The sequence below is a fragment of the Amycolatopsis sp. cmx-4-83 genome (assembly GCF_046548815.1).
Classification (GTDB): domain Bacteria; phylum Actinomycetota; class Actinomycetes; order Mycobacteriales; family Pseudonocardiaceae; genus Amycolatopsis; species Amycolatopsis pretoriensis_A.
The window spans coordinates 557,090-613,508 of record NZ_JAEBEF010000005.1 but is presented as its reverse complement, the minus strand read 5'-3'; the positions used below and the strand labels follow the sequence as shown (position 1 = coordinate 613,508).

Genomic DNA, 56,419 nt, shown 5'->3' with positions numbered 1-56,419 from the left:
GCGGCGGCTCGACGGGATGGCGGCCGAGCTGGCCGCGGCGTTGCCGGAGGGTGCGCCGTGCCCGGTGTGCGGGTCGGCCGAGCACCCGTCGCCGGCGAACCGGGACGCCGAGCTGGTCGACCCGGCCGAGGAGCGGGCCGCCGAAGAAGCCGAGCAGGCGGCGGACGCGATACGGCAGCGGGTCGTGGTCGCGCTCGAAGAGGCGAAGGCGCGGCTGGCCGGCTTGCTCGAACGGCTGGCCGGGCGCACGGCGGAGTCGATCGCCGCCGAGCTGGCGGAAGCCCGGTCGACGGTCGCGGTGCTGACGCAGCAAGCGGCCGGCAAGGCGAAACTGGGGCAGCAGGTCGTCCTCTTGGAGCGAGACCTCGAGGCGCGCACCGAGCGCCGCCGTCAGGCCGAGCAGGCGGCGACCGAGGCGACGACCGACGTCCGCGCCCTCGAAGAACGGCTGGCCGAGCGCGAACGGCGGCTGGTCGCCGGACGCGGCGAGTTCGCGGACGTCGCGGCCCGGCGCGGGCACCTGATCGGCCTGGCGGAGGCTCTCGAGGCGGTCGCCGAGGCCCGGACGGCGGTCACCGGCGCCCGGGAACGGGTGGCCGAGCAACGCACGCTGGTCGAAGCGGCAGTCACGGCGAAGGGGTTCACGTCGCTGAAGAAGGCGCGGGCCGCGATGCTGCCGGACGAGCAGATCGAGAAGCTCGAACAGGGCATCGCCGAAGCCGAGGCGACCGCGGCCGGGGCACGGGCGCTGCTGTCCGAGCCGGACCTGTTCGGGATCTCGCCGGACGACGTCGCGGACGTCGACCGCGCGGCCGACGCGGCCGAACTGGCGCGGGCGCGGGCCGACTCGGCGTACGCGGCGCTGCGAGTGGCCGCCGCGCAGCACGAGGAGCTGACGAGGCTGGCCGGCCTGCTGCGGAAGGCGCTCGCCGGGCTGGCGCCGGCCGAAGCGGCGTACGCCGAACTGCGGGCGCTGGCGGAGGTCGTCAACGGGCGCGCGCAGAACAGCCGGAAGATGTCGCTGCGGTCGTACGTGCTGGCGGCGCGGCTGGAAGAGGTGGCGGTCGCGGCCACGCACCGGCTGCGCACCATGAGCCAGGGGCGCTACTCGTTCGTGCACTCGGACGCGGCCGGCGCGCGCGGCACCCGCGGCGGGCTCGGCATCGACGTGCTGGACGACTACTCGGGCACCATCCGCCCGGCGAAGACGCTGTCCGGCGGCGAATCCTTCCTCGCGTCGCTGGCCCTCGCGCTGGGGCTCGCCGACGTCGTCGCGGGGGAGACCGGCGGCGCGCTGCTGGACACGCTGTTCGTCGACGAGGGCTTCGGCACCCTGGACGCCGAAACGCTCGACGTCGTGATGAACATCCTCGACGAGCTCCGCGCCGGCGGCCGGGTGGTGGGCCTCGTGTCCCACGTCGAGGAGCTGCGGCAGCGCATCCCGACTCGGCTGCGGGTCCGCAAGTCCCGCACGGGCTCGACATTGGAGGTGCGCGCCGGCTGATCGCTCGGACAAGATGAAGCCATGACGGACCAGCCGCCGAACGGCCTGCCCCGCTACCGCCTGCTCACCGGCCCCGACGACGCGAAGTTCTGCCACCGCGTCAGCGAGGCACTGGAGCTCGGCTACCGCCTGCACGGCTCGCCGGCCGCGACGTTCGACGGCGACCAGGTGATCGTGGCCCAGGCCCTGCTGTGGCAGGGCGAGCAGGGCTGACGCGGCTCAGCCGGCGGCTCGCTGGAGGTACCTGCCGGCGTAGGAGCACCACGGGGTCCACCGGCGCGCATGCTCCGGCAACGACTGCGGAGCGATGCCCAGTGCCTCGGCGCCGTGCCGGACCGCGGCGTCCTCGACGAGCAGGACGTCCGGGGCGCCGAGGACGCGCATCAGCACGTAGTCCGCGGTCGACGCGTCGATGCCCGGGCACGCCAGCAGCTCCGCTCGCAGGTCGGCGGCATCCCGGCCGACGTGCACGTCGAGCCGCCCCTCGGCCAGCGCGACCGCGACGGGGTGGCCGGTGGCCGCCAGCTGGGCCGTGGCCGGGAAGAGCCGCGTGACGCCCCACTCGCCGGGGATCTCCTCGCCGAGGCCGCCGAGGGTGCTGGGCGAACGGACCGAGTCGAACGCCCTGAGCGGGCCGGGCGCTCCGGGCGAGCTGAGCTGGCCGAGCGACCCGGGCGAGCTGAGCTGGCCGAGCGACCCGGGCGAGTTGAGCGCCCCCGGCGAGCTGAGCGGATCGGGCACACCGGGCGAGTTGAGCACCCCCGGCGAGCTGAGCGGATCGGGCGCTCCGGGAGAGCCGAGCACCCCAGGCGAGCTGAGCGGACCGGGCGCTCCGAGCGAGTTGAGTACCCCGGGTGACCCGAGCGACCCGAGCGACCCGGGCGGGCCGAGCGAGCCGGGCACCTCGTCGCCGAGCAGGGTGCGGAGCAGCAGTTCCTCGCCGTCCACCGCTCCTGGCACCCGGATTCCCGGCGCCGCAGCCACCAGCGGGGCCAGCGCCGGGTCGGCGCCGAGCACACGCGTGACCGCCGCCGGGTCGGCGTCGAGGTCGAGGAGGCGGCGGACCCGGCTGACCGCGCTGCCGAGGTCACGCAGGTCGGTGAGCACCAGCTCGCAGCGCACGTGGTCCGGTCGCGGCGTCAGCCGGACGACGCCGGTGCCGTGGGCGAGCCGCAGCGACCGGGCGTAGGACTCCGAAGTGACGACCTCTACCCCCGGCAACGCGTGGTCGGCGAAGAACCGAAGCAGGCCCAGAGCGTCGAACGGTGGCCGGAACGGCAGGCGCAGGCTGAGGCGCGTCCCGCTCACGTCGCCGTGGCGCCCCCGTCGTGAAGCCGCGAAGGCGCGAAGCTGCGAAGGCGTTGTCGCAAACACCTCGCGGATCGTCTCGTTGAACTGCCGCACACTCGAGAACCCCGCCGCGAACGCGACGTCGGTCAGCGGCAGCTCGGACAGCTCGATGAGCAGCCGCGCCGAGTGGGCGCGGTGCGCCCGGGCCAAGGCGAGCGGGCCCGCGCCGAGTTCGGCGGTCAGGACCCGGCCGAGCTGACGTTCCGAATAACCGAGCCGGCGCGCGAGGCCGGGGACACCTTCGCGCTCCACAGTCCCGTCCGAGATCAGGCGCATCGCCCGCGCCGCGAGGTCGGCGCGGACGTTCCAGTCGGGCGAGCCGGGCACGGCGTCGGGCAGGCAGCGGCGGCAGGCGCGGAAGCCGTTGGCCTGCGCGGCCGCCGACGTCGGGAAGAAGCGGACGTTCTGCGCCTTCGGCGTCGACGCCGGGCACGACGGGCGGCAGTAGATGCCGGTGGTGCGGACGGCCATGATGAACTGGCCGTCGAAGCGCGGGTCGCGGGCGGTGACCACGCGGTAGCAGCGTTCGACGTCGCGCCAGAGCGCCGGCGCTTCGGTTGTCGTGACCATGGATTCGAGCATGTCAGCAGGTCAGCGCCGTGGCTGGCGGAAATCCGACGCGGCGTTGGGTGCGTGGGGCTCGACCGGGGCAGCCACGTAGACTGCGGGGTCGTGAGCCTCACCCTCGGTATCGTCGGCCTGCCCAACGTCGGCAAGTCCACCCTGTTCAACGCGCTGACCCGCAACGACGTGCTCGCCGCGAACTACCCGTTCGCGACGATCGAGCCGAACGTCGGCGTGGTCCCGCTGCCGGACCCCCGGCTGGACAAGCTGGCCGAGCTGCACAAGTCGGAGAAGATCGTCCCGGCGGTCGTGTCCTTCGTGGACATCGCGGGCATCGTGAAGGGCGCCTCCGAGGGTGCCGGGCTGGGCAACAAGTTCCTCGCGAACATCCGCGAGGCCAACGCGATCTGCCAGGTCATCCGCGTGTTCGACGACCCGGACGTGATCCACGTCGACGGCCGGATCGATCCGCTGAGCGACATCGAGACGATCAACACCGAGCTGATCCTGGCCGACCTGCAGACCCTCGAGAAGGCCGTCTGGCGGCTGGAGAAGGAAGCGCGGACCAAGAAGGAAGCGAAGCCCGCGCTCGAGGCCGCGCAGAAGGCGAAGGAGATCCTCGACAGCGGGCGCACGCTCTTCTCGGCTCAGAAGGACGTCGACCTCGAACTGCTTCGCGAGCACAGCCTCCTGACGACGAAGCCGTTCCTGTACGTCTTCAACGCCGACGAAGGCGTCCTCACCGACGAAGCCCGCCGCGAGGAGCTGACCAAGCTGGTCGCCCCGGCGGACGCGGTGTTCCTCGACGCGAAGGTCGAAGCGGAGCTGCTGGAACTGGACGACGAGGAGTCGGTCCGCGAGCTCCTGGAGTCGGTCGGCCAGCCGGAGCCGGGCCTCTACTCGCTGGCCCGTGCGGGCTTCCACACGCTCGGCCTGCAGACGTACCTGACGGCAGGCCCGAAGGAGTCCCGCGCCTGGACGATCCCCCAGGGCGCGACGGCCCCCCAGGCCGCGGGCGTCATCCACACGGACTTCGAGCGCGGCTTCATCAAGGCGGAAATCGTCTCCTACGACGACCTGATGGCCGCCGGCTCGATGGCGGCCGCCCGCGCGGCGGGCAAGGTCCGCATGGAGGGCAAGGACTACGTCATGACCGACGGCGACGTGGTCGAGTTCCGCTTCAACGTGTGAGAATTCAGACGGCTCCTCGCCAAAGATCTGGCTCGGCCTCTGCAAAACGGCGCTCCAACGACTCCAGGTCTCCGAGCACCGCCTACGCCGCCCGACCTCATCGGCGAGGCGTGACAGCCGGGTACGGCGTTGCGCGCCCAGGTCGCCGTGTGGCGCGAGGTAGAGCGAGTTCGGCAGCATTGCGACCAGCTCGTTGCGGCTGGCATGAGTGAAAGGGACGAGTGGGTGGTGGGCGCGCGCTGCCGAGATCGATCCCTTGACGAAGCCACCAGGTATGCCAGCCGAGCAGGAAGGCGGCGCCACCCGCAGCCGGCTCCGGCCAATGCGTATAGCTGGATTCTGCCTGAGCCGAAACCTTGGCACCCGAATCAGAAGTGGTGGTCGCGTCAGCTCGGGCCCCACTGACTCCAACCGTGCAGGTACGGCGCAAGGTCATGTCGTCCTGGCTCGGGTGTGATCGGCATCCCGGTGCGGTCGAGAAGTGGATGTATCTCGTCCGCATAGGTCTGCGCCCAAGTTGCCCAGACGATGACGTCGTCTCGACGCGACGGATCCACAGTCTCGGCGGAGCGACGAAGCGCGACGGCGTAGGCACGTTCTCGGCCTCGCTTGCTTCGTCGATTCGTTCGCGCAGCGCGTCCATGCGATGTTTGATCCTGAGCTCAAGACGGCCGGACATCGCTCCAAGCTGCTGCTCAAGTGATACGGACGCCACCGATTCGCATCCGCCGTGCCATCCCGTCCTGCATCTCGACTATCAACGCGTGAGGAACCTTGGGGCAGCTTCGACGAGACCCGGATCCCACGCCCTACGAAGTCACCGTGGTCCTGGCTCTTGGGCGTGGGCTTCGGCGAGCTGGCCTGGCGAGGTGGCTTCGGGGTGCGGTCGGGTCGCTCACGGAGATCCGCAAAGAGTTGCCGGATGTCCATTTGCTGAGCTGAGCGGTTCCGGCGCGCAACGGGCGAAGCTGGGCGGTTCGCGCCGCATGGCGCCAGGCCTTCAGCTCGTCGGGCTCCAGGTCATCGAGGAGGAAATTCTCGCTCGCCGCAGCCACCCGATTCAGCACTTCTGCCGGCGTGATCTGGGGTGGGGCGGGCCCTGCTATGCGATCACTTCAAGTGACGACATCGGGTGTCGCCAGCCGGCGCGATTAGTGAGGGGGAGTGGATCCAGCACACTTCGCGGTTTCTGGCGCTGCTCGGACTCACCAGGTGCTGACGAGCGACCTGGCCACGGCGTCGGCATCCTGGCCCGAAAGCTGCGCGGCCATGGCGGCCTTCAGCACGGCTGCCGCCTGCCCGAAGATCATTTCGGACGAATTGACGAGGTCGAAGCCGGCGCGGTCGATGGTGAGTGTCCCAGCTGGGAGACCAGGTCCCCCGCCAAGCGCAGTGGCCACTGCTCGGGCGAACTCGCTGGGCAGCCCGACAGTGAACGGTTCCTTCCACAACTCGCTCGGGCAGGTCGGCTCCTCGTCGGCGTCGAACAATCCGAAGGTCGCCACAGCAACGGCGAACTGCGTCTGGTCGCCCTGGCCGGGTATGAACTGCCCGCCGACAAGAGCGCGTGGAGCGAGACCGCCAAACCGTCGCAGGACTTCGACGTGCATTCGGACGGCGTTCGCCGGGGCACCGATCGCCGATCGGGACGACCGCAGCCACTCCGCGGGCTGGTATGCCGCTGGGTGATCGCCTTCGCCGATCGCGACCAGGCCGTGCCGTTCCACTTCAACGATCGTCATCGCGGTCCCAACCCGTTCATCTTCCGCCACCACGGACCGAACAGGGGTTCCTGATCGATCACGTCGGGATCATAATTCTTGCCGGGAGGATGGGTCTGCAAAGCCTCGGCGTGCGCTTCTTCGTAGCCCATCCCGCCATCCATCAGCTTCGCCTCGAGTGTTTCGTGACGCATGAAAGTTGGTCTGTGCCTCTGACAGCGGCTTTCCCTCAGCCAGAGCTTTCCCGATTCGGTCCAGCATCACGTCGTTCGGTCCGAAATGGTCAAGGCCGGGCCGGGAAAGATGCTCCTTGACCTTGGACAGGTCGGTAGGCGCGAAGCTGGTGGGTACGTCCGGGGCGCCGCTCTCTCCCGGGATACCGCGCTCCGAATCGGGCTCGTGCTCGCCGTGCCCGGGTGGGCACTCCTTGAGCAGCTTTCCCGCGCCGAACGCGGTGAACCCCAGCAGCATGGTGCCGGTGATCTTGCCCAGGGCGCGGTCGCCGTGGCCGTTGGCCCAGTCATCCCAGGCGACCATCTCCTTGAACGTGTCGACCGGATGCGCGATGTTGTGCGCCATCGACGCGACGACTTCAGCCGGATCCGCGAGGATCTGGTAGAGGCCTTCACCTGCCCCCTTGATGCTGTCCCAGATGCCGCCGAAGAAGTTCGCATCGGCCTGCTTGCGGGAGTCCTGCGGCGAACCTGCTCCCTCATAGCGGAGTGCGTCAGCCGTCAGGTTGCCTACGCTCGCCAACTGCTGCCGAGCGCGGTTCAGAATGTCTCGCGCGGCTTGGCGCTGGGCCTCGCCGGGGTCGGTGAACGGCGGGGCCTGCACCACGGTCGGGTCACCGTGTTGTGCGTTCGCCCTGGTTTTCGCGTCGGCATCGGCAACAGCGCGATCATGGTCGGTCTTCGCTTGCTGGGTGGCCTTGTCGCCCTGCTGCCACTGGGCAATGGCTTCGGCTGCCTGCCCCTGCGCCCAGGAGAGGCAGTTCGCGAAGTCCGTCAGCGCGAGAGCGGCGTTGGCCAACGAGTCGCCGGCCTGCCCCCAACGAGGCACCTCGGTCTGGTGGTCCTCGTGAAACTTGTCCGCCGCCGGTCCCTGCCAGGCGCCGGTGTCGATCCGCCGGAGCGCGTCCCCAACTGCGTGGGCCGTCTTGGCTCGTTCGCTCAGTACTCGGGCGTTCTCGAACACGGCCGGTGGATCGCCGGGGATCAAGGCCTTCGGATCGGCCGTCTGGCCGAGCTCCGCCATCAAACAGCGCCAATCGTCGGCTCGTCGGGCGAGACTGCGTCCCACCCGGGATCGGACTTCAGAGCCGCTGTGTTGGTGTGCTCGATCGCCCGGTAGGCGGATGCTGCCTTGCCGAGCAGGTCCCCGAGGTCACTGGCGCGATCAGACAGCGCGTCGAGTCCGACACTCCATCGGCCACACAACTCCGCGAGTGCGTCATGAACGCCGCTGTGGCCATACAGGCCTGGTTCACCGCACAGCCCGCGAAGTTCGAAGCTGTCCTGGTCGTGTACGACGGCGCTCATGTTTTTCGATGCGTTCTCCAGCACCTCGATGTCGACGTGAAAGCCTGGACCATCCACCCCTCTTCGTCCCCTCTGCCACTTGCGTCAGGCAACTACTCCGCCTTGCGTCCCCGCTCTCCCGCGGATGCCCATGCCCGCGCGATCAATTCCGGCGGCGCCATCCGAGACAGGACCGGGAACCGATGCGCATCGTCGGGGTCGACCATCAGACCCACGCCAGGCGGGACCAGTTCCGACAGATCCGCACCCGTTGTAGTGAAGTAGCTGCACTCGCCCACGTGCGCGGCCAGCCGTTCGAGGGTCGTGAAGACGGCCATCCATTTGCCGCGTTCGCCAAGGTCGGTCACCAGCAGCGCCGGCTCCTCCGGTCGCTGCGCGTAGACCAACGCGCTCACGAATGCGTCGACGAAGTCACCTGGACCCCGGTTGCCGCTCCAAACCTGCTGCGCAACGAGCGCCAGCCGAGCTTCAGCTGCCCCTTCGTCACGTTTCACGCTCGGTACCATACTTGCTGTAACCGGCCTGCTCAACGAGCGCATACAGCGGCGGCTTTCCAGCTCATGCCGCCTTCCCTCGCGATTGCGGGCGACGCGACGGCGGACGGTGTGCGGTCAACAGGGCAGCCAGCCGGTCCCGCTGCCTGGGTGTCAGCGGCGGTGCTGCGTCGAGTAGCTCGCGAGCCTGGGCGTCCAAGTCCGGTGGGGTTCCATGGACGGCCGTGACGAGTGGAGACGTCGGCTTCGGTGAGCCACGCGGCAAGCGCGCGGAGAGAATCCCCGGCGGCGAACCGATCGAAGAGTTCGCGCACGATGACGGCTTCGCTCTCGATGACCTCGCGTGCCGAGGTGTAGCCCGTCGACCGAACGCCGAGGAGGCTTACCGTGCTCCGCACGCTGGAGGGCAGCGGCGCGCTGTCGTGCGGACTTCCGCTCGATCTCGCCGCGGGCGACAGTCACCTGGATCCGGGCGAACATCCGGCCGCTGTCGGTCGGCAGATCGGCCTCGCCGTTCGCGGTGACCAGCAACAGGTCGCGTTCTTGCGCTGCGTCGACCCAGTGTTCGAGCTGACGGGCGGCCGATCCAAGTCCCAACAGACCAGTGCGTCGAACTCGCCGGCTTCGTACGCGGCGACCAACTGGTCGTACTCGGGGCGGGACTTGTGTCGACGGCATGCCATCCGCGCTGGTCAGCGACGCGTAGACAGTCCGCCCGCTGTCGTTGAACAGCCAGCTGCTCGCCAGCCGCGTCTAAGCTGACTCGTAGGTAGATGGCGCAACGACGGGTTGTTGCCACACTTCAAGTGTTCGCGGCGACGTGGTCGAGTTCCGCTTCAACGTCTGACGCACGCCTGGTGAGCAAGAACTACTGAGTGTTGCTTTCATTCGGCGCAGGGTATGCTGCGTCCAATGAAAGCTTCGCCGAGTTTGCTGCCTTTGCTGCGTTCGCGCATGCAGGGCGAGCTGCTGGCGCTGGTCCTGCTGCACCCGGAGCGCGAATACAGCATCACCGAGCTCGCCGAGGCCTGTGGTGTCACGCCGACGGCCGTGCTGCGCGAGGTCGAACGGCTCGTGAGTGGCGGCATCCTGGAAGATCGGCGAGTCGGCCGGAGCCGGCTTGTCAAAGCCCGCACGGACACCCCGCTCTACCGGCCGTTGAGCGAGGTCATCGCGGTCACCTTCGGGCCGCTGCCGCTGCTCGCCGAGGCTTTGTCGGGTCTGACGGGTGTGCACGAGGCCTACATCTACGGGTCCTGGGCCGCGCGCTACCGCGGCGAACCGGGCCCGCCGCCCGGGGACGTCGACGTGCTCGTCGTCGGTTCGCCTGACCCGGACGTGCTCTTCGACCTGGCTGAAGGCGTGTCGCGCCGGCTGGGCCGCGAGGTCAACGTCCACCGGATCTCGCCGGCCTCGTGGGCGGCAGGCAGCACGGATCCGTTTATCGTCAGCGTGCGTGAGCGTCCGCTGGTCCCGTTGTCCCTCGACCAGGAGCCATCCCGATGACCCCGTGGAACCAAGGGCGCGCCACGATCGACGCGCTCATCGCGCGCGGTTCGGATCCGGAAGGCGCCTACACGCTGGCGTACGACGGCGCCCGCCGGGCTTTGGCGGCCATCCTGCAGAACCAGGGCCTGCGTGCGACGAGCCGCGGTGGCCACATCGCCGTCTACGAAGCGGTTCTCGCGCAGCTCGATCCGCCGCTGGGGCCGCTTCTGCGTCCCTTCAACCGGATGCGGGTTCGGCGCAACGAAGTCGCCTACCGTTCTTCCGAGGCACCTTCGGTGACTGCTGAAGATGTGACAGCCGACGTGGCGAAGGTCGAGGACCTCATCGGGGTCGCGGAGAAGGCGATCCCGAACATGTCCCGCTACTGATGGTGAGCCGCCCGCTCACGCGGAACGAGCGCGAGACCCTGGAAGTCCTTCTCGCGGGGGACTTCCCGGGCGCAGCCGAACTGCGGGCGCAAGCCGTCACGGCCCGGGTGACCGGAAGCTGTGGTTGCGGGTGCCCGACCGTCGATCTCGAAGTCGATGCGGACGCGCCCACGTTCGAGGTCGCCGAGCGGGTGGCGGTCGAAGCCGACGTGCCGGGCGGCGGGCTCATCGTGTTCGTCGACGAAGGCCGGTTGTCGGCGCTCGAATACTGGACTGTCGAGGACGAGCCGCCGGCCGCGTTCCCGGCACCGGAAGAGATCCGTTGAAAACGCCGCCGCTCGAGAAGTCAGAGCGGCGGCGCGGGCGAACTCAGCCGAGCAGGCCCATCAGGGCGATGGTGATCAGCACCACCGCGGGGGCGAGGGCGTTGATCCAGGCACGCTGTGCGGAGGTGAGGGTGGCGGTGCTGTTCATGGCGTTTCCTAGGGCCGAAAACCGATGCTTCCGCCCTGCTCAGCGCGCTGATCTTGGCCTTCGTTAGCGGCTGTGATCGAACTCACCGGCATCCGGGTGACGGCGGCCCTTGGCGGTGAACCAGAGCACACCGCCGGCTGCCGCCACCATCGTCGCGAATGCTGCTGTGCCGACCACGATGGCCTGGGTCATGTCCGTCTCTCCTAGCAAAAGTCGTTTACCGAGAGACGTCGAACCGGTGAAAAAGTGCACTCAGAGTAACCAGGATCACAACGCCGAAAGCACCGAGTCGATCTCGGCCGCCAGGGAGAAGTCCTTCGCCGTCAGGCCGCCCGCCGAGTGCGTGCTGAGGCGGAACGTCAGGGTGCGCCAGCGGATGTCGATGTCCGGGTGGTGGTCGGCCGCCTCGGCGAGGACCGCCACCCGGTCCACCACCTCGATCGCCTGGGAGAACGAAGCCAGCTCCACCTCCCGGGAGATCACCGCTCCGGTACGCGTCCAGTTCGCGCCCAGTCGTCCGTCGGCCTCGGAGTCGCTCAAGATTTCCGTCATGTCTCCATGGTCGTCCGTCCTGGACTACGCTGCACGGTTGCCACGGGAGTCCGGTCAGCCGGGCTGAGAGGCGGGTCACCCCGCGACCGTTCGCACCTGACCGGATCATGCCGGCGAAGGGAGGGCTTCCTCTCCTCGTCCGGCGAAGTGCAGGAGGGGTAGATGAAACGCAGGGCTGTTCGCGCCGCGACGGCCATCGCCGTCGTCAGCGTCGTCGCCGCGGGGTGCTCGCTGTCGGACGGCGACGGTGGCACGCAGCAGACGCCCACCGTCACCCTCGTGACGCACGACTCCTTCCTGGCGCCGCAGGAGGTGCTCGACGCCTTCCAGAAGCAGTCGGGCATCAAGATTTCCGTGCTCAAGCAGGGCGACGCCGGATCGCTGACCAACAAGCTCGTGCTGACCAAGGCGAACCCGGTCGGCGACGTCGCGTACGGCGTCGACTCGACCTTCGCCTCGCGCGCGCTCTCCGAAGGCGTCTTCGAGCCCTACACCAGCCCGGAAGCCGACCGCGGGCCGCAGCGCTACGCCGTCGATCCCGAGCACCGGCTCTCCGCCGTCGACGTCGGGGACGTCTGCGTCAACGTCGACACGAACTACTTCGCCACCAAGGGGATCCCGGCGCCGTCGAGCTACGACGACCTGGCCGACCCGAAGTACAAGGACCTCCTCGTCGCCGAGGACCCGGCCACGGCGTCGCCCGGGCTCGCGTTCCTCCTCGGCACCATCGCGAAGTACGGCGAGTCCGGCTGGCAGGGCTACTGGACGAAGCTGAAGGCCAACGGCCTCAAGGTGGTCAGCGGCTGGGAAGAGGCCTACACCAAGGACTTCTCCGGCTCCGCGGGCAAGGGGCCGCGGCCGATCGTCGTCTCGTACGCGTCTTCGCCGGCCGCCGAGGTCGGCGACGACGGCAAGCCGCGCACCAAGGCGCTGCTCGACACCTGCTACCGCCAGGTCGAGTACGCCGGCGTGCTGGCCGGCGGCAAGCAGACCGAGAGCGCGCGCAAGGTCGTCGACTTCCTTTTGTCGCAGCAGTTCCAGGCGACCGTCGCGGCCAACATGTACGTCTACCCGGCGCGCCAGGGCGTCGACCTGCCCGCCGGCTGGGCGCAGGTCGCGCCGCTGCCGCAGAAGCCGCAAGCGCTGACGGCGGACCAGGTGCAGGCCGGCCGGGAGAAGTGGATCGGCGAATGGCGCACGCTCGTGCAGTCGTAGCTCCACCCCGGACCGCCCGCGGACTCGGCTTGGCGCTGCTCGGGCTGGCCCCGATCGGGTTCCTGGTGGTGTTCTTCGCCTGGCCCGTGCTGGCGATCATCGGGCGCGGGTTCGCCGAGGGCGGGCTCGACGTCGTCCTCGGCGACGCGCGGACCTGGCAGCTGGCCGGCTTCACCGTCGCGAGCGCGGCGGCGTCGACGGTGGTCGCCGTGGCCGCCGGGCTGCCGGTGGCGTTCCTGCTGGCCCGGGTGGAACTGCCCGGCGTCGGCCTGGCGCGGACCCTGGTGCTGGTGCCGTTCGTGCTGCCCACGGTCGTCGTCGGGCTGGCGTTCCGGGCGCTCTGGCCGGACGGCGGCGTGCTGCCGATCGTGCTGGCCAACGCCTTCTTCAACGTCGCGGTCGTCGCGCGCACGGTCGCCGGGCTGTGGGCGCGGCTCGATCCGCGGACGACCGACGCCGCCCGCGCGCTCGGTGCGTCCCCGTGGCGGGCCTTCCGCTCGGTGACGCTGCCCGCGCTGGCCCCGGCGGTCGCGTCCGCCGCGGCCGTGGTGTTCCTGTTCTGCGCCACCAGTTTCGGGGTCGTCCTGATCCTCGGCGGCGCGAAGTACCGGACGTTGGAAACCGAGATCTACCTGCGCACGGTCGACCTGCTGGACCTCTCGGGCGCGGCGGCGCTGTCGGTCATCCAGTTCGCGGCCGTGGTCGCCGCGCTGGTGCTCGGCGGGCTGGCCCGGCGGCGCAAGGACGGCGCCCGGATCGGCTCCGGCGGGCCGCGGCGGCCGAGAGGCGGCGAATGGTGGGGCGTCGGCGCGGCCGGCGTCGTGCTCGCCCTGCTGCTGACGCCGATCGTCGCGCTGCTCGCCGAGTCCGTGTCCACTGAGGACGGCTGGAGCCTCGCCGGGTACCGGGCACTCACGAGCACCGGCGAGAAGGGCGCGCTGCAGGTGTCCGGTTGGGACGCCGCGGTGAACTCGCTGAAGGTCGCGATCGACGCGACGCTGCTCGCGATGGCCGTCGGCGTGCTCGCGTCCGTGGTGCTGGTGGCGCTGCGGCGGTCGCCGTCGAAACCCGCGCGCGGGCTCGGGGAAACCATGGACGCCGTGCTGATGCTGCCGCTCGGCGTGTCCGCGGTGACCGTCGGCTTCGGCTACCTCGTCACGCTCGACGCGCTGCCCGGCGACCTGCGGACGTCGCCCTACCTCGTCCCGCTGGCCCAGGCGCTGGTGATCACGCCGCTGATCGTGCGGATGGTGCTGCCGGTGCTGCGCTCGGTCGACGTCCGGCTGCGGCAGGCCGCGTCGACGCTCGGCGCGAGCCCGCTGCGCGTGTGGCGCGAGATCGACCTGCCGCTGGCGCTGCGCCCGCTGGTCGCCGCCGCCGGGTTCGGCTTCGTCGTGGCGCTCGGCGAGTTCGGCGCGACCAGCTTCCTGGCCCGGCCGACGGCACCGACGCTGCCGGTGGCGATCGCGTCGCTGATGGGACGGCCGGGGGAGCTCAACAACCAGATGGCGTACGCCGCGTGCGCGCTGCTGATGCTCGTGACGGTGCTGGCGGTCGCGCTGATCGACCGGCTCGGACGCGGCCGGGTGGGAGAGTTCTGATGGCGTTGTCGGTGCGGGACCTGACCGTCCACTACGGAACGTTCGCCGCGGTGCGCGACGCCCGCCTGGACATCGCGGACGGCGAAGTGCTGGCCCTGCTCGGCCCGTCGGGGTCGGGGAAGTCGACGCTGCTGCGCGCGATCACGGGGCTCGAACCGGGCGCGCGCGGTTCGGTGAGCTGGGACGGCGAGGACCTCGGCGCGGTGCCGGTGCACAAGCGCGGCTTCGGGCTGGTGTTCCAGGACGGCCAGCTCTTCGGCCACCGCGACGTCGCCGCGAACATCGCGTTCGGCCTGCGCATGCACGGCGTGCCGCGCGCGCAGTGGGCGCCGCGGGTCGCCGAGCTGCTGGCGCTGGTCGGCCTGACCGGCTTCGAAAAGCGGCGCGTCACCGAGCTTTCCGGCGGCCAGGCCCAGCGGGTCGCGCTGGCCAGGGCGCTGGCACCGGAGCCGCGGCTGCTGCTGCTCGACGAGCCGCTGTCCGGATTGGACGCCGGGTTGCGCGAGCAGCTGGCCATCGACCTGGCGGAGCTGTTGCGGCGCAGCAAGATCACCGCGCTGCTGGTCACGCACGACCAGGAGGAGGCGTTCACGCTCGCCGACCGGGTGGCGGTGCTCGACGCCGGGGAGGTCCGGCAGGAGGGCGCGGTCCGGCGCGTGTGGCGCAACCCGGCCGACGACGACGTGGCCCGCTTCCTCGGGGTGACGACGTTCGTGGACGGCGTCGCGGCGGCCGGTGTGGTGCGCACGGCGCTGGGTGACGTCGCACTGCCCGATGCGGACGACGGTCCGGTGCGGCTGGGGCTGCGGCCGCACGCGCTGCGGGTCGCGGACTCCGGCGTGGCAGGAGAAGTGTTCGCGGCGGTGCACCGCCGCGAACACTCACGCCTGGTGGTTCGCCTCGAGGAATCCACTGTGGACGCCGTCGCGCCCGCGACATCGGACCTGCGCGCCGGGGACCAGGTGCACCTCGCACTGGACCCCGACGGGCTGGCGGTGGTCGGGATTCAGCCGTCGCGGGTCGAGAGGCGTGCGTAGGCCAGCGACAGCCCGATGACGATGTAGCACACCGCGCGCAGCGCGCCTTCGCCGAGCATCTGCGTGCCCATCGGGTCCTGCAGCACCTCCGCCGGTGCCATCGACCAGTTCTGCGTCAGCAGGAACGGGTGCAGCCAGTCCAAAGAGGACAGGAACCCGAGGATGGTGAACACGATGTCGGTCGCCAGGACCGACGCCACCACCAGCATCGGGTGCTCGGTCCAGCTGGAGATCGCCAGCGCGACCGCGCCGACCGCCCACAGCTGGAGCACCACCCAGCCCGCCACCAGCAGGATCCGGGCCAGCGCGCCGCCGAGCGACAACGTCGTGCCCGACAACGTGAACAGCGAATCCGTACCGTTGATGATCAGCCCGGTCACGACGCCGGTCACGCACATCGCGAGCACCGAGACGACCGACACGGTCGCGACGCCGAACGCCTTCACCGCCAGGAGCCGGCCGCGGCCGACCGGGGCGATCAGCCAGCCGCGCAGCGTTCCGTGCGCCGTCTCGCCGGCGATCGCGTCCGCGCCCGCCATGGCCGAGGCCAGCGGGAGCAGCAGTGCCAGCGACATCACGATCGCCGCGATCGGCAGGACGAACGCGTTGTTGACCGCGGACGCCAGCAGCGCGCCGCCGCCGTCGTCCGGGCCGCCGCCGCTGCCCGGCTGGTCGTCGACCAGGGTCAGGCCGATGCCGATGATCACCGGGATCAGGGCCAGCAGCCCGAGCACGGCCAACGTGCGCGGCCGCCGGAAGATCCAGCGCAGCTCCGCGGCCAGCAGCCGGGGCAGCGGCACCGTGTCGTGGCCCGTGCGGGCCGCCGGTGCGTCGAGTACCGCGGTCATTCCGCCCCCTCCGTCAGCCGGGCGAACAAGTCTTCGAGCCCGGTGCGCGCCCGCGTCGCCTCGTGGACCGCGACCCCCGCGCCCACCAGGACCTGCAGCACCCGCGGTGCTTCCGCCGCCGTCAGGTCGACGCGGACGCCGTCCGGCGTCAGCCGGGCGCCGATCCGGTTCTCCCGCAGCACTTCCACCGCCTGCTCCGCGTCCGGCGTGCGGACCAGCAGGGCCGCGTTCCCGGACTCCAGAAGCTCCGCCAGCTCACCCTGCGCGACGACGTTCCCGCTCTGCAGCACGGCGACGTGCGTGCAGGTCGCTTCGACCTCGGCCAGCAGGTGCGACGACACCAGCACGGTGACGCCCTCGGCGTGCAGCTCGGCGACGATCCTGCGGATCTCCCTGGTACCAGCGGGGTCGAGGCCGTTGGTCGGCTCGTCGAGCACGACCATCTTGCGCGGCACGAGCAACGCCGAAGCGAGCCCGAGCCGTTGCTTCATGCCGAGCGAGTAACCCTTGTACCGGCGGCGCGCTGCGACCGTCAGCCCGACGCGCTCCAGCGCGGAGTCGACGGCGGCGGGGATCCCGGCCGAAGCCAGCCGGGGTTCCGCGGCGGCGAAGCGCAGCAGGTTGTCGCGCCCGGACAGGAACGGGTGGAAGCCCGGCCCCTCGACGAGCGCGCCGACGTCGGGCAGCGCGTGCGCGGCGGCGTCCGGCATCGGGCGGCCGAGCAGCTCGACCTCGCCCTCGGTCGGCCGGACCAGGCCGAGCAGCATCCGGATGGTGGTCGTCTTGCCCGAGCCGTTCGGCCCGAGCATCCCCACGACCGCGCCCTGCGGGATGTCGAGGTCGACGTGGTCGACCGCGACCGTGCTGCCGTACACCTTGCGCAACCCGCGCGTGCGCGCGGCGAGCGGGACCGCCGGGGCGGACGCCTCCGAAGAGACGTCCGCCCCGGACTCCACAGCCGTGCTGGTCACTTCTGACCCAGCGCTTCGTAGAGGACCTGCTCCGGCACCGCACCGGCGGCGAACCGGCCGTCGTCGGTCAGGACCGCGCTGCCGACCTTCGTGGTGACGAGGTAGCCGCTGCCCCAGGCGCCGTCGACCTTCTTGGCGAACCGCTCGAGCAGTGCCTTCGGGTCGGCCAGCGCACCCTTGCGCTCGCCCTGGGCCTTCGGCGCCGCGTTCAGCGCGTCTGCCGGGACCTTGCCGGTGACGACGGTGTCCCAGCCGTCGCCGACGACCTTGACGTCCTGCTTGGCCTGCTCGGCGAGGTCCTTGTGCTGCTGGTCGACCGTCGGCGTCTTCTCCTGCACCTTCGCGCCCTTCGGCGGGGTGAAGGTGAAGAGGTCGGCCGGCTGCTGCGTGAACCGGATCTCGCTGAACGCGACCTCGAGCGCCGGCGTCGACGTGCCGTTGCTCAGCACCGACACCCGCAGCGGCATGCGCGTCTGCGAGTCGACCGCGACGCGGATCTCGCGCAGCAGCGTCCGCTCGGTCGGCTTCGGCGTCAGGACCAGCTCGTACGCGGGGCGGTCGGCGACGGTCGCGGTGCCGTCGACCGATACCGTGCTGCTCTCGCGGACCTTCGCCAGCAGTTCGGTGGACGCCGTGACCGGGTCGGGCGTCTTCTCGCTGCCCGCGCCCTTCTGCTTGGCCACGTCGGCCGGGATGGTCACCTTGGTCGCGGTGTTGGTCTTGGAGCTGTAGTCCCAGACGGTCGTGCCGTCGTGGACCACGGTCTCCTGGCTGGCCCCCTGCGTGACCGCGAGGCGGCTCTTGCCGGCGCCGTCGCTGAAGATGTGCGCCGAGTCCATGTTCAGCGCCGACGCGCCCGGCACCGCGTTCCCCACCGCGGGCAGGCCCAGGTCGTTGCTCACCTTCACGGTGCCGTCGAACGCGCCCGGCTTCGCCTTGACCACCGACTGGACCAGCTCCTCGGCGCTCACCTGCGGCAGCGCCGGCTTGTCGTCCGCGCTGGCCGGCATCGCGACGAACGCGAGCCCGCCGGCACCGAGCGCGGTGCCGACGACCGCGGCGGTGATGCCCTTCGTCTTCGGTTTCATGCGTCTCTCCCTGTGGTGTTCCCGGGCCGAGTGTGCCCGGTTCCCTGGCCACGACGCTTCCCTCTCGAGGCTGAGATACCCCTGAAGGTTCTCCCTCCCTGGCTGAGATCGTGCTGAGAGCCGCCGCACGACCTGCGCGAACCGGTCATGATGAACCTCGTGAAACCTCGGGTGCTGGTGGTCGACGACGAACCGGGCGTGCGGAAGGCGCTGCAACGCGGGTTGCGCGCGGAGGACATGGACGTGGTCACCGCCGTGGACGGGCCCACCGGGCTGCAGCTGGCGAGCACGGGCTCCTTCGACGTCATCCTGCTCGACATCATGCTGCCGGGCCTGTCCGGCTACCGCGTGCTGGAGCGGCTGCGCAAGGACGGCGTCACGACGCCGGTGCTGCTGGTCTCGGCCAAGGACGGCGAGATCGACCAGGCCGACGGCCTCGACCTCGGCGCCGACGGCTACCTCGTCAAGCCGTTCTCCTTCGTGGTGCTGGTCGCGCAGGTCCGCGCGACGCTGCGCCGGGCGGGGCCGGACGCGAGCCGCGGCACGCTGCGGCTCGGCGCGCTGGCCGTCGACCGCGGGCTGCGGCAGGTGCGCTGGAACGACGAGGAGGTCGGGCTGAGCCCGCGGGAGTTCGCGCTGCTCGAAGTCCTCGTCGGGCGGGCCGGCACGGTCGTCACGAAGGACGAGCTGCTGCGCGCGGTCTGGGGGGAGGAGCAGGCCGTGACGCGCAACCTCGTCGAGGTCTACGTCGGATACGTACGACGTAAGTTGGACGCGGTCGGCGCGGGCGCGCTGCTGCGGACCGTGCGCGGGCACGGTTACCTGGCCTCGGACGCGCAGCTCGACGAGGTCATCACCCCGTGATCGGCTGGTGGCGGGGCCGGTCCCTGCAAGTGCGGATCACCCTGCTGGCCGCGACGATCACCCTGGTCTGCCTGCTCGGGCTGGCCGCGCTGGCCGCGTCGAACCTGTCGCCGCTGCTCATCGGCTCGGTCGACCGCGAGCTCTCGAGCGCGCTCGGCCCGGCCGGCGCCGAGGTGGGCGCCGGGCGGCCGCTGTCCGGCGCGGCCCCGGTGACGCTGCGGGTGCTGGACACCGCGGGCGCGCCGGTGGACGGCGGGACACCCACCGGCCTTACGGTGTACGACATCTCGACGCTCAAGGCGGGCCAGCCGGTCCAGCGCGACGGCGCGCGGTACCTCGGCGCCGTCGTGAGCGCGCCGGACGGGGCGCAACGGCTGGTCGTGGCCGGTGCGGGCCTGGTCGGGTTCTCGGCCGCGGTGCACTACGGCGGGGTGTGGCTGGTCGTCGTCGCGTCGGTCGGCGCGCTGGTGGCGGGCTTCGCGACGTGGCTGGTGGTGCGCCTGTCGCTGCGGCCGGTCGCGCGCATGCGGGGTTCGGTGCGGGCGCTGCCGCCGGGCGCGCGGCTGGCGCTGCCGGACTCCCACGACGAGCTGCGCGCGCTCGCGGAGGAGTTCAACGCGCTGCTGGAACGGCAGGAGCAGGCCGCCGAGCGGCTCCGGCGGTTCACCGGCGACGCGGCGCACGAGCTGCGCTCGCCGGTCGCGTCGATCCGCGTCCAGGCCGAGGTCGCCGTGACGAACCCGGATCCGGAGCTGTCGCAGGAGACGCTGTCGGACATCCTCACCGAAGCCGAGCGGCTGTCGTCGCTGCTGGACGGGCTGCTGTCGCTGGCGCGGTCGGACGCGGGGGAGGTACCGCCCGCTGCGCCCGTCGAGCTGGTGAGCGAGGTGCGTTCGGCGGTGGCCCGGCTGCCGGCGGAGGCACCGGAGACGCGGGTGAACACGGCGGTGGCGCAGGCGTGGGCGTCGTCCGCGCACGCCGAGGTGGAGCTGGTGCTGGACAACCTGCTGCGCAACGCCTGCCGCTACGCGCGCGGGGAGATCGTGGTGTCGGTGCTGGCGTCCCGCTCGACGGTCCGGGTGGTCGTCGACGACGACGGCCCGGGCATCGCGCCGGAGCACCGCGAGAAGGTGTTCGACCGGTTCTACCGGATCGCCGACGACCGGGCCCGCTCGTCCGGCGGCACCGGGCTGGGGCTGGCGATGGTGGCGGAGACGGTCCGGCGGCGGGGCGGCCGGGTGCAGGTGGGCGAGTCCCCGGACGGGGGAGCGCGGTTCGTGGTGGTCTGGCGCGCGGCTACCGGTCGTGAGTGAGAAACAGGGTTGGAACACTGTTTCCCACTCACGACCGGCCACGAGCGGGAGTGGGGCTTCCGGGTAGATTCCGGGGCTGTGAACGGTGTGATCGTGGGTGCCGCCCTCGTGCGTGACGGGAAGCTGCTCGCCCAGCAGCGCGCCTGGCCCGCCGACCACGCGGGACAGTGGGAGCTGCCGGGCGGCCGGGTCGAAGCCGACGAGTCCGACGCCTTCGCGCTCGCCCGGGAGTGCAGCGAGGAGCTCGACGTCGTGATCGAGGTCGGCGCGCGCGTCGGGGAGGACGTCCCGCTGCCGGGCGGGAAGGTGCTGCGCATCTACGCCGCTTCGCTCGTTTCACCCGGCGGGGAGCCGCGGGCCGTCGAGCACCGGGCCGTGCGCTGGCTCGGGCCCGACGACCTCGACGACGTCGACTGGCTGCCCGCCGACCGGATCCTGCTCCCGGAACTGCGCGCGCTGCTCAGTTAGCGCCGATCATCCGCAGCGCCGCGTCGAGCCGGTGGGAGCCCCGCTCCCGAGCCCGTTCCGCACCCGCCTTGCGGACCCGGTCCAGCTCCGCGACGTCGTCGAGCAGCGTTAACGCTCGTTCACGCAGGGGTCGCAGCTCCTCGATCACCGCGTCGGCGACGGCGTCCTTCACCGCGCCGTACGACGTGAACTCCTCGGCCAGGTCCGCCGGCGAGCCGCCCCGGCAGGCGGCCAGGACCTCCAGCAGGTTCGCCATCCCCGGCCGGGTGTCCGGGGCGTGCACCGGCACCGAACCGCCGTCGGTGACCGCCCGGCGGATCTTGCGGCGGACCTGGTCCGGCTCGTCCAGCGCGAACACGACGCCGGCCGCGTCGCGCGTCGACTTCGACATCTTGCGCGTCGGGTCGGTGAGGTCCTTCACCCGCGCGCCCGCCGGCGGGAGGACCGCCTCCGGGATGGTGAAGACCTCGCCGTACGTGCTGTTGAAGCGCTTGGCCAGTGCCCGCGTCAGCTCGACGTGCTGCCGCTGGTCCTCGCCGACCGGGACCTCGTGCGCGCCCTGGAGCAGGATGTCCGCGGCCATCAGCGCCGGGTAGGTCAGCAGCGACAGCCGCACCCCGGCCTGGCCCTTGGACTTTCCATCCATGCCCCCGCCGCCACCCTCAGCGGAGGCGCTGCGCGCCGCTGATTTTTCTTTGAACTGGATCATCCGCGCGGCCTCGCCGTAGTTGCAGGTGCACTCCAGGACCCACGTCAGCGCCCCCAGCTCGCGGGCCAGGTCGGACTGGACGAACACCCGCTCGGGATCGATGCCGGCGGCGATCAGCACGGCGAGCTGCTCCCTCGCCAGTGACCGGAGTTTCGCCGGGTTGTGCGGGGTCGTCATGCCGTGCAGGTCGGCGACGAAGTACAGGTCGTCCGCGCCGCCCTCACGCGCCCAGCGGCGGACCGCGCCGAGGTAGTTGCCGAGGTGGACGTGACCCGACGGCGTGATCCCGGACAGCTTGCTCATGTGTCTTCCTTTCGGGGAGGGACCACCCCGGAGAAGGCACGAAAAAAGGCCGCCCGTCCGGGGCGGCCGCTGGTGATCAGCGCAGGACTAGACGGCCGCCGAGGGCGGCCACCAGCTGGACGTCTGCGCGTGCATGCGGCGAGCATAGGCGCGAAGGGGCTTGCGGGTCTACCGTCCAACCATGTATGTCGTCCTGCTGAACTACACGGCCCCGATCGAGCAGATCGACCTCGCGCTCCCGGACCACCAGGAATGGCTGAACAAGCAGTACGAACACGGCCACTTCCTCGCGTCCGGGCGGCGGAACCCGCGCGTCGGCGGTGTGATCATCACGCGTCCGCTGAACCGCGGGAAGCTCGACGCCATCCTGGCGTCCGACCCGTTCTGCGTGCAGCACCTCGCGCAGTACGAGGTCATCGAGTTCTCGCCGACCAAGACCGCTCCGGAGCTGCGCTTGCTCAACGAAGCGGTACCGCACTAGGCGGCCAGGTCCTGCTTCGCCTTCTTCAGAGCCAATACCGGGCACTTCTTGCAGCGCGGCTTCGACCGGCAGCACTTCTTCTTGACCTTGCCGGCCTTCATCAGCTTGCGCACGACCTTCCTGGGGTCGTCCGGCTGCTTCTTGCCCACGCGCACGCACCTTCCGGATCGGCGAGGTCACCGGGTCTCCACATTAGGTGAGGCTAACCGATCTGGGGGCGTGGGGCTGCTCACAAACGCGTGGAAGGTATCCTTGGTGAGGTCCGCGTGTGACCAGAGCCGGTCACGGGATGCCTGACGGCTTGCGCGGCCACCCACACCTTTGAAGTTCAGGAGTCTTCGCGTGCCCGCAGCCAGCGCTACCGTCGAAACCGGCCGGCCGACCGGTAAGACCCGGCCCGACCTGCGCAACGTCGCGATCGTCGCCCACGTCGACCACGGCAAGACCACGCTCGTGGACGCGATGCTGCGCCAGTCCGGCGCCTTCGCCGAGCGGGCCGAGCTCGTCGACCGCGTGATGGACTCGGGGGAGCTCGAGCGCGAAAAGGGCATCACGATCCTCGCGAAGAACACCTCGATCCACCGCCAGACGCCCGAGGGCTCGGTGACCATCAACGTCATCGACACCCCCGGCCACGCCGACTTCGGCGGCGAGGTCGAGCGCGGCCTGGCCATGGTCGACGGCGTCGTCCTGCTGGTCGACGCCTCCGAGGGTCCGCTGCCGCAGACCCGCTTCGTGCTCCGCAAGACCCTCGAGGCCCGCCTCCCGGTGATCCTGCTGGTCAACAAGACCGACCGGCCGGACGCCCGGATCTCCGAGGTTGTCGAGGAGACCCACGACCTGCTGCTCGAGCTGGCCAGCGACATCGAGGACGCCGACCACGACGCGATCCTCGACCTGCCGGTCGTCTACGCCTCCGCGCGCGCCGGCAAGGCGAGCCTGGAGCAGCCCGCGGACGGCGAGATCCCCGAGAGCGAGAACCTCGACCCGCTGTTCGACACGCTGCTCCGGCACGTGCCGCCGCCCGCCGCCGACCTCGACGCGCCGCTGCAGGCGCTGGTCACCAACCTCGACGCGTCCAACTTCCTCGGCCGCATCGCGCTGATCCGCATCCACGCCGGCAAGCTGCGCAAGGGCCAGACGGTGGCCTGGATGCGCGAAGACGGCAACGTCCAGAACGTCCGGATCTCGGAGCTGCTGGTCACCGAGGCGCTCACCCGCGTCCCGGCGACCGAGGCCAGCGCCGGCGAGCTGGTCGCCATCGCCGGCATCCCGGACATCACCATCGGCGACACCCTCGCCGACTCCGAGAACCCGGTGGCGCTGCCCCGGATCACCGTCGACGAGCCCGCGATCTCGATGACCATCGGCGTCAACACCTCGCCGCTGGCCGGGCGCAACGGCGGCGACAAGGTCACCGCGCGGCTGGTCAAGGCCCGCCTCGACCAGGAGCTGATCGGTAACGTCAGCATCCGCGTGCTGCCGACCGAGCGCCCCGACACCTGGGAGGTCCAGGGCCGTGGCGAGCTGGCGCTGGCCATCCTCGTCGAGCAGATGCGGCGCGAGGGCTTCGAGCTGACCGTCGGCAAGCCGCAGGTGGTCCTGCGCACGATCGACGGCAAGCTGCACGAGCCGTTCGAGCGCCTCTACATCGACTCGCCGGAAGAGCACCTCGGCGCGATCACCCAGCTCCTGGCCGCCCGCAAGGGCCGCATGGAGGACATGAGCGGCAACGGCACCGGCCGGATCAAGCTGGAGTACGTGCTCCCGTCGCGCGGCCTGATCAGCTTCCGCACCGACTTCCTCACCGAGACCCGCGGCACCGGCATCGCGAACCACGTGTTCGAGGGCTACTTCCCGTGGGCGGGCGAGATCCGCACCCGCCACAGCGGGTCCTTGGTCGCCGACCGCACCGGCCCGGTCACCGCGTACGCGATGATCCAGCTGGCCGATCGCGGCACCTTCTTCGTCGAGCCGGGCGCCGAGGTGTACGAGGGCATGGTCGTGGGCGAGAACCCGCGCTTCGAGGACCTCGACATCAACATCACCAAGGAGAAGAAGCTGACCAACATGCGTCAGTCCTCCGCCGACGTGATGGAGACGCTGGCCCGTCCGCGCAAGATGGGCCTGGAAGAGGCGCTGGAGTTCTGCTCCGTCGACGAGTGCGTCGAGGTCGCGCCGGAGGTCGTCCGGGTCCGCAAGGTCACCCTGGACGTCAACACCCGCGCGAAGGAGCGTTCGCGCGCGAAGAGCCGCGACAACGGCTGACCGTTTCGAGACCCCGAAAAGCCTCCCGGTGCGAGCCGCCGGGAGGCTTTTTCGTCCCTTCTCCAGCTACCCCCGGTGCAAAGGCGGCGAACGGGTTGTCACGAAATGCGGTTGCCTTCTCCTTATATCTTTATAGGGCGGTGGGTGGCGTTCGCGCGTGTTCCGCCGTTCCGGAACGGTCCGGGAACCCGGACGGTGGTTCGCGCGTCTTTTCCAGAGCGCCCACCTTGGGGCGGTGAGCCCGGCCGATCCGGGTATGGGAATCTCGGTTCCGGCCGCGAAGGCGGGCGTGGGAGCATGGCTGACCCGATCGGCGGAATCTGGGAGGAACGGGGCGTGCGGGTGAATCGCAAGGCGGTGCCGGTACTGGCACTGGCGGCCGTGCTGCTCACCTCGTGCTCGAACACCCCGCCACCCCCGGTGGTGTCCTCGTCGGTCGCACCGGTGTCGACCACCGGCAAGACCCCGTCGCAGATCGTCGTCGGCGTCGACGACGTGCTCGGCGGGTACAACCCGCACAACCTCGCGGACTCGTCCCAGGTGACCTCGGCGCTCTCGCAGCTGCTGCTGCCCTCGGTGTTCCGGCAGAAGGACGACGGCAGCAGCCAGCTCGACAAGAACCTCATGAAGTCCGCCCAGGTGGTCTCGCAGCAGCCGTTCGTGGTCGCCTACGAGATCCGGCCGGACGCGTCCTGGTCCGACGGCGCGCCCATCGCCGCCGAGGACTTCGACTACCTGCGCACCCAGATGCGCGACCAGCCCGGCGTGCTCGAACCCGCCGGCTACCGCCAGATCTCCGACCTGCAGTCCCGCGAGGGCGGCAAGCGCGTCGAGGTCACCTTCGCCAAGCCGTACCCCGGCTGGCAGGCGCTGTTCTCCGGCCTGCTGCCCGCCCACCTGCTCAAGGACGCCCCCGACGGCTGGCGCGGGGCCCTCGCGGCGAACTTCCCGGCCGTCGCCGGCCCGTTCTCGATCAAGAGCATCGACACCGCCCGCGGCGAGGTCATCCTCGAGCGCAACGAGCGCTACTGGGAGAAGCCCGCGGCGATCGACCGGATCGTGCTGCGCCGGTCGGACCAGAACACCCTGCTGGCCGCGCTGCAGAGCGGCAACGACCAGTTCGCGCTGGCCAGGACCACCGGCGACGAGCTCAAGCGGCTCGGCGAGCTGGGCTCGGCCGTGCGGCTGCACACGGTCGCCCGGCCGGTGGTGGCCGGCGTGCTGCTGCGCCCGGTCAGCGCCACCCTGCAGGACGCCCAGGTCCGCGCCGGGGTCGCCGCGTTCGTCGACCGGACCAAGCTGATCACCGAAGGCGTGGCCGGCGGCCCGTCGTCGGCGCTGCACGCCGACGCCCAGGTCAAGGCGCCTTCGGAGGCCGGGTACGCGGCGACCATCCCGCCCGGCCCGCCGACCGCCCCCGACGTCGCCAAGGCCGAGGAGTCGCTGAAGGCGGCCGGCTACGCCAAGACCGCGGGCACCTGGCGCAAGAACGGCAAGGCGCTCTCGCTCGTGATCGCCTCGCCGGGCACCCAGGAGCCGTACGCGTCGATCGCCAAGGAGCTCACCGCCCAGCTCGTCGCGCAGGGCATCGAGGTCAACGCGATCACCCCGCAGCCGCGCGACCTGTTCGGCGGCCTGCTCGCGATGCCAGTCGTCGACGGCGTCCAGCAGCCGACCGGCGACTCGGCCGGCAACGTCGGGATCGACATCGCGGTCGTGCCGCAGGCGGTCGGCGGCGACCCGGCCTCGGTGCTCGCCTCGAACTTCGGCTGCCGCCTCGAGCAGACGGCCACCGGAACGGACCCGGCCAAACCCGTCGTTCCGGGCAATTCGGCGGGCTTCTGCGACCCGGCGCTGCAGCCCTCGATCGACGCGGCGCTGTCCGGCTCGACGCCGATCACCGAGGCGCTGACCACCCTTGAGCCTGAACTTTGGCGCCAGAACGTGGTACTTCCGCTGTTCCAATTGGCTGACACCCTGGCGATCGGATCCGGCATCTCGGGCGTCACGCCGGGTCCCCCCATGGTGGGCCCGTTCGGGTCCGCGGTGAACTGGACTCGCGGCCCGAAGTAATCGCTCGACTACGCATTCAGTACTACCGGGTGATCTTTACGGACGCCTTCGAGTGGGTGACTTTGAATCCGTGAGGTAACCGTCGTATTTCTGGATGTCCACTGGAAGTCACCCTTTGGTCACGATCGACCCTGAACTGGTGACTGTCGGTGCTTTTCCTTTCTAGCGTGCACCCGCAGTGCGCCAGTTGAGTGTCGCTTGGCGTGTCGTAGGCTCCGGCCCATCCAAACCGGAGCGGTGTGGGCCCTTGTCCCGATATTCAAGGGCTCAGTGCTAGGAGGGCACACTTCATGAGGAGATCCAAAGCAGTCTCCGCTTTGTCGCTCGTCGCCGGCGCTTCGCTGCTGCTGAGCGCCTGCAGCGGTGGTGATTCGGGTTCGGGCAGCACCGATCAGAACGGATCGTCGACCGACGTCAAGTCGATGGCTGCCGGCAAGGCCGAGACCGGTGACCTGTTCAAGCTCGCGGACACCCCGGGGTACGACGGCACGGTCACGATCGGTATCGACGACGGGTACTCGGGGTACAACAACCAGACCCCGGACACCAACAGCTCGTACAACAACTACGTCCTGACCGCGGTGCTCTCCGGTACGTTGAAGCTCGACGGCAACAACAAGGTGCTGCTGAACAACGACGTCTTCGAGTCGTGGGACGTCACGACGAAGGACCCGCAGCAGGTCACCTACAAGATCAAGCCGAACGTCAAGTGGTCGGACGGGCAGGCGTACGACTGCAAGGACCTGTACCTGGCGTGGCTGTCGCAGAGCGGCCTGGCGAAGGGCCCGGACGGCAAGAACCCGTTCAACTCGGCCTCGACCACCGGGTACTCGCTGATCAAGACGGCGACGTGCAAGGACAACCTGACCTTCGTCACCGACTACAGCGAGCCCTACCTCGACTACAAGGGCCTCTTCAACGCGCCGGCGATCATGCCCGCGCACATCCTCGAGGCCAAGACCGGCATCGCGGACATCACGAAGCTGGCCCCGACCGGCGACCCGGCGCAGATCAAGGCCGCCGGTGACTTCTGGTCGAACGAGTGGAAGGGCTTCAAGGCGGACATCATGCCGTCGTCGGGCCCGTACAAGATCACCGCGTTCGACGCCAACCAGAAGGCCGTCACCCTCGAGAAGAACCCGACCTGGGTCGGCGGCAAGGGTGGCCCGTCGAAGATCGTCATCAGGGCCATGGAAGACACCAAGGCGATGGCGACCGCGCTGCAGAACGGTGAGATCGACGTCGCGGCGTCGACCCAGCCGGACGCCACCGCGGCCCAGACGATGAAGGGCCTCGCGGCGCAGGGCGTGACCTACGGTTCGGCCTCGCAGCTGACCTACGAGCACCTCGACCTGAACTTCAAGCGCATGTTCGCCGACAAGGACCTCCGCAAGGCGTTCCTCGAGTCGGTCAACCGCAAGGAGATCACGGACAAGCTGCTCAAGGAGGTCCAGGCGGACGCGGAGCCGCTGAACAGCGTCGTCTTCTTCCAGGGTGAAGAGGGCTACACCGACCTGTACAGCAGCAAGGCGGGCCTGGGCGCCGACGCGGCGGCCAAGACGCTGACCGACGCCGGCTGGGTCAAGGGCGGCGACGGCATCTTCGCCAAGAACGGTGTGCGCGCTTCGTTCAAGATCACGCACAACCAGAACGCGCGCCGCAGCCAGACCGTCGAGATCATCATCTCGCAGGCCAAGGCGGCCGGCATCGAGGTCAAGGACGAGACCGACGCCAACTTCCTCAAGGGTGGCCGCGTCTCGACCGGTGACTACGACGTCGCGCTGTTCGGCTGGTCGGCCCAGCCGTTCAAGGCGGAGTCGAAGTCGATCTACGTCTGCCCGGACAAGGGTGGCGAGCAGAACTACCAGTCGCTGTGCGACCCGAAGATCGACGACGCCTACAACGCCGCGGTGAAGGCGACCGACGAGCAGGTCAAGGTGCAGAAGTACCAGGAGGCCGACAAGGCCATCGCCGACGACTACGCGACCCTGCCGCTGTTCCAGACGCCGAGCATGTGGGCGTTCAAGGGCATCGACCGCGTCTACATGCAGTCGTACGACGGTGTGCTGTGGAACGTCGGCGAGTGGGAGCAGAAGAAGTAGGGCTCGTCCCGCCTCTTCTTTCCCCTCGCTCCAGATGACCTGGGAGGTACCGGGGTCCGGCCACGAGCCGGGCCCCGGTACCCACCGGAAGTAGCTGTTGACCGTAGGGTTACCGCCACTACGGTAGACAACCGGGTAGCGGTCCAGCGCACTTCTGACGACCAGGCCCGGATGAGGAGCAGTTCGTTGAACCTGGTGATCTACATCTTTCGCCGTCTGGCGATATCGATTCCCGTCCTCCTGGTCGGGACTTTCTTGTGTTTCGTCATGGTCGCCGGCACCGGCGACCCGCTGGGCGAGCTGCGCCAGAACCCGCAGATCAGCAAGGAAGCGCTGGCCGCCACGGCCACCAAGCTCGGTCTCGACCAGGGCATCATCCCCCGTTACTTCACGTGGCTCGGTGACTTCCTGACCGGCAACTGGGGCATCTCCATCGCGCAGGGCAACGCCCTCGCGCCGGTGGCCCCGAAGGTGATGGCCGCGCTCGGCGTCACGTTCAAGCTGGTCGTCGGCGCCGAGATCCTCGCGCTGATCATCGGCATCATCGTCGGCGTCCTGGCGGCGGTGAAGCAGTACTCGATCATCGACTACATCGCGACCACCCTCGCCTTCCTGCTCTTCTCGATGCCGATCTTCTGCATCGCGATCGTGCTGAAGCGCTACGCGATCGAGATCAACGGCTGGGTCCGCGACCTGGGCCTGTCCGACGTCCTCGGCAACCCGTGGCTGCGCACGACCAGCCCGGAGCAGCTGCGGACCGACGGCGTCGGGGACTTCATAACCAGCACGATCGGCGCGTACCTGCTGCCGACGCTGTCGATCATGGCGATCAGCTTCGCCGCGTACAGCCGGTTCCAGCGCGCCTCGATGCTCGAGGTCATGGGCTCGGACTACGTGCGCACCGCGCGCGCCAAGGGCCTTCCCAACGGGCGGGTCATCTTCCGGCACGCGTTCCGCAACGCCCTGATCCCCGTGACGACGCTGTTCTCGGTGAACTTCGGCTCGGTCCTGGCCGGCGCCATCATCACCGAGACGGTCTTCAACTGGCACGGCATGGGCACGCTGCTCGTCGAAGCGGTCACGAAGAACGACACCCAGGTCATGATGGGCTGGCTCGTGGTGATCGCCTCCCTCGTGATCATCGCCAACCTGATCGCCGACCTGATGTACGGCATCCTGGACCCGAGGATTCGCGTTGGCTGACTTGAACTCTCTTCTCGCGACCGAAAAAGCGACCGCCGACGGCACGCTCCCGCCGGACGCGCTCCCGGAACCGCGGAGCCAGGGCAAGCTGGTCCTGCGGAAGTTCCTGCACCACAAGCTGGCAATGGCGTCGACGGCGGTGCTGGTCCTGATCGTGCTGATCAGCATCGTCATGCCGATCTTCTGGAAGCACGGCTACCAGGACAGCTCGTTCCCGTCCTTCGCCAAGCCCAGCGGCGACTTCCCGCTCGGCACGACCCAGGTCGGCAAGGACATGGTGTCGCAGGTGCTGCGCGGGACGCAGTACTCGCTGCTGATCGCGCTCACCGTGTCGATCCTCGCGACCGTGATCGGCGTGGTGTTCGGCGCGGTCGCCGGTTACCTGCGCGGGTTCACCGACTCGGCGATCTCCCGGGTGACGGACCTGTTCCTGATCATCCCGCAGATCGCCGCGGCGGCCATTCTCGCCAAGGTGTTCGGCGGCGGTACCTGGTACATCGTCGCGCTGGTGCTGTCCGCGTTCGCGTGGATGCCGATCGCCCGGATCACCCGGGCCGAAGCGATGTCGTTGTCCCAGCGCGAGTTCGTCGACGCGGCGCGCGCTTCGGGGGCCGGCATTTCCCGGATCATCTTCAAGCACCTGGTGCCGAACATGGTCGGCAGCATCACGGTCAACGCGACCCTCGCGGTCGCGCAGGCCGTGCTGGCGGAAGCCGCGCTGTCGTTCATCGGCCTCGGTGTCCAGCTGCCCGACACTTCGCTGGGCCGCGTCATCCTGGAGAACTACGCCCAGCTGCAGACGCGGCCGGCGCTGTTCTTCGGGCCGTTCGTCGTGCTCGTGCTGATTTCACTGACGATCAACTTCATCGGTGACGGTCTTCGCGACGCCTTCGACCCGCGCCAGCGGAGAATGAAGGCCTGAACGCACGACGCGGGGGTGACCGGGGTTCCGGTCACCCCCGCGCTCGTTCTCGCCGCGGGATCGCCGGACCTGGGGGTTTCGGATGAACCTTGTGCTCTACGTGCTCAGACGGCTGGCCATCTCCGTCCCGGTCCTGCTGGTCGGCACGTTCCTCTGCTTCGTCATGGTGGCCAACACCGGCGACCCGCTCGGCGAACTCCGCAGCAAGCCGGGCATCAGCGCGTCGGCGATCGCCGACACCGAGCACAAGCTCGGTCTCGACCAGAGCGTGGTCGCCCGCTACTTCACCTGGCTCGGCCACTTCCTGACCGGCGACTGGGGCATCTCGATCGCCCAGGGCAACGCGTTCACGCCGGTGGCGCCGAAGGTGATGGCGGCGTTCAACGTGACGTTGGAGCTGGTCCTGACGGCGTCCGTGCTGGCGCTCTTCTTCGGCGTGCTGGTCGGCGTCCTGGCCGCGGTCAAGCAGTACTCGATCTGGGACTACGCGGCGACGACGCTGGCGTTCCTGATGTTCTCGATGCCTATCTTCTGCGTGGCGATCGTCCTCAAGGGCTACGCGATCCGCGCCAACGTCTGGGTCCGCGACCTCGGCCTCGCCGACGTCCTCGGTGACCCCTGGCTGCGCACGACGAGCCCGGAGAGCCTGTCCGCGACCGGGGTGGGCGACGCGCTCGCGAAGTACGTCGGCGCGTTCCTGCTGCCGACGCTGTCGATCATGGCCATCACGTTCGCCGCGTACAGCCGGTTCCAGCGCGCGTCGATGCTGGAGGTCCTGGGCGCGGACTACGTCCGCACAGCGCGCGCCAAGGGCGTCTCGAACAGCCGCGTGATCTGGCGCCACGCGTTCCGCAACGCCCTGATCCCGGTGATGACGCTGTTTTCGGTCAACTTCGGCGCCACGGTGACGGGCGCGATCATCACCGAGACGGTCTTCAACTGGCACGGCATGGGCACGCTGCTGGTGGAGGCGGTCAACAAGAACGACCCGCAGGTCCTGATGGGCTGGCTGGTGGTGATCGCGGCGAGCGTGATCGTGGCGAACCTGCTGGCGGACCTGCTGTACGGCATCCTGGACCCCCGGATCCGCGTGGGCTGAGCCCGGCTCACCACAGCTCGGCGAGAGCGGCGAGGCGGTTGCGGAAGGTCCGGGCGTCGCCGGCCGGCAGGGCGTGGGCGACGAGGTCCAGGACGTGGCGCACCTCGTCCGGATCGGGGCAGCACCGCAAGACGCCGCACCCGGACTCCGGATCCCACAGCCGGTGGATCGGGTCGCGCACGAACCCCTCCCACGCCCGGAGCGCCTCGGCCGCGGCGCCGGGCCACAGCCGGGTGCGTTCGAGGCGGACGAGGCACGCCAAGCCCCTCGGTGAGAGACCGCCGAGCGTGGGGACGGGCTCGCCGGTGGTGCCGCGAGGGGGGTCCGCGCGGACCCGGGCCGGCGATCTACGCGCCATGGCCCCTTCGCGTGGTCGACATGGACCGATTCTCGCACGCGAGCCCCGCCCACCGCCTCGTAACGCAGTGAAGGCCGCCGCCCAGCCCGGGCGGCGGCCTTCAGTGTGCTCAGAGCGTCAGTCGGCCACGGGAGCCAGCTTGCCGGCCTCCCAGGCCGCGCGGCGCTCGGCCTGCAGGACCGGGTCCGCGACCGGGGCCGCCGACAGCAGGCGCCTCGTGTAGTCCTGCTGCGGCGAGTGGAGCACCTGGTCGCGCGTGCCGACCTCGACCAGCTTGCCGTGCTGCATCACCGCGACGCGGTCGGCCAGGAGGTCGACCACCGCGAGGTCGTGGCTGATGAACAGGCACGCGAACTGCAGCGACTGCTGCAGGTCGAGGAACAGGTCCAGCACGCGGGCCTGCACCGACACGTCCAGCGCCGACGTCGGCTCGTCCGCGATGAGCAGCGCCGGGTCGAGCGAGAGCGCGCGGGCGATGGCCACGCGCTGGCGCTGGCCGCCGGAGAGCTCGTGCGGGTAGCGGTTCATGTAGTGGCCGCCCAGCTCGACCTTGTCGAGCAGCGAACGCACCCGCGCCGACAGCTCCTTGCCGGAGAGCACCTTGTGCAGCACCATCGGCTCGGCGATCGACTCGCCGATCGTCATCTTCGGGTCCAGCGTGGACGCCGGGTCCTGGAACACGATCGAGAAGAACCGGCGAAGCGGGCGGATCTCCTTCGCCGACATCGTCGTGATGTCCTTGCCCGCGATCGCGATCGTGCCCTGGGTCGCGCGCAGCAGGCCCACGGCGCAGCGGCCGACGGTCGACTTGCCCGAACCGGACTCGCCCACCAGGCCGACGATCTCGCCCTTGGCGATGGTCAGCGAGACGTCGTCCACCGCGCGGTTCTTGGCCTGGCCGCGGCGGCCCGGGTACTCGAGCACCAGGTTCTTGATCTCGAGGGCCGGCGCGGTCTCCTCGATCACGGCCTCCAGCTCGGCGTCGGCCAGCCGGATCTCCTCGGCGATCTTGGCGGCCTCGGTGCTGTCGGACGCGATCCCGGTGTCGTCGAGCAGGCGGCGGCCCTCGGGGCGCTGGCCGAGCACCGGCACCGCGGCGAGCAGCCGCCGGGTGTAGTCCTCCTTCGGCGACGCGAACAGCTCGCGCACCGGCGCCTCTTCGACGATCTCGCCCTGGTACATGACGATGACGCGGTCGGCCATGTCGGCGACGACGCCCATGTCGTGGGTGATCAGCACGATCGCGGTGTCGAGCGTGTCGCGCAGCTTGCGCAGCAGGCCGAGGATCTCGGCCTGGACCGTGACGTCGAGCGCCGTGGTCGGCTCGTCGGCGATGATGACCTTCGGGTCGCACGAGATCGCCATGGCGATGACGACGCGCTGGCGCAGGCCGCCCGACAGCTGGTGCGGGTACTGCTTGAACCGCAGCGGCGGGTTCGGGATGCCGACCATCTCGAGCAGCTCGATCGCGCGCTGGTCGGCGGCGGCCTTGGAGATGTCGAGGTGCGAGCGGAGGGACTCGCGCAGCTGCCAGCCGACCGTGTAGACCGGGTTCAGCGCGGTCATCGGCTCCTGGAAGATCATCGCGACCTGGTTGCCGCGGATCTTCTGCATGTCCTTCTCTTTGAGGTCCGCCAGGTTGCGCTCGCCGAGGCGCAGCTCGCCGGCGATCCGGCTGGTCTTCGGCAGCAGGCCCAGCACCGACATCGACGTGACGGACTTGCCGGACCCGGACTCCCCGACCACGGCGACGATCTCGCCGGGCTGCACGTCGAACCCGATGCCCTTGACGGCGTCGACGACGCCGTCCTCGGTCTGGAACGACACGCTGAGGTCGGAGATCGACAGAACGGATCCGGACACGCCGGCGACGTCCGCCGAAGTTGCTTCAGTGCTCACCAAGATGCCCTTCGTGGGGGTACAGACGATCGCGACGCGGCGGTCGCGACTCGCGCGAGGATAACCGAGGGTGTCCCCGACGAAGGTCGGAGCACGGGAATTACGCTCAACCCGTGATCTCCCCGGTACCGCGCAGGCTGCTGCTCGTCCACGCCCATCCCGACGACGAGAGCATCACCACCGGCGCCACGATCGCACGATACGCCGCCGAAGGCGCCGAGGTGACCGTGGTGACCTGCACGCTGGGTGAGGAAGGCGAGATCATGCCGGGCCTGGCGGAGCTGTCCGGGCTGGGCGCCTGGGCCGCCGACCAGCTGGGCGGCTACCGCGTCAGCGAACTGAAGGCCGCGTGCGCCGCGCTGGGGGTGGCCCGGCACCGTTACCTCGGCGGGATCGGCCGGTGGCGCGATTCGGGCATGGCGGGCACGCCGTCGGCGGCGCACCCGCGCGCGTTCACCGGCGGCAGCGCCGAAGAGCAGGCCGCGCAGCTGGCGGAGATCCTCGACGAGGTGCGGCCCCAGGTCGTCGTCACCTACGACGCCTTCGGCGGCTACGGCCACCCCGACCACATCCGCGCCCACGAGATCACGATGGCCGCGGTGCCACGGGCGGCATCGGTGGCGCGCGTGTTCCACACGGTGGCGTCGAGGAACGCGGTGCGCACCGGGTTGAACGCGCTGCGTGCGGGCTCGCCCGAATACGGCGTCCCCGCCGACGAAGAGCTGCCGACGACCCCGGACGAAGAGATCACGACCGTGCTCGACGTCGCCGCTCACGTCCCCGCGAAGGTGGCCGCCCTGCGCGCGCACGCGACGCAGCTGGCGGTCGTCGAGGGGCCCGTTCCGTACTTCGCGCTCACGAACGAAGTCGCCCAGCCGATCGCGGCCGAGGACTACTACGTACTGGCGCACGGTCCCGCCGAGGGTGCGGCGGACGACCTGTTCGGCGGACTGTGACCGTGGAACCGCTGACCTGGGAGCAGCGGCTGCTCCTGCTGGTGCTCGTCTTCGACACGGTGCTGCTGGCGATCGTCGAGCTGTTCTTCCTGCCGTTGCGCATCGGGGTCGTGCCGCTGCCGGTGACGGTGCTGGTCGGCGCGGTGACGACGCCGTGGCTGGTGTCGACCACCGCGAAGCTGGTGCGGCCCGCTCTTTCGTGGGTACCCCTCGCCGTGTGGGTGCTCGTCGTGTTCGGGGTCGGCATGCTGGGTCCGGGCGGTGATCTGGTGCTGATCCAGGACTGGCGGGCCCTGCTGTTGCTCGGCGCGAGCGCGCTGCCGGGCGCACTGGTGCTCGGCGGCGGGCTGGGCCGTGCGGTGGGAAGGGGAGCGGGACGTGGCTGAGGCGATTTCCGACCGGCAGGTCGTGGCGGTGCTGCGGCCGTTCGTGCGCGCGTGCGGGCCGATGCTGGACGCGCTGCGCGAGTCCGACCCGTTCGGCCTCCAGGCCCGCGCGGCGGACGACCTGGCCGAGGTCGAGTCCGGCCTGAAGGCGAAGCTGATCCACGGCGTCACGTCGGTGAAGGTCCCTGGCACGGCGGCGTGGGCCCGGATGACGGGCTACGACCGGTCCAGCTGGTGGATGAACCGCGTCGGCCGCTTCACGGCGGTGCTGACGTCGATCCCGGGCCTGGGCGGCGCCCTCGCCGACCGCCTCCCGGTGCAGGACGCGCTGGGTTCGGCGTCCCAGGGGCTGCTGCTGTGCGCGATCGCGGGCGAGTACGGCGTCACGGACGTCGGCACGCGCGTGCGCCTGATCGCGTGGGTGCTCTTCGAGCGGGACATCGACGCGGACCTCGCGGCGGGCAAGCACGCGGAGCACGACGAAGCCGCGGAGGCGGACGAAGCCGCGAGGCTGACCGAGGATCTGACGGCGTCGGAAAAGAAGCACGGCAAAGCGACGATCAAGGCCGCCGGTCGCACGCTGTGGCGGCTCGGCCGCGGACTGCTCGGCATCACGGGGGAACTGGAGAAGCGGCCGCGCGGCAACTTCCTGCACCGTGCGATCGGCATGTTGCCGGTCGTCGGTGCCGCGGGGGACTACCTGGGTGAGCGGTCGGGCCTGCGGGTGGTCTGGAAACGCGCGCACGTCTGGCTGACGGAGCACCGCACCTGATTCCCGCGCGGCGCCCCCGCCAAACCTCAGTTCCAGAACTGGAAGACGCTGAACCCGATCTGCGCACCGTCCACATAGCCCCCGAAGGCGCCGAAGATCGAGTACGAGGCGTTCCACAGGAGCGCGTTCGCCGGCTTGATGAACCACAGGATGGCGAACAGGATGATCGGCGCCCACGGGCGGACCTGCGCGCCGATTTCGCGGGCCCGCGGGGGCAGGTACGGCTCGATCGCGCCCCAGCCGTCGAGGCCGGGGATCGGGAGGATGTTGAGGATGAAGGTCACGATCTGCAGCAGCGCCAGGTAGGACATCGCGATCACGAGGCCGCCCGCCATCGGGACCAGCGCGACCACCAGCGCCAGCGCCGCGCCGACCGCGAGGTTGCTCAGCGGACCCGCCAGCGACACCCAGGACGACGTTCCCCGGGAGCGCAGCGCGCCGCGGTTGATCCAGACCGCGCCGCCCGGGAGCGGGATGCCGCCGATGATGAGGAAGATCAACGGCAGGACGATCGACAGGACCGGATCGGTGTACTTCCGCACGTCCAGGGTCAGGTAACCCTTGTGGGCGACGCTGTAGTCGCCGCCGCGGTAGGCGACCATCGCGTGGCCGAACTCGTGCAGCGACAGCGACGCCACCCAGCCGGCGGCGACGAAGATCACGACGCCGGCGATGAGCAGCGGGTCGCGGTCGCGGACGAAAACGGTGTTGATGTCACCGAACGCGGCCATCGCCCCGCCGGCGACGGTGAGCGCGAGGATGCCGAGGAAGACCGGGCTGGGGCGCACTGCTGACTTCTGCACGACTCCCAGTCTTCCGTATGCCCGGTGTGAAGTTACCGGCGTGTCCCCTTGCGCGATCGGGCTCCGACGTCCCCCGAACTCGCTACTCCGCTTGACCTGACCGCACTACACGGGTGTAATCACAGTGATGTCATTCGCCGCCAGAGGGGGCGGCGAGTGTCGTTTCACCACCGCCAGCCTGGGGAGTGCTAGGGAGCGAGGAGGCGGACGTGCGGTTGGAAGCCGATGGTAAGGAATGGGGGCACGTCATGAGTTGGGGCGAGATCCCGGAGCAGGCTCTGGGAGATCTCACCGAGCTCATCGATGCCACCGAAGAAGAGCAGGATTGGCAGGAACGCGCCCTGTGCGCGCAGACGGACCCGGAGGCGTTCTTCCCCGAAAAGGGCGGCTCCACCCGCGAAGCCAAGCGGATCTGCCTGGGCTGCGAGGTCAAGGACGAGTGCCTTGAGTACGCGCTGGCCAAGGACGAACGCTTCGGCATCTGGGGCGGTCTGTCCGAGCGGGAGCGCCGGAAGCTGAAGAAACGCGTCGTTTGAGGGGGAGTCACCGGTGATGCGTCGCGTCACCGGTGATTCCACGTGGTGAACGCCCGGCGTGGGTTCACCACCGGGTGACGGGCCGGGGCCGTAGGGTGGCCGCACCGACCCGCCGCCTGATCTGGAGCGTTCGTTGCCCCGCACCGCCGCGCCGCCCGCCCTGCGCACCGCGCCCGTTCTGGCCATTGTGGTCTGTCACAACGGCGAAAACTGGCTGCCGCTGGCGCTTTCTTCGTTGCGCCGCAGCACCGTCCGGCCGCGGCACGTGCTGGCCGTCGACACCGGCTCCACGGACGCGACCGCGCGGCTGCTCGCCGAAGCGGCGGACGACCCCGGCTCGGATTCTTCTCCCGTGCTCTCCGGTGTCATCACACTTTCGAGCGACACCGGCTTCGCGGCCGCGGTCGCCGAAGCCGTCGGGCACGCCACCGAACGCTGGGGCGACCCCGGATCGTGGCTGTGGCTGCTGCACGACGACTGCGCGCCCGAGCCCGACTGCCTTGACGAACTCCTGCGCGTCGCCACGAAAACGCCGTCGGCGACCGTGCTCGGCGCCCTCGGGCTCGACTGGACGGACCCGCGGCTGATCGTCGAAGCCGGCCTGTCCACCGACGCCTCCGGGCACCGCCAGCAGGTCGCCGCGCTCGGCGAGGAGCCGGCCGAGGTGCTCGCCGTGCCCAGCGCGGGCTCGCTCGTGCGCCGCGACGCGTGGGACGACCTCGGCGGCTTCGACCCCGGTTTCCCCTTGCTGCGCGAGGATCTCGACTTCGGCTGGCGCGCCAACGCGGCCGGCGGGATCGTCCTCTCCGTGCCGACCGCGCGGGTCCGGCACGCGCGCGCCGTCACCACCGGCCAGCGCACGGCGGACGCCGTCACCGCGCCGCTGCCCACCACGAACCGGGCTCACGGGCTGCGCGTCTTCCTGGTGAACTGCTCGCCCTTTTCCTTCTGGCTGGGGATGATCCGGCTCCCGCTGCTCTCGGTGCTGCGCGCGCTGGCGTTCGTCCTGCTGCGCCGCACCGGCGAAGCGCGGGCCGAGTTCGCCGCGGCCGCGTACCTCCTCAGTGGACGCGGCGGATTGCGCGCCGCCCGGGCCCGCCGGCGGCGGAATCCGCGGCCGGGCACGGTGCGCGGGCTCTTCACCGGGCGCGTCACCCGCCTCCGCAACGCTTTCCGGGCGGGCGTGGTCGGCCTGGTGCGCCGGGGCGTGGAGAGCGACGTCGCACTCGGGCGGGTCCCCGAGACCGTCGAAACCGAGTCGGCGTGGGTCACGCCGGAAGCGCTCGACGCCCGCGAGACCCGTCCCGTGGGCCCGGGCGCGCTGCCCGCGGGTGCGCTGCGCGGGCTCAGCTCACGCGGGTCCGGGCTGCGCCGGCCGGGCACGCTCGTCGCCGTCGCGCTGCCGGAAACCGCGGCGCCGGAACCGGTCTCCGACGAACCCGCCGAAGAGGCCGAGCCCGAACTCGTCTTCGTCGAGGTCAACCGGCGGCGGGTGCTCGCGGCCACGATCTTCGCGCCGCCGGTCGTGCTGCTCGTCGTGATGACGGCGCTCGGGCTGGTCGTCAACCGCGCCCGGCTCGGCCTCGACCTCTTCGGCGGCAAGCTGCTCCCGGTCGGCGGGCTGGGCGAGCTCTGGTCGTCGTACCTCACGCCGTGGCACGCGATCGCGGGCGGCACCGGCGCTCCCGCGTCGGCGACGCTGCCGGTGCTCGGCACGCTCGGCGCGGTCTTCGCCCCGCTCGGCGGGCCGGCCGCGCTCGTGGCGATCCTGCTCCTCGGCGACATCCCCTTGGCGGCGCTGAGCGCGTACGTGGCGACGCGGCGGCTTCGCGTGCGCCGCTGGGTCCGCGCGGTCGTCGCGGCGACGTACGCGCTCCTGCCGGCCGCGACCGCCGGGGTGGCGCAGGGCCGGCTCGACGTCGTCGTGGTGCACCTCGTGCTGCCGCTGGTGGCCGCCGGCATCGCCGGGCTGCTCGTGCGCGCGGACACGCGCTGGCTGCACATTTCCGCGCTCTCGGCGTTCGGGGTGGCGCTGCTGGGCGCGTTTTCCCCGCTGGCGCACGGGCTCGCGCTCGCCGGGCTGCTGATCGGGTTCGTCGTGCTGCCCGCGCCGACCGGGCTGGCCCGGCGGATCGCGTCGGTCGGCATCGTGGTGCTGCTGCCGCTGGCGCTGCTGCTGCCGTGGCCGACCGTGCTGCTGCGGCACCCGGAACTGCTCGTGCAGGGCCTCGGCGGCGCGGCCGCGCCGGTGTCCGGCACCGATCTGGCCGGCCTCGACCCCGGCGGGCCGGGCGCGTGGCCGATCGGCGTCGCGGTGATCGCCGCGGCGCTCGTGGCGGTGGTCGTCCGCCCGACGAAGCTCGCCGCGGGCGGGATCGCGCTGGCGGTGCTCGGCGCGGGCGGGCTGGTCCTGGTCCGGCTGGTCACGGCGACGCCGATGCAGGGCGGCGCCGCGGCCCACGGCTACGCGGGCGTTCCGCTGCTGATCGTCGGCGCCGGGCTGCTGTGGGTCGTGCTCGGTTCGTGGCAGCGCGGCGGTTCGGCCGGGGTGCCGTCGCCGTGGCTGCCGCAGGTGATGGCGGTGGCCGGGGTGGTGGTGTTCCTGGCACTGGCGGGCGGCGCCGTCGCCGTCGGCGGTCAGGGCCCGCTCCGCGCGGGTCCGCGGCCCGCGCTGGCCCCCGAAGCCGCGGCGGAGATCTCGGCGTCCGGCCGGTCGGTGCTGGACCTGGCGTCCGACGCGACCCGCCAGATCGGCGGCCGCCTGCCCCACTACGGCGACGACGAGCTGGCCCCGACCACGGGCACCCCGGCCCGCCTGGCGGCGTGGCGCCGCGACCTCGGCCAAGGCGACGCGGCGGCGGTCCAGCGCACGTTCGCGGCCGCGGCCGCCGCCGGCGTGGAGTACGTGGTGCTGCCGCCGGGAGCGGACCCGCGGGCGTACCCGCCGCTGGCGAAGGACCTGGTCTCGGTGGCCGCCCCGACGTCGGACGGCCGCGGCGTGCTCCGCCTGCTCGCCCCGGCGGGCCAGGTGATCCTCATCTCCCCGGAGCAGGCGAAGGCAGCGGTCACGGGCGGCGGCGCCCCGGGTCTGGCGCCGGGCGTGGCCCCGGTCCAGGCGGGTCTCCCGGACGTGCGCGTGCGCGTCTCGGACGGCCCGACCGGCCGCCTGCTGGTGCTGGCGGCGGAACAGGAAGCGGGCTGGAAGGCCTCGGTGGGCGGCAAGAGCGTCCCGATCGTGCCGGCGTGGGGCCACCAGGTGGCGGTGTCGGTCCCGCCGACGCCGTCGGAGGTGACGGTGGAGTACCCGGGCACGGAACGCAACCTGTTGCTGCTGGCCCAGCTGGCGGCGGTGCTGTTCACCCTGCTGACGGCGGTCCCGGCCCGGCGCCGCCCGTGACGGTCACCGCGCAGTGGGTCCACGTGTCGTGGACGAAGCACTCGCGTGGTGGTCCGGCCGCGGCGGTCCGCAACGCGGTCCCGGCCGGCTTCGCGTTGCCCGCGCTGCCGGGCGGGCTCGCGCACGTGGTGCGGCTGCGCGAGCAGGACGGGTTCGCGCCGGTCGCGTCGGCGGAGAGCCTCCGGGACGTGCCCGTGGACCTGCGGGAGGCCGATGGCCGGCTGAGGGTGCTGCCCCGCGTCGGCGAGCTGTTCGGGATCCCGCCCCGCGAGCGGCGCCCACCGGCGGTGAAGCTCGCGCCGGGCGAGTGGCTGCGCTGGCGGCTCAACTACCGCTTCAGCAGCGCGGCGGGCCGGCAGGACTGGTCGTACTGGCTGGACACGTTCAACATCGGCTACGGCGAGCTGCCCGCCGACGCGTTCCTGGGCGAGCCTGTGTACTCCGTCGACGAGCGGGGGCCGGTCCGGTAGGTCACTGGCCTTCGATGAGGTCGGTGGTGGCGGGTCGGCCGCGCGAGTGGCCCATCGGTGCCGCCGAGTGCGACGCGAGCGGACCGTTCGCAGCGGCCCTCAGAGCGCGAAAGGCCCTCTCGACCCGCCGCAGCGTCACTCGCCTTCGATGACGTCCGGTTCCACGCCGAGGTACCCCGCCACCTGCTCCACCAGCACGTCGTGCACCAGCTCGGCCAGCTCCGACGGGTCCTTCGCCCGCGCCTCCAGCGGCCGCCGGTACAGCACGATCCGGGCGCGCGTCGGCATCCCCGTGCGGTCGACCCCCGCCGGGACCAGGCGCGACAGCGGGACCGCGCCGTCGTGGAGGACGCCGTCCGCCGGGGAGTGGCCGTTCTCCCGGATCTCCGGGACGTCGTCCACCGCCACGTCGAGCTTCGTCAGCTCGTGGCGCCAGCGGGCCTCGATCGGTTCCAGCGCGTCGAGCACCAGCGCGTCGAACCGCTCCGCGCGGCTCGCGGCGGCGGGCAGGGTCGCCGGGTACAGCGTCCCGCGCAGGCCCCGGCCGTGCCGGTCCCGTCGCAGGCGCCGCCGTTGTCGGTAGTCACGAGCCGTCGCCACCCCGGAAGTCTATGCGGTCGGCACGTCCCAGCGCGTGTCGCTCCTCCTACCTTGCGGCGACGCGCTATCGTTTCGGATCGTGCGGAACGTACGGAAGTGTTCGCGTACCGGCTGTCTAGAGCCGGCTGTGGCCACGCTGACGTATGCCTACAGCGACTCCACCGCCGTCGTCGGCCCACTGGCCACCGCCTCCGAGCCGCACTCCTACGACCTCTGCGAAGCGCACGCGCTGCGGCTGACCGTCCCCAAGGGCTGGGAAGTCGTGCGGCACGAAGGCGCCTTCGCCGCGCCGGACCCGTCGGCCGACGAGCTGACCGCGCTGGCCGAGGCCGTGCGCGAGGCCGGCCGCTCCGACAAACCGGCCCCGGCACCCGAGCCGGAAGGCCCCTCCGGTCGCCGCGGCCACCTGCGTGTCCTCCCCGGTCGCGCCTGAGCGCGTAACCCACCACCACCGCCGGTAGGCTTTCCGCGCGGCGCAGCGGGCGCCAGGACGACTAATCGCGGGGAGACGGCGTGCCAGACCTTTCGGGCATCGTGAAGGCCTACGACATTCGCGGCGTGGTCGGCGAGCAGCTCGATGCGGACCTCGTCCGCAACTTCGGTGCCGCGTTCGCCCTGCTCATCAAGCCCGAAGCACCGTCGGTGGTGATCGGCCACGACATGCGCGACTCCTCGCCTGGTCTCGCGGCCGCCTTCGCCGAGGGCGTCACCTCGCAGGGGCTCGACGTCGTGAGCATCGGGCTGGCCAGCACCGACCAGCTCTACTTCGCCTCGGGTTCGCTGAACCTGCCGGGCGCGATGTTCACCGCGAGCCACAACCCGGCCAAGTACAACGGCATCAAGATGTGCCGCGCCGGCGCGTCCCCGGTCGGGCAGGACACCGGGCTCGCCGAGATCCGCGACACCGTCGAGCAGGGCGTGCCCGAGTTCGAAGGCCAGCGCGGCAGCGTGTCCGAGCGGGACGTGCTCGCCGACTACGCCGCCTACCTGCGCAACCTCGTCGACCTGTCGGCCAACCGGCCGCTGAAGGTCGTCGTCGACGCCGGCAACGGCATGGGCGGGCACACCGTCCCGACCGTCTTCGACGGGCTGCCGATCGACGTCGTCCCGATGTACTTCGAGCTCGACGGCACCTTCCCGAACCACGAGGCCAACCCGCTCGACCCGAAGAACATCGTCGACCTGCAGGCGAAGGTGCGCGAGGTCGGCGCGGACGCCGGCGTCGCCTTCGACGGCGACGCGGACCGCTGCTTCATCGTCGACGAGCGCGGCGAGCCGGTTTCGCCGAGCGCGATCACGGCGCTGGTCGCCGTCCGCGAGCTGGCGAAGGACCCGGGCGGCACGATCATCCACAACCTGATCACGTCCAAGGGCGTGCCGGAGATCGTCGCCGAGCACGGCGGCAAGCCGGTCCGCACCCGCGTCGGGCACTCGTTCATCAAGGCCGAGATGGCCAAGACCGGCGCCATCTTCGGCGGCGAGCACTCCGCGCACTACTACTTCCGCGACTTCTGGCGCGCCGACACCGGCATGCTGGCGGCGCTGCACGTCCTCGCCGCGCTCGGCGAGCAGAACGGCCCGCTCTCGGAGCTGACCAGCGCGTACTCGCGCTACGCGGCCTCGGGTGAGATCAACTCCACGGTCGACGACCAGGTCGCCAAGATGATGGCCGTCAAGGACGCCTTCGGGGCGCGCTCCGGCGTCGAGATCGACGAGCTGGACGGCCTCACCGTGCAGCTGCCGGGCGGCGCCTGGTTCAACCTGCGCCCGTCGAACACCGAACCGCTGCTCCGCCTGAACGTCGAGGCCGCGAACGCCGAGGCCGTCCAGGGCCTGGTCGACGAAGTGCTCGCGATCATCCGCAACTGACCCACCCCCTAACCAGGGTGCCTAGGGGCCGAACTGTGTCCTGAAGTGCTCTTCACCACAGTGCCCCGCGTGGTATGGAGGAACCATGGCCATCACGCTCGACGCCCAGCTCCTCGAGATCTTGGCGTGCCCGTCGCCGGATCACGCCCCGTTGCGCCCCGGCGCACCGGACGATCCCGAGGCCGACGCGCTGACGTGCACCGAATGCGGCCGGGTGTACCCGGTGCGTGACGGGATTCCGGTGCTGCTCCTCGACGAGGCCACCACGCCCGGGAACCCCGATGTCGACAGTGCTTGACGACTCGCTGCTCGACGACCCGGGGCGGCTGGCGGAGGCCGACAGTTCGGGGCTGCTCCGGGCCGCCGCGATGGCCGGCGCCCAAGTGCGCGCGACCACCGAGATGGCGGCCGAGCTGGAGCTCGCCGAACGGCTCGACCGGGGCCGCCCGCGCGCGCTCGTGCTGATCGACCGGCCCGGCGTGAGCCGCACGCTCACCAGGCTGCTCGCTGCGCTGCTGACGCCGTCGTGCCCGGTGCCGGTGGTCGTCGCCGAGGTGGTGCCGAACTGGATCGGCGCGCTCGACGTCGTGTTCGCGCACACCGACGACCCCGGCGACCGCGAGCTCGCGGCGTCGCTGGAGCGCGCCGCGCGTTACGGCGCTTCGGTGGTGCTTTCCGCGCCGGCCGAAGGTCCGGTGGCGGCCGCTGTCGCGGGCAAGGGCGTGCTGCTGGCGCCGCGCATCCCGGTGCCCCCGGAGCTGGCGTTCCCGCGTGGCCTGGCCGCCGGCCTGCTCACCGCGAACGCGCTGGGGCTGCTGGTCTCCGACGTCCAGACGCTGGCCGACCAGCTCGACCTGGAAGCCGAAAAGGACTACCTGGCCCGGGAGTCGTTCGCGAACCCGGCCAAGGCGCTCGCCCTGCGCGTCGCCGACCGCGTCCCCCTGCTGTGGGGGCTGGACCCGGTGGCGGTCGCCGTCGGGGAGCACGCTGCGCACGCGTTCGCCGCACACGCGGCCACGGTGTGTGACGTTGAAGACTATCGGCAGGCTCTTGCGCGTCCCGCGTTGCGGCGGGCGGCACAATCGGACGGCCGGGAGCGTGACATCTTCGCCGATCCGGACGATTCCTCTGGTGAAATCCAGACTCGGGTACTGCTTCTCTCGGTGCGCACCGGTCCGGCCACGGACGCGGCGCGCTACCAAGTCGAGGATCTGCTCCCGGGCGCGGACGTCATCGCGCCGGCCGAGGAGATCGAGGCCGACGAAATCGTGCGGGCCGCGGTGCTGGCACTGCGGTTCGAACTGGCGGCGGTCTATCTCGGGCTGGCGGCGGGCAGGATCGGCGGCGCGGGCCGCTTCGCCCCCGCGACGGCGTGAGACCGGCCCGGGCCGGTGCCGAAGGAGTGGAGTTGAGGTGACTGTGGAGCTGCTGCGCAACGCGGTGCGGCCCTACGCCTGGGGATCGCGGACGGCGATCCCCGAGCTGCTGGGCCGTCCGGTCCCCGCGCCGCACCCCGAGGCCGAGCTGTGGATGGGTGCCCACCCGGGCGACCCGTCGCACGTGGTCGGCCCGGACGGCACCGAACGGAGCCTGCTGGAGCTGGTGGAAGCCGACCCGGTGACGCAGCTCGGCGAGAAGTGCGCGAAGCGGTGGGGCGGGCGGCTCCCGTTCCTGTTGAAGATCCTCGCGGCGGAGGAACCGCTGTCGATGCAGGCGCACCCGTCGGCGGCGCAGGCCGCGGAGGGGCACGCCCGCGAGGAGAAGCTGGGCATCGCGCGCGACGCCGCGAACCGCAACTACCCGGACCCGACGGCGAAGCCGGAGCTGGTCTGCGCGCTGACGGAGTTCCACGCGCTGGCCGGGTTCCGCGCCCCGGACCGCACGGTGAAGCTGCTCAAGGCGATCGAGACGCCGGGGCTGGCGAAGTACACCGGGCTGCTCGAGGCGCAGCCGGACCCGTCGGGCCTGCGGGCGCTGTTCACGACGTGGATCACCTTGCCGCAGCGGACGCTCGACTCGCTGCTGCCGGAGGTGCTGGACGCCTGCGTCCGGCACGTCCAGGAGCACGGCGAGTTCGCGGTCGAGTGCCGGACCATCCTGGAACTCGGCGAGACGCACCCGCGCGACGCCGGCGTGCTGGCGGCGTTGCTGCTCAACCGGCTGACGCTGCGCGCGGGCGAGGCGATCTACCTGCCGGCCGGCAACCTGCACCTGTACCTGCACGGAACGGCCGTGGAGATCCTGGCGAACTCGGACAACATCCTCCGGTGCGGTCTGACGCCGAAGCACGTGGACGTCCCGGAGCTGCTGCGGGTGGTCGACTTCGCGTGCGGCGAGATGCCGGTCCAGTGCGGAGACGGTGGCGGCCGCCTGTCGGTGTACCGCACGGACGCACCCGAGTTCGAGCTGTCGCGCGTCGAGTGGGCCGAGGGTCAGGACGACGAGATTTCGGTCGACAGCGTCGGTCCGCAGATCCTGTTGTGCACGGCCGGTGACCTGTTGGTGACGGCGGACGACGGCGAGAAGGTGGAGCTGCGCCGCGGCCAGTCGGTCTGGCTCCCGGCGGCGGATCCCCCGGTGCGGATCCGCCCGCTGGACGGCGCGCGTGCGCAGATGTTCCGGGCGACTGCCGGGACTTGCGAGGACTGACGTTCAGGTGTTTTTCGGCGGGGGCCTCTTCGGGGGCCTCCGCCGTTTTTGTGTGCGTTCCGTGTGGTGGCGTCGGCCAGTATCTGACTCAACGGGGGGACCCTGGTGCGCTGGCGCGCGCTGCCGGTCCGCTGGGGGTGGCGCCGGTCGGTTCCCGCCCGGCGCCCGTGGGCTGAAGGTGGTGCCGCGAGGGGGCGGCATCACCTGCCCAGGGGTTTCGCGCAGCCGGGCCGGGGAGGACCCGGCGGCGCGATCACAAGGGGCGGGGATCACCGGTGCTGCGGTGCTGCCGGGGGGCGAGCACTGGAGGGGGCGGGCAGCGCGGGGTCATGGGCTGGGCGAGCATTGGCTGGGCGGGGGAGCTTGGCCGGGCGGCGGTGGGGCGTAGCCGTGCGCTGGGTGTGGCTGGGCGGGGGCCCGGTGGAGTGGGGCTGTGCGCTGGGTGTGGCTGGGCGGGGGCCCGGTGGAGTGGGGCTGTGCGCTGGGCGGGGCCAGGCAGAGCGGGACCGTGCGCTCGCGATAGGCGAGCAGCGGCTGGTGCCGGCGGGGCGCGGGGGCGAGCAACGGCGGGCTGGCGCGGTCGGTGGGGCTCTGGGCTGGGCGAGCACTGGCTGGGCGGGGAGCCTGGCCGGGCGGCGGTGGGGTGTGGCCGCTGGCTGGGCGGGGGAGCCTGGCCGGGCGGCGGTGGGGTGTGGCCGCTGGCTGGGCGGGGGAGCCTGGCCGGGCGGCGGTGGGGTGTGGCCGCTGGCTGGGCGGGGGAGCCTGGTCGGCCGGCGGTGGGGTGTGGCCGCTGGCTGGGCGGGGGAGCCTGGTCGGCCGGCGGTGGGGTGTAGCCGCTGGCTGGGCGAGCCGACTGGGTGGGGAGCCGGGCCGCGGCAGGCAGCTGGCGGGCCACGGCCGTTGAGGTGGGCGAGCGTCGGCCGGGTGGGGAGCCCGGCGGGCCTGCTGCGGTTCAGGTCGGGCGAACAGGTGGGCGGTTCGAGCGAAATCGGCCGGCTGGGCGCTTGGGGGCGAGCATTAGCCGGGGCGGATGAGCAGCGGCCGCGGCCAGGGGCGGCGAAGGAGCCAGCGGCTCGCGCGGCCGGGTCAGGCTCACACCCGTTCGGTCAGAGCCAGCAGTGCTCGCCTCAGTGCTGCCGCGCTGGCGTCGCGGGGGTCGGTGTACTGCGCCACCTCCGCGGCCGCCTCCGCTGCTCCCTCCCCGTCGCCCAGCGCTTCGCACGCCCTCTCCAGCACCAGCCACGTCAGGCCCGTCGCCGATCTTCCGCCCATCTCGCGGAACTCCGTCAGGCACTGCCGCAGCACCGGGATCGCCTGCGCCGCACGGCCTTCGCCGATCCAGCCTGCCGCCAAGGCGCGGGTGCACGACAGCTCGCGGGGGCGCTCGTCCAGTTCCCTGGCCAGCTCGCGAGCCTCCCCGAACGCCGCCATCGCGCGTTCGCGGTCGCCCGTTGCCGCGGAGATCGCGCCCAGGGTGCGCAGCGACTTCGCCAGCTCCGAACGGGCCGGGGTCCGGCGGAGGTGGTCCACCGACTCCGCGATCGCCGTTGCCGCTTGGGGGTCGGCGCCGTTCAAGAGGGAGGACCACGCGAAGCCGTGCAGGGCCATGCCGATCTGGCGGGCGTCGCCCGTTTCGCGCGCTGCCGTCAGGGCGATGTGGTCGACCTCCTGTGCCTCCGCCACCCGGCCGAGGCGCAGCAGGGCCGCCGATTCCGCCGAGCGGACGCGGATCGGCTCCGGGTGACCGTCCACAGTGAACAGTTCGCGGGCCTGGGCCGCCGTCTCCAACGCCTCTTCGGCGTGGCCCAGACCGATCAGGCAGTGCGCCAGGTTCGCCGTCACCCATGCGTGGGTGCGGTGATCGCCGCGCACCTCCAGCTCCTTCGCGCACTGGCGGTACGCGGCCGCGGCCTCTTCGTACTGGCCGCGTTCGTGATGCAGCAGCGCGAGGTTCGCCTCGGCGAGCAGCGTGACCGCCGGGTCGTCCGTCGCCGCCAGGACCGTTTCGTACGCCGCGCGCATCTCCGCGTACTGGCCGTGCAGGTACAAGTAGACGCTCAGCTTGTCCAGCAACCGCACCGCATCCGGGGCCGGCAGCCAGCCGATCAGCAGGACGAGGTTCGCGCGCTCGGCGGCGAACCAGTCGTCCGGGCGGGCCAGCAACCGCGTCACCAGCTCGTCGGGCAACGGCTGGGGAAGCGGTGCGGCGGCCGGCGGTGGCATCGGCACCGTGCGCGGCAAGCGGGCCGCCGCCGCGTCGGCCAGTGCGAGCGTTGCCGACAGCACCGTCCGGAGGCCGCCGGTGTCTTCGGCGAGCTCCGCCGCGTACAGCCGGACGAGGTCGTGCATCCGGTAGCGGCCCTCGCCGGCCGGGTCCGCGCCGCGTGCCTCCAGCAGGCTCGCCTCGACGAGCTCTTCGACGGCTTCGTCGGCGTCCGGGGCGCCGACCAACGTCGTCACGGCCCAGGCCGGGAGGTCGGCGAGGCGGCAGCGGCCGAGCAAGCGGAACGCGCGTTGCGCAGGCGGCCGCAGGCCTTCGTAGCTCAGCGCGATGCTGCTGCGGACGGCCAGATCGCTCACGGTCAGCTCGTCGAGCCTGCGGACCTCGTCTTCGAGGCGCCCGGCCAGCTCGCCGAGCCGCAGGTGCGGGCGGATGGCCAGCCTGCTGCCGGCTATCCGCAGCGCCAGCGGCAGCCGCGCGCACGCCGCGATGATCCGCTCGGCATCGGCCCGCTCGCGGACGACCCGCGCGCCGGCGAGCCGGTTCAGCAGCTCGGCGGCGTCGGCACCGGACAGCGGCCCCAGCGGCAGCCGGTGCGCCCCGGCGAGCCCGCTCAACCGGCGCCGGCTCGTCACCAGGACCGCGCAGCCCGGCGTCCCCGGCAGCAGCGCGCGGACGTCGCCGGGGTCGGCGGCGTCGTCGAGCACCACCAGCACCCGCCGGTCGGTGAGCCGGCCGCGGAACACCGCCGCGCGCGCCCGGACGTCGTCCGGTACCGCCGGGCCGGGCACGCCGAGCGCGCGCAGGAGGTCGGCCAGGACCTCGCCGATGTCGCGGCCGGCGAGCGGGACGTACAGCTGCCCGTCCGGGAAGCGCGCCCGCAGCCTGTGCGCGGCCCGCACGGCCAGGGTGCTCTTGCCCGCGCCCGGCTCGCCGCTGAGCACGGCGACGGGGACGCCGCGGTCTTCGCCCAGCACCCCGGTCAGTTCGGCGAGCTCGGCTTCGCGGCCGGTGAAGTCCCCGATGTCCGGCGGCAGCTGGCACACCGGCCAGACCGGCGGCGGCAACCGCGGCACGGGGTCTTCGCCGCGCAGGACGGCCGCGTGCACCCGGCGGGCCTCCGCGCCCGGTTCGACGCCGAGCTCCTCGATCAGGGTGGTCCGCAGCCGCCGGTAGACCTCGAGCGCGTCGCCCTGGCGCCCGGCCCGGTGCAGCGCGATCATCAGCTGCGCGGCGAGCCGTTCGCGCAGCGGGTGTTCGGTGATCATGGCCTGCAGCTCGCCGGTGAGTTCGCCGTGACGCCCGGCGGTGAGCTCGGCGTCGGCGCAGTCTTCGAAGACGGCGAGCCGCTCGGACTCCAGCCGCGCGACGTCGGCGTCGAGCCGCGGCACGTGCAGCCCGGCCAGCACCGGCCCCCGCCACTGCGCGAGCGCCCGCCGGTAGTGCCCCGCCGCGGTGACGGCGTCGCCTGCCCGCTTCCCTTCCGCGACGGCGGACCGGAAGACGAGCAGGTCGAGCTCCTCCGGCGCGACGCGCAGCCGGTAGCCGAGCGGACCGTGCTCGATCCGGAGGCCGCCGATCCGCTCGCGCAGCCGGGAGAGGTAGGTGTGCAGGTTCGAGGTGTGCGACTTCGGCGGGCCGCCGGGCCACAGCGCTTCGACCAGCACGTCGACGTGGACGTGCTGGTTGGCGTTGAGGAGCAGCACGGCCAGCAGGGTGCGCTGCCGCTCGCCGCGCAGCGCGACCCAGTGCCCGGGCGCCCCTTCGACGGCGAGCGGCCCGAGCACGCCGAAGTGAGCCATGTCCACCCTCCCGGTACCGGAACGGCCACCGTAGCGAAGGGGTCCGACAGAAACGGGCGGCCGCGGGAGGGCGGTGGGTGCGGCCGGGGCGAAGTGCCGAACGAACCGTCGCCCGAGCTGAACCCGCGCCCGAAGGCACGGGCGGTGGGGACCCGGCCGGACCGCGCCCATTACGCTCCACCCGGACATTCAGGACCTACCAGGGGAGCGGTCGTGTCAGCTGGAGGCGGAACCAAGGCGATCATCGCGGCCCTCGGGGCGAACGCCGGGATCGCGGTCGCGAAGTTCGCCGGCTTCCTCGTCACCGGGTCGTCGTCGATGCTGGCCGAGTCGGTGCACTCGCTGGCCGACACCACGAACCAGGGGCTGCTGCTGCTCGGGCAGAAGACGTCCAAGCGGGAAGCGGACCAGGAGCACCCGTTCGGCTACGGCCGCGACCGGTACTTCTACTCCTTCATCGTCGCCCTCATGCTCTTCACCCTGGGCTCCGCCTTCGCGATCTACGAGGGCATCCACAAGATCGGCCACCCCGAGCCGCTCGAATCGCCGATCGTCGCGGTGATCATCCTGCTCGTCGCGATTTGCCTCGAGGGCTACAGCTTCTACACCGCCATCGGCGAGTCGAAGAAGATCAAGGGCGACGCGAGCTGGTGGGGCTTCATCCGCCAGGCCAAGGAACCCGAGCTGCCGGTCGTGCTGCTGGAGGACGCCGGTGCGCTGCTCGGTCTCGTCCTCGCGCTGGCCGGCGTCGGGCTGTCCGTGGTGACCGGCAACCCCGTCTGGGACGGCGTCGGCACCCTCGGCATCGGCGCGCTGCTCGGGGTCATCGCGATCATCCTGATCATCGAGATGAAGAGCCTGCTCATCGGCGAAGGCGCCACCGCGCCGGTGCTCGCGGTCATCGTCGACGAGCTCGCCGCCGGGAAGGTCGAGCGCGTCATCCACATCCGCACCCAGTACCTGGGCCCGGACGAGCTGCTCGTCGCAGCCAAGCTCGCGATGGTGCCGGGGCTCGACACCGCCGAGCTGGCGATGGCCATCGACGACGCCGAGGCCCGCGTCCGCGCCAAGGTGCCCGTCGCGAAGCTGATCTACCTCGAGCCGGACCTCGACCGCAGCCTGGCGAAGTAGTTCCGAGATCCACTCCCCGGCGCTCGGCGAGCCGTCACGGACGTGACCCGTTAGGGTGACGTACCGCGATACACGCAGTTCAGCCGCAGGAGGTCAACGGTGCCCGGAACGGGATTGTGGCGCACTAAATCGATCGAACAGTCCATTTCGGACACTGACGAGCCGGACACCAAGCTCCGGCGGAACCTCAGTGCCTGGGACCTGACGGTGTTCGGCGTCGCCGTCGTCATCGGCGCCGGCATCTTCACGCTGACCGCGCGCACCGCCGGTGACTACGCCGGCCCGTCGGTCTCGCTGGCGTTCGTGTTCGCGGCGATCGCCTGCGCGCTGGCCGCGCTCTGCTACGCGGAATTCGCCTCGACCGTGCCGGTCGCGGGCAGCGCGTACACGTTCTCCTACGCCACCTTCGGCGAGTTCATGGCGTGGATCATCGGCTGGGACCTGATCCTCGAACTCGCCGTCGGCGCCGCCGCGGTCGCCAAGGGCTGGTCGGTCTACCTCGAGACGGTGCTCGGCTACCTCTTCGGCAAGGGCAGCAAGACGACGTTCGACATCGGGAGCGTGACCGTCGACTGGGGCGCACTGCTCGTCGTCGTGGTCCTGACGACGCTGCTGGCGCTGGGCACGAAGCTGTCTTCGCGGGTGTCGATGGTGATCACCGGCATCAAGGTCGCCGTCGTGCTGTTCGTGATCATCCTCGGCATCTTCTACATCAAGGGCGCCAACTACACGCCCTACATCCCGCCGGGTGAAACCGGCGGGGCCGGCCAGACCGGCGTCGACCAGTCGCTCTTCTCGCTGATCGCGGGCGGCGCGAGCAGCTCGTTCGGCGTCTTCGGCCTGCTCGCCGGCGCCTCGCTGGTGTTCTTCGCGTTCATCGGCTTCGACATCGTCGCGACCACCGCCGAGGAGACCAAGAACCCGCAGAAGGCCGTGCCGCGCGGGATCATGGGCTCGCTGGCCATCGTCACCGTGCTGTACGTCGCCGTGTCGCTGGTGGTCGTCGGCATGACGAACTACAAGAAGCTCGCCACCGACGCCGGCGACGGCAGCCACAAGACGCTCGCCACGGCGTTCTCCGACAACGGCGTCGACTGGGCGGCCAACATCATCTCCTTCGGCGCGCTGGCCGGCCTGACCACCGTCGTCATGGTGCTCATGCTGGGCCAGGTCCGGATCATCTTCGCGATGTCGCGCGACGGCCTGATGCCGCGCCGGCTGGCGAAGACCGGCGAGCACGGGACGCCGAAGGGCGCGACGCTGATCGTCGGCGGCCTGGTCGCGCTCGCGGCCGGCTTCTTCCCGGCGGACAAGCTCGAAGAGATGGTCAACGTCGGCACCCTGTTCGCCTTCGTGCTCGTCTCGGCGGGCGTGCTCATCCTGCGCCGGACGCGCCCGGACCTGCCCCGCGCGTTCAAGGTGCCGCTGGTGCCGGTCATCCCGATCCTGGCGATCCTGGCCTGCCTGTGGCTGATGCTGAACCTGACCGTGCTGACCTGGCTGCGGTTCGTCGCCTGGATGGTGCTGGGCGTGGTCATCTACTTCGCCTACAGCCGCCGGCATTCGCTGCTCGGCAAGCGGCAGGCCGACGGCGGCACCGGCGACCCCGTCAAGGAACTCGACGCCTGATCCGCACGAGAAGGCCCCGTCGACCGATTGCCCAGGTCGGCGGGGCTTTCGCGTGCGCATGGTACGGAACGGCCGGTCACGAACGAGTTAAAAGGATCTTGCTCTGCGCGCCCAAAGGGGGACCCCGCGTAAAGGGTCAAGTGACGTGCGATACCTTTCGTTCCTCCGCGTGCCACTGACGGGTGAATTACAGCAGTGTGGTTACACGCTCAGTGGTGCCGCGACCACAGATTTCGCAAGTGCTGTCCTCCCCGCCGGTACAGGAGTTCCCCTATGCGCAGACGTACCTTCCGCGGCGCCGTTGCGGTCATGGCGCTGACCACCGCTGCCCTCATCGGCACCGCCGGCTCCGCGCTGGCCTGCCACAGCGACGACAACCGCCCGCACCCCACGCCGGGCAAGGCGACGCCGTGCGCCGAGGGCACGGACCTCAGCCAGAGCGACGTCGACTTCAAGATCGTCAAGAACCGCCTCAACATCTCGAAGGTCCACGAGGGCGTGACGGTCAAGCGCATCGTCGTCATCGGTGGCGACGACGGCTTCAACGACTACACCCCGGGTGCCCGCGGCCTCGACAAGGCCGCGCCGTGGAACGACCTGCGCGCGCCGTTCAGCCGCAACGGCCGTCAGGCCGACATCGAGAAGTGGTACCTGTGCGGCACGAAGACCGAGAAGCCGACTGAGACCACCACGGCGCCGACGCGGCCGACCAAGCCGACCGAGACCACGAAGCCGAGCGCCCCGGCGTCCTCGGAGACGGTCGCGCCGACCAGCACCACCGCTCCGGCCGCCGTCCCGGCGGGCAACGAGTCGGGCACCGGTGGCGGCCTGGCCAACACCGGTTTCGACAACAGCTGGCTGATCTGGATCGCGGCCCTGCTGCTGGTCGCCGGTGGCGGTCTGCTCGCGCTGCTGAAGTTCCGCCGCAAGGCTTCCGAGTAAGCCTCAGCGAAGTGCCGTGAAGGCCACTTTCGGGAACTACGAGTTCCCGAAAGTGGCCTTCACGGCTTTCCGGGGAAGTCGCCGAAGAGCAAGCCCTGTTCGCCGCCGGAAGGTTTGCCGAGGCCGGCGGCCATCGCCACGGCGTGGTCCCACTCCGCGTCCACCACGTAGTCCTGGTGCCGGAGCACCCCCGGTGCCCAGCGGTGCCGCCCGGTCGGGCCGCGCAGCGGGTCCGGCAGCCAGTGGTCGCCGCCGAGGATGAGGACGCCGTTCTCGTCGGCCTTCGCCTTCAGCGGCCCGGTGCCGCCTTCGGGCTGGTAGCCGACGCCGAAGAGCTGCCGGTCGGAGACCTCGTGCCGCCAGGTCGTCACGCCGCCGCCGAAGATGTCGGTGCCGCGGCAGAGGGCGCGCCAGCGGCCGTCCAGGTCGGCGAACAGCGTCTCGAGCGACTCCTGAGGCAGCAGCGCCGGGAACGCGCGCTGGTAGCCCCACTGCAGCGGGGACCCGGCGGTCAGCACGCCGACGCGTTCGAGGTCCGCCGCCGGCAGCTCGGCCGCGAGCCGGGCGGCCGCCATGACCGTGAGCAGGCTGCCGAGGTTGTAACCGGAGAGCACCACCCGCGTCCCCGGTTCGGCGAGGTGCTCGCGGGCCCGCGCGGCCAGTTCCGGGACGACCTTCAGCGCGTAGCACGGCGGGACCGTCGGGTGTGCCGCCCGCGGCCAGAAGCAGACGAGGTCGGCCAGCGCCCCGAGGTGCCGGCTGCGCTGCGGGGTGCGCGCGGCCGTGTAGACCACGCGCAGCAGGCCCGCGGCCAGCGCGCCGAGCGCGACCACGCCGATCGCGGACAACGGCTTGAACCAGCCGGGGACCAGCCCGAACCCGAAGCGCAGCACCAGCAGCGCCGCGCCGCCCGCGGACATCGCCGACGCCACCGCGAGGGCCAGGTGGTGCAGGTGCCGACGTTCCCACGCCGAGCGCGCCCACGCGGCCGCGGCCTGGGCTTCCTGGCGCTCGTCGTGCTCCATCAGCTCGACGATCTCCGGGACGCCGCGCCGCAGCCGGCGCAGCGGGACGGCGACCGCGAAGCCCAGCAGGGCGAGCACCGCGGCCAGCGCCAGCCCGGCGCCCCACAGCACCGTGACCAGCAGGTACGTGTCAGGAACCTGCAGCAGTTCCGCGCCGGACAAGCGCCGGAGGGCTTCGGCGAGGCCGGCGCCGAACCCGCCGCCGAGCAACCCGGCCAGCGCGAGCACCGGCGCGGCCGCCCAGCCGCCCAGCCACGGCCGCAGCCGGCGTGGCTTGTGCCGCCAGCTCGGCCGGGCCAGCAGCGCGGCCGGCACCAGGACCAGCGCGAACAGCACCGCGACCGCGACCAGCGCCGCGCCGAGGCCTTCGACGACGCCGTTCGTGCCCGGCAGCGGACCGGTCCCGGGGCGCAGGCGCACCGCGGCCACGACGACCAGCAGGCTCGCGAAGGCGAGCACGCCGGGCCGGGCGAACCGGCCGGTGTCGACGCCGATCGCGGCCGCGACGACGACCGCGAGCACCACGGCCAGCGTGACGATCCAGACGAACAGGCCGAAGGTGTCGCCCGGTACCCGGAACGGCCCGCCCAGCAGCAGCAACGCGACCGAGGCCAGCGCCGCGACGGTGTGCAGGCAGCGCAGCGCCGGCGTCTCCGGGTCGGCGCGCATCCGCAGCGGGCCGCCGGTGAGGTCGCCGTCGGCGTGCACCGCCCACGTCGCCGACGAGATCCGGTGCAGCACGAAGATCACGGCCAGCAGCGGCACGACGCCGAGCGCGATCCGCGCGGGCACCGTGCGGATCACGTCGGGGACCACCGGCAGGCAGCCCGAGCCGGGCGCGAGGCACTGGGTGGCGAACAGGTCGAGCGCGATCGCCGCGAGCTGGCCCATCAGCAGCATGGTCAGCAGCAGGGCGCCGACGCGCAGCAGGCCGCGGCACACGGCGCCGACGGCGCGCGGGAACCGGCGGTCCGGCAGCGGCGGCAGCATCCAGAAAGCGACGTTCGCCAGCGAGAACGGGAACAGCAGCGCCCAGGTGGCCTTGGCGGCGCCCCCGGAGGTCATGCCGTGCCACAGGTAGCCTTCGAGGGTCCGCGGGATCGTCCGGCCGAGTGCCGGCAGCACGGGCCCGGGCGCGGGC

The 56,419-nt window shown here is 71.3% G+C and carries 53 protein-coding genes and 1 riboswitch (2 of these 54 cut by a window edge); of the genes, 34 read left to right on the top strand and 19 right to left on the bottom strand.

Annotated elements, in window-relative coordinates:
- Both ACLJQM_RS18715 and ACLJQM_RS18710 read left to right on the top strand, forming a co-directional pair.
- On the top strand, positions 1-1,504 hold the 3' portion of the coding sequence (locus tag ACLJQM_RS18715) for an AAA family ATPase (RefSeq protein ID WP_410632150.1). It extends 1,448 nt beyond the left edge of the window; the window shows 1,504 of its 2,952 coding nt (coding positions 1,449-2,952); the start codon falls outside the window, past its left edge; it ends in the stop codon at positions 1,502-1,504.
- 21 nt (positions 1,505-1,525) lie between these two features.
- Entirely contained in the window at positions 1,526-1,717 is a 192-nt protein-coding gene (locus ACLJQM_RS18710) for a DUF1737 domain-containing protein (RefSeq protein ID WP_125312655.1), read from the top strand.
- A 6-nt stretch (positions 1,718-1,723) separates the two neighbouring features.
- On the opposite strand, the gene ACLJQM_RS18705 is transcribed toward ACLJQM_RS18710, so the two are convergent.
- A complete protein-coding gene (locus tag ACLJQM_RS18705) occupies positions 1,724-3,424 on the bottom strand; it encodes a DNA-3-methyladenine glycosylase 2 family protein (protein ID WP_410632149.1) in 1,701 nt (566 codons plus the stop codon).
- A 102-nt stretch (positions 3,425-3,526) separates the two neighbouring features.
- Between ACLJQM_RS18705 and ychF the strand changes: the two genes are divergently transcribed.
- Entirely contained in the window at positions 3,527-4,609 is a 1,083-nt protein-coding gene (ychF, locus tag ACLJQM_RS18700; protein ID WP_360764869.1) for a redox-regulated ATPase YchF, read from the top strand.
- Positions 4,610-5,814: 1,205 nt separating this feature from the next.
- Here ychF and ACLJQM_RS18695 read toward each other — a convergent pair.
- The 5 genes from ACLJQM_RS18695 to ACLJQM_RS18675 all read right to left on the bottom strand — a co-directional run bounded on the left by ACLJQM_RS18695 (position 5,815) and on the right by ACLJQM_RS18675 (position 8,763).
- On the bottom strand, positions 5,815-6,351 hold the full coding sequence (locus ACLJQM_RS18695) for a hypothetical protein (protein WP_360764893.1): 537 nt from the start codon (positions 6,349-6,351) through the stop codon (positions 5,815-5,817).
- A gap of 69 nt (positions 6,352-6,420) precedes the next feature.
- Positions 6,421-7,587, bottom strand: a complete 1,167-nt coding sequence (locus ACLJQM_RS18690; protein ID WP_410632148.1) for a putative T7SS-secreted protein — start codon at positions 7,585-7,587, stop codon at positions 6,421-6,423.
- A complete protein-coding gene (locus ACLJQM_RS18685; RefSeq protein WP_360764898.1) occupies positions 7,587-7,928 on the bottom strand; it encodes a hypothetical protein in 342 nt (113 codons plus the stop codon). The genes ACLJQM_RS18690 and ACLJQM_RS18685 overlap by 1 nt, the downstream gene beginning before the upstream one ends.
- Positions 7,929-7,963: 35 nt before the next feature.
- On the bottom strand, positions 7,964-8,365 hold the full coding sequence (locus ACLJQM_RS18680) for an SseB family protein (RefSeq protein WP_410632147.1): 402 nt from the start codon (positions 8,363-8,365) through the stop codon (positions 7,964-7,966).
- A 32-nt stretch (positions 8,366-8,397) separates the two neighbouring features.
- Positions 8,398-8,763 carry a recombinase family protein gene (locus tag ACLJQM_RS18675; protein ID WP_410632146.1) on the bottom strand — a complete coding sequence of 122 codons (366 nt, stop codon included), beginning with the start codon at positions 8,761-8,763 and terminating at the stop codon, positions 8,398-8,400.
- Here ACLJQM_RS18675 and ACLJQM_RS18670 point away from each other — a divergent pair.
- The 4 genes from ACLJQM_RS18670 to ACLJQM_RS18655 all read left to right on the top strand — a co-directional run bounded on the left by ACLJQM_RS18670 (position 8,753) and on the right by ACLJQM_RS18655 (position 10,568).
- Positions 8,753-9,127, top strand: a complete 375-nt coding sequence (locus ACLJQM_RS18670) for a hypothetical protein (RefSeq protein WP_410632145.1) — start codon at positions 8,753-8,755, stop codon at positions 9,125-9,127. The genes ACLJQM_RS18675 and ACLJQM_RS18670 overlap by 11 nt on opposite strands.
- A 192-nt stretch (positions 9,128-9,319) precedes the next feature.
- The gene (locus ACLJQM_RS18665; RefSeq protein ID WP_410632144.1) at positions 9,320-9,871 is read left to right on the top strand and encodes an ArsR family transcriptional regulator; all 552 of its coding nucleotides are present in this window, start codon (positions 9,320-9,322) and stop codon (positions 9,869-9,871) included.
- Positions 9,868-10,242, top strand: coding sequence for a hypothetical protein (locus ACLJQM_RS18660; RefSeq protein ID WP_410632143.1), 375 nt, complete (start codon positions 9,868-9,870; stop codon positions 10,240-10,242). Before ACLJQM_RS18665 ends, ACLJQM_RS18660 begins: the two co-directional genes overlap by 4 nt.
- Positions 10,242-10,568 (top strand): hypothetical protein, encoded by a 327-nt coding sequence (locus ACLJQM_RS18655; RefSeq protein WP_410632142.1) that lies wholly within the window; start codon positions 10,242-10,244, stop codon positions 10,566-10,568. Before ACLJQM_RS18660 ends, ACLJQM_RS18655 begins: the two co-directional genes overlap by 1 nt.
- Positions 10,569-10,779: 211 nt before the next feature.
- Here ACLJQM_RS18655 and ACLJQM_RS18650 read toward each other — a convergent pair whose 3' ends face one another.
- Both ACLJQM_RS18650 and ACLJQM_RS18645 read right to left on the bottom strand, forming a co-directional pair.
- Positions 10,780-10,908: a hypothetical protein gene (locus ACLJQM_RS18650; RefSeq protein ID WP_281506229.1), complete on the bottom strand. Its 129-nt coding sequence runs from the start codon at positions 10,906-10,908 to the stop codon at positions 10,780-10,782.
- Positions 10,909-10,983: 75 nt separating this feature from the next.
- Positions 10,984-11,268 carry a 4a-hydroxytetrahydrobiopterin dehydratase gene (locus ACLJQM_RS18645; RefSeq protein ID WP_247018763.1) on the bottom strand — a complete coding sequence of 95 codons (285 nt, stop codon included), beginning with the start codon at positions 11,266-11,268 and terminating at the stop codon, positions 10,984-10,986.
- 32 nt (positions 11,269-11,300) lie between these two features.
- Positions 11,301-11,408, top strand: a riboswitch (TPP riboswitch).
- Between the two features lie 22 nt (positions 11,409-11,430).
- Here ACLJQM_RS18645 and ACLJQM_RS18640 point away from each other — a divergent pair.
- The 3 genes from ACLJQM_RS18640 to ACLJQM_RS18630 are packed head-to-tail and all read left to right on the top strand — an operon-like array spanning position 11,431 to position 15,121.
- Positions 11,431-12,483, top strand: coding sequence for a thiamine ABC transporter substrate binding subunit (locus ACLJQM_RS18640; RefSeq protein ID WP_360764917.1), 1,053 nt, complete (start codon positions 11,431-11,433; stop codon positions 12,481-12,483).
- Positions 12,459-14,084, top strand: coding sequence for an ABC transporter permease (locus tag ACLJQM_RS18635; RefSeq protein ID WP_410632141.1), 1,626 nt, complete (start codon positions 12,459-12,461; stop codon positions 14,082-14,084). Before ACLJQM_RS18640 ends, ACLJQM_RS18635 begins: the two co-directional genes overlap by 25 nt.
- Positions 14,084-15,121, top strand: coding sequence for an ABC transporter ATP-binding protein (locus tag ACLJQM_RS18630; RefSeq protein WP_360764920.1), 1,038 nt, complete (start codon positions 14,084-14,086; stop codon positions 15,119-15,121). The genes ACLJQM_RS18635 and ACLJQM_RS18630 overlap by 1 nt, the downstream gene beginning before the upstream one ends.
- Here the strand turns inward: ACLJQM_RS18630 and ACLJQM_RS18625 are convergent.
- The 3 genes from ACLJQM_RS18625 to ACLJQM_RS18615 are packed head-to-tail and all read right to left on the bottom strand — an operon-like array spanning position 15,091 to position 18,028.
- Entirely contained in the window at positions 15,091-15,969 is an 879-nt protein-coding gene (locus ACLJQM_RS18625) for an ABC transporter permease (RefSeq protein ID WP_360764923.1), read from the bottom strand. The two genes, ACLJQM_RS18630 and ACLJQM_RS18625, sit on opposite strands and share 31 nt — an antisense overlap.
- A complete protein-coding gene (locus ACLJQM_RS18620) occupies positions 15,966-16,940 on the bottom strand; it encodes an ABC transporter ATP-binding protein (protein ID WP_360764926.1) in 975 nt (324 codons plus the stop codon). The genes ACLJQM_RS18625 and ACLJQM_RS18620 overlap by 4 nt, the downstream gene beginning before the upstream one ends.
- Positions 16,937-18,028, bottom strand: coding sequence for a LolA family protein (locus ACLJQM_RS18615; protein WP_410632140.1), 1,092 nt, complete (start codon positions 18,026-18,028; stop codon positions 16,937-16,939). The genes ACLJQM_RS18620 and ACLJQM_RS18615 overlap by 4 nt, the downstream gene beginning before the upstream one ends.
- 147 nt (positions 18,029-18,175) lie before the next feature.
- Between ACLJQM_RS18615 and ACLJQM_RS18610 the strand changes: the two genes are divergently transcribed.
- The 3 genes from ACLJQM_RS18610 (at position 18,176) to ACLJQM_RS18600 (ending at position 20,673) form a co-directional block, all read left to right on the top strand.
- Positions 18,176-18,892: a response regulator transcription factor gene (locus ACLJQM_RS18610; protein ID WP_410632139.1), complete on the top strand. Its 717-nt coding sequence runs from the start codon at positions 18,176-18,178 to the stop codon at positions 18,890-18,892.
- Complete coding sequence (locus ACLJQM_RS18605) at positions 18,889-20,205, top strand: sensor histidine kinase (protein ID WP_360764934.1); 1,317 nt, start codon at positions 18,889-18,891, stop codon at positions 20,203-20,205. Before ACLJQM_RS18610 ends, ACLJQM_RS18605 begins: the two co-directional genes overlap by 4 nt.
- Positions 20,206-20,283: 78 nt before the next feature.
- Positions 20,284-20,673 carry a (deoxy)nucleoside triphosphate pyrophosphohydrolase gene (locus tag ACLJQM_RS18600; protein WP_360764937.1) on the top strand — a complete coding sequence of 130 codons (390 nt, stop codon included), beginning with the start codon at positions 20,284-20,286 and terminating at the stop codon, positions 20,671-20,673.
- Here the strand turns inward: ACLJQM_RS18600 and trpS are convergent.
- A complete protein-coding gene (gene trpS / locus ACLJQM_RS18595; protein WP_410632137.1) occupies positions 20,666-21,685 on the bottom strand; it encodes a tryptophan--tRNA ligase in 1,020 nt (339 codons plus the stop codon). The two genes, ACLJQM_RS18600 and trpS, sit on opposite strands and share 8 nt — an antisense overlap.
- A 181-nt stretch (positions 21,686-21,866) precedes the next feature.
- Between trpS and ACLJQM_RS18590 the strand changes: the two genes are divergently transcribed.
- Positions 21,867-22,166, top strand: coding sequence for a YciI family protein (locus tag ACLJQM_RS18590; protein WP_086859227.1), 300 nt, complete (start codon positions 21,867-21,869; stop codon positions 22,164-22,166).
- On the opposite strand, the gene ACLJQM_RS18585 is transcribed toward ACLJQM_RS18590, so the two are convergent.
- Positions 22,163-22,315, bottom strand: a complete 153-nt coding sequence (locus ACLJQM_RS18585) for a hypothetical protein (RefSeq protein ID WP_169734962.1) — start codon at positions 22,313-22,315, stop codon at positions 22,163-22,165. The two genes, ACLJQM_RS18590 and ACLJQM_RS18585, sit on opposite strands and share 4 nt — an antisense overlap.
- 193 nt (positions 22,316-22,508) lie before the next feature.
- Here ACLJQM_RS18585 and typA point away from each other — a divergent pair, with 193 nt between their 5' ends.
- The 6 genes from typA to ACLJQM_RS18555 all read left to right on the top strand — a co-directional run bounded on the left by typA (position 22,509) and on the right by ACLJQM_RS18555 (position 31,833).
- Positions 22,509-24,434: a translational GTPase TypA gene (typA, locus tag ACLJQM_RS18580; RefSeq protein WP_247018781.1), complete on the top strand. Its 1,926-nt coding sequence runs from the start codon at positions 22,509-22,511 to the stop codon at positions 24,432-24,434.
- A 336-nt stretch (positions 24,435-24,770) separates the two neighbouring features.
- On the top strand, positions 24,771-26,507 hold the full coding sequence (locus ACLJQM_RS18575; RefSeq protein WP_360766171.1) for an ABC transporter family substrate-binding protein: 1,737 nt from the start codon (positions 24,771-24,773) through the stop codon (positions 26,505-26,507).
- Between the two features lie 290 nt (positions 26,508-26,797).
- Complete coding sequence (locus tag ACLJQM_RS18570) at positions 26,798-28,609, top strand: ABC transporter family substrate-binding protein (RefSeq protein WP_360764945.1); 1,812 nt, start codon at positions 26,798-26,800, stop codon at positions 28,607-28,609.
- Between the two features lie 186 nt (positions 28,610-28,795).
- On the top strand, positions 28,796-29,812 hold the full coding sequence (locus ACLJQM_RS18565) for an ABC transporter permease (protein WP_360764948.1): 1,017 nt from the start codon (positions 28,796-28,798) through the stop codon (positions 29,810-29,812).
- A complete protein-coding gene (locus tag ACLJQM_RS18560; RefSeq protein WP_410632136.1) occupies positions 29,805-30,734 on the top strand; it encodes an ABC transporter permease in 930 nt (309 codons plus the stop codon). The genes ACLJQM_RS18565 and ACLJQM_RS18560 overlap by 8 nt, the downstream gene beginning before the upstream one ends.
- A gap of 82 nt (positions 30,735-30,816) precedes the next feature.
- The gene (locus ACLJQM_RS18555; RefSeq protein ID WP_410632135.1) at positions 30,817-31,833 is read left to right on the top strand and encodes an ABC transporter permease; all 1,017 of its coding nucleotides are present in this window, start codon (positions 30,817-30,819) and stop codon (positions 31,831-31,833) included.
- Positions 31,834-31,840: 7 nt separating this feature from the next.
- Here ACLJQM_RS18555 and ACLJQM_RS18550 read toward each other — a convergent pair whose 3' ends face one another.
- On the bottom strand, positions 31,841-32,191 hold the full coding sequence (locus tag ACLJQM_RS18550; RefSeq protein WP_410632134.1) for a hypothetical protein: 351 nt from the start codon (positions 32,189-32,191) through the stop codon (positions 31,841-31,843).
- 117 nt (positions 32,192-32,308) lie between these two features.
- Positions 32,309-34,090, bottom strand: a complete 1,782-nt coding sequence (locus ACLJQM_RS18545) for an ABC transporter ATP-binding protein (RefSeq protein WP_410632133.1) — start codon at positions 34,088-34,090, stop codon at positions 32,309-32,311.
- Between the two features lie 113 nt (positions 34,091-34,203).
- Here ACLJQM_RS18545 and mshB point away from each other — a divergent pair, with 113 nt between their 5' ends.
- The 3 genes from mshB to ACLJQM_RS18530 are packed head-to-tail and all read left to right on the top strand — an operon-like array spanning position 34,204 to position 36,204.
- Positions 34,204-35,046 (top strand): N-acetyl-1-D-myo-inositol-2-amino-2-deoxy-alpha-D-glucopyranoside deacetylase, encoded by an 843-nt coding sequence (gene mshB, locus ACLJQM_RS18540; RefSeq protein WP_410632132.1) that lies wholly within the window; start codon positions 34,204-34,206, stop codon positions 35,044-35,046.
- Positions 35,043-35,432 (top strand): hypothetical protein, encoded by a 390-nt coding sequence (locus tag ACLJQM_RS18535; RefSeq protein WP_360764965.1) that lies wholly within the window; start codon positions 35,043-35,045, stop codon positions 35,430-35,432. Before mshB ends, ACLJQM_RS18535 begins: the two co-directional genes overlap by 4 nt.
- Positions 35,425-36,204: a hypothetical protein gene (locus ACLJQM_RS18530; RefSeq protein ID WP_360764967.1), complete on the top strand. Its 780-nt coding sequence runs from the start codon at positions 35,425-35,427 to the stop codon at positions 36,202-36,204. Before ACLJQM_RS18535 ends, ACLJQM_RS18530 begins: the two co-directional genes overlap by 8 nt.
- Before the next feature lie 26 nt (positions 36,205-36,230).
- Here the strand turns inward: ACLJQM_RS18530 and ACLJQM_RS18525 are convergent, their stop codons facing one another.
- Positions 36,231-36,992 (bottom strand): site-2 protease family protein, encoded by a 762-nt coding sequence (locus tag ACLJQM_RS18525; RefSeq protein ID WP_125313546.1) that lies wholly within the window; start codon positions 36,990-36,992, stop codon positions 36,231-36,233.
- Between the two features lie 263 nt (positions 36,993-37,255).
- Here ACLJQM_RS18525 and ACLJQM_RS18520 point away from each other — a divergent pair, with 263 nt between their 5' ends.
- From ACLJQM_RS18520 to ACLJQM_RS18510, 3 genes are all read left to right on the top strand, one after another.
- Positions 37,256-37,543, top strand: a complete 288-nt coding sequence (locus tag ACLJQM_RS18520; RefSeq protein WP_247025525.1) for a WhiB family transcriptional regulator — start codon at positions 37,256-37,258, stop codon at positions 37,541-37,543.
- A gap of 133 nt (positions 37,544-37,676) precedes the next feature.
- Positions 37,677-40,940: a glycosyltransferase gene (locus tag ACLJQM_RS18515; protein WP_410632131.1), complete on the top strand. Its 3,264-nt coding sequence runs from the start codon at positions 37,677-37,679 to the stop codon at positions 40,938-40,940.
- Positions 40,937-41,410 (top strand): hypothetical protein, encoded by a 474-nt coding sequence (locus tag ACLJQM_RS18510; RefSeq protein ID WP_410632130.1) that lies wholly within the window; start codon positions 40,937-40,939, stop codon positions 41,408-41,410. The genes ACLJQM_RS18515 and ACLJQM_RS18510 overlap by 4 nt, the downstream gene beginning before the upstream one ends.
- A 135-nt stretch (positions 41,411-41,545) precedes the next feature.
- On the opposite strand, the gene ACLJQM_RS18505 is transcribed toward ACLJQM_RS18510, so the two are convergent.
- Entirely contained in the window at positions 41,546-42,010 is a 465-nt protein-coding gene (locus ACLJQM_RS18505) for a metallopeptidase family protein (protein ID WP_086865629.1), read from the bottom strand.
- 79 nt (positions 42,011-42,089) lie between these two features.
- Between ACLJQM_RS18505 and ACLJQM_RS18500 the strand changes: the two genes are divergently transcribed.
- From ACLJQM_RS18500 to manA, 5 genes are all read left to right on the top strand, one after another.
- Complete coding sequence (locus ACLJQM_RS18500) at positions 42,090-42,443, top strand: DUF3499 domain-containing protein (RefSeq protein ID WP_247018803.1); 354 nt, start codon at positions 42,090-42,092, stop codon at positions 42,441-42,443.
- A gap of 80 nt (positions 42,444-42,523) precedes the next feature.
- The gene (locus ACLJQM_RS18495; RefSeq protein ID WP_410632129.1) at positions 42,524-43,879 is read left to right on the top strand and encodes a phosphomannomutase/phosphoglucomutase; all 1,356 of its coding nucleotides are present in this window, start codon (positions 42,524-42,526) and stop codon (positions 43,877-43,879) included.
- A gap of 85 nt (positions 43,880-43,964) precedes the next feature.
- Positions 43,965-44,177 (top strand): Trm112 family protein, encoded by a 213-nt coding sequence (locus tag ACLJQM_RS18490; RefSeq protein WP_360764981.1) that lies wholly within the window; start codon positions 43,965-43,967, stop codon positions 44,175-44,177.
- A complete protein-coding gene (locus ACLJQM_RS18485; protein WP_360764983.1) occupies positions 44,161-45,255 on the top strand; it encodes a hypothetical protein in 1,095 nt (364 codons plus the stop codon). The genes ACLJQM_RS18490 and ACLJQM_RS18485 overlap by 17 nt, the downstream gene beginning before the upstream one ends.
- 43 nt (positions 45,256-45,298) lie before the next feature.
- The gene (gene manA / locus ACLJQM_RS18480) at positions 45,299-46,528 is read left to right on the top strand and encodes a mannose-6-phosphate isomerase, class I (RefSeq protein WP_410632194.1); all 1,230 of its coding nucleotides are present in this window, start codon (positions 45,299-45,301) and stop codon (positions 46,526-46,528) included.
- Positions 46,529-47,620: 1,092 nt separating this feature from the next.
- On the opposite strand, the gene ACLJQM_RS18475 is transcribed toward manA, so the two are convergent.
- Positions 47,621-50,551, bottom strand: coding sequence for a BTAD domain-containing putative transcriptional regulator (locus ACLJQM_RS18475; RefSeq protein WP_410632128.1), 2,931 nt, complete (start codon positions 50,549-50,551; stop codon positions 47,621-47,623).
- A gap of 213 nt (positions 50,552-50,764) precedes the next feature.
- Between ACLJQM_RS18475 and ACLJQM_RS18470 the strand changes: the two genes are divergently transcribed.
- From ACLJQM_RS18470 to ACLJQM_RS18460, 3 genes are all read left to right on the top strand, one after another.
- The gene (locus ACLJQM_RS18470; protein ID WP_360764988.1) at positions 50,765-51,682 is read left to right on the top strand and encodes a cation diffusion facilitator family transporter; all 918 of its coding nucleotides are present in this window, start codon (positions 50,765-50,767) and stop codon (positions 51,680-51,682) included.
- A gap of 99 nt (positions 51,683-51,781) precedes the next feature.
- Positions 51,782-53,311 (top strand): amino acid permease, encoded by a 1,530-nt coding sequence (locus ACLJQM_RS18465; protein ID WP_247018815.1) that lies wholly within the window; start codon positions 51,782-51,784, stop codon positions 53,309-53,311.
- A gap of 273 nt (positions 53,312-53,584) precedes the next feature.
- Positions 53,585-54,253, top strand: a complete 669-nt coding sequence (locus ACLJQM_RS18460; RefSeq protein ID WP_410632127.1) for an LPXTG cell wall anchor domain-containing protein — start codon at positions 53,585-53,587, stop codon at positions 54,251-54,253.
- A gap of 59 nt (positions 54,254-54,312) precedes the next feature.
- Here the strand turns inward: ACLJQM_RS18460 and ACLJQM_RS18455 are convergent, their stop codons facing one another.
- Positions 54,313-56,419, bottom strand: the 3' portion of a protein-coding gene (locus ACLJQM_RS18455; RefSeq protein ID WP_410632193.1) for a hypothetical protein. The gene runs 149 nt beyond the window's last position; only the last 2,107 of its 2,256 coding nucleotides appear in the window; the start codon falls outside the window, past its right edge; its stop codon occupies positions 54,313-54,315.

Excerpts from the sequence above, each read along its gene's own strand:
- ACLJQM_RS18710 (WP_125312655.1), top strand. The coding sequence starts at position 1,526 with ATGACGGACCAGCCGCCGAACGGCCTGCCCCGCTACCGCCTGCTCACC.
- ACLJQM_RS18705 (WP_410632149.1), bottom strand. The coding sequence starts at position 3,424 with ATGGTCACGACAACCGAAGCGCCGGCGCTCTGGCGCGACGTCGAACGC.
- ACLJQM_RS18695 (WP_360764893.1), bottom strand. The coding sequence starts at position 6,351 with ATGACGATCGTTGAAGTGGAACGGCACGGCCTGGTCGCGATCGGCGAA.
- ACLJQM_RS18690 (WP_410632148.1), bottom strand. The coding sequence starts at position 7,587 with ATGGCGGAGCTCGGCCAGACGGCCGATCCGAAGGCCTTGATCCCCGGC.
- ACLJQM_RS18665 (WP_410632144.1), top strand. The coding sequence starts at position 9,320 with ATGCAGGGCGAGCTGCTGGCGCTGGTCCTGCTGCACCCGGAGCGCGAA.
- ACLJQM_RS18660 (WP_410632143.1), top strand. The coding sequence starts at position 9,868 with ATGACCCCGTGGAACCAAGGGCGCGCCACGATCGACGCGCTCATCGCG.
- ACLJQM_RS18655 (WP_410632142.1), top strand. The coding sequence starts at position 10,242 with ATGGTGAGCCGCCCGCTCACGCGGAACGAGCGCGAGACCCTGGAAGTC.
- ACLJQM_RS18650 (WP_281506229.1), bottom strand. The coding sequence starts at position 10,908 with ATGACCCAGGCCATCGTGGTCGGCACAGCAGCATTCGCGACGATGGTG.
- ACLJQM_RS18645 (WP_247018763.1), bottom strand. The coding sequence starts at position 11,268 with ATGACGGAAATCTTGAGCGACTCCGAGGCCGACGGACGACTGGGCGCG.
- ACLJQM_RS18640 (WP_360764917.1), top strand. The coding sequence starts at position 11,431 with ATGAAACGCAGGGCTGTTCGCGCCGCGACGGCCATCGCCGTCGTCAGC.
- ACLJQM_RS18635 (WP_410632141.1), top strand. The coding sequence starts at position 12,459 with ATGGCGCACGCTCGTGCAGTCGTAGCTCCACCCCGGACCGCCCGCGGA.
- ACLJQM_RS18630 (WP_360764920.1), top strand. The coding sequence starts at position 14,084 with ATGGCGTTGTCGGTGCGGGACCTGACCGTCCACTACGGAACGTTCGCC.
- ACLJQM_RS18625 (WP_360764923.1), bottom strand. The coding sequence starts at position 15,969 with ATGACCGCGGTACTCGACGCACCGGCGGCCCGCACGGGCCACGACACG.
- ACLJQM_RS18615 (WP_410632140.1), bottom strand. The coding sequence starts at position 18,028 with ATGAAACCGAAGACGAAGGGCATCACCGCCGCGGTCGTCGGCACCGCG.
- ACLJQM_RS18610 (WP_410632139.1), top strand. The coding sequence starts at position 18,176 with ATGATGAACCTCGTGAAACCTCGGGTGCTGGTGGTCGACGACGAACCG.
- trpS (WP_410632137.1), bottom strand. The coding sequence starts at position 21,685 with ATGAGCAAGCTGTCCGGGATCACGCCGTCGGGTCACGTCCACCTCGGC.
- ACLJQM_RS18590 (WP_086859227.1), top strand. The coding sequence starts at position 21,867 with ATGTATGTCGTCCTGCTGAACTACACGGCCCCGATCGAGCAGATCGAC.
- ACLJQM_RS18570 (WP_360764945.1), top strand. The coding sequence starts at position 26,798 with ATGAGGAGATCCAAAGCAGTCTCCGCTTTGTCGCTCGTCGCCGGCGCT.
- ACLJQM_RS18555 (WP_410632135.1), top strand. The coding sequence starts at position 30,817 with ATGAACCTTGTGCTCTACGTGCTCAGACGGCTGGCCATCTCCGTCCCG.
- ACLJQM_RS18550 (WP_410632134.1), bottom strand. The coding sequence starts at position 32,191 with ATGGCGCGTAGATCGCCGGCCCGGGTCCGCGCGGACCCCCCTCGCGGC.
- ACLJQM_RS18520 (WP_247025525.1), top strand. The coding sequence starts at position 37,256 with ATGAGTTGGGGCGAGATCCCGGAGCAGGCTCTGGGAGATCTCACCGAG.
- ACLJQM_RS18490 (WP_360764981.1), top strand. The coding sequence starts at position 43,965 with ATGGCCATCACGCTCGACGCCCAGCTCCTCGAGATCTTGGCGTGCCCG.
- ACLJQM_RS18485 (WP_360764983.1), top strand. The coding sequence starts at position 44,161 with ATGTCGACAGTGCTTGACGACTCGCTGCTCGACGACCCGGGGCGGCTG.
- ACLJQM_RS18475 (WP_410632128.1), bottom strand. The coding sequence starts at position 50,551 with ATGGCTCACTTCGGCGTGCTCGGGCCGCTCGCCGTCGAAGGGGCGCCC.
- ACLJQM_RS18460 (WP_410632127.1), top strand. The coding sequence starts at position 53,585 with ATGCGCAGACGTACCTTCCGCGGCGCCGTTGCGGTCATGGCGCTGACC.